Annotated in this window: 54 protein-coding genes; 31 read left to right on the forward strand and 23 right to left on the reverse strand. The window is 56.3% G+C overall.

Annotated elements, in window-relative coordinates; genetic code table 11:
- Positions 1-105, forward strand: a 105-nt coding sequence (locus ABJP42_RS18330) for an integrase core domain-containing protein (protein WP_348342086.1), incomplete at its 5' end; no start/stop codon positions are given.
- A gap of 17 nt (positions 106-122) precedes the next feature.
- Here ABJP42_RS18330 and ABJP42_RS18335 read toward each other — a convergent pair.
- The gene (locus ABJP42_RS18335; protein WP_348342971.1) at positions 123-518 is read right to left on the reverse strand and encodes a hypothetical protein; all 396 of its coding nucleotides are present in this window, start codon (positions 516-518) and stop codon (positions 123-125) included.
- The gene (locus tag ABJP42_RS18340; RefSeq protein WP_348342973.1) at positions 515-922 is read right to left on the reverse strand and encodes a hypothetical protein; all 408 of its coding nucleotides are present in this window, start codon (positions 920-922) and stop codon (positions 515-517) included. Before ABJP42_RS18340 ends, ABJP42_RS18335 begins: the two co-directional genes overlap by 4 nt.
- Before the next feature lie 277 nt (positions 923-1199).
- On the opposite strand from ABJP42_RS18340, the gene ABJP42_RS18345 reads away from it, so the two are divergent.
- The gene (locus ABJP42_RS18345; protein ID WP_490363236.1) at positions 1200-2165 is read left to right on the forward strand and encodes a DNA-methyltransferase; all 966 of its coding nucleotides are present in this window, start codon (positions 1200-1202) and stop codon (positions 2163-2165) included.
- A 178-nt stretch (positions 2166-2343) separates the two neighbouring features.
- On the opposite strand, the gene ABJP42_RS18350 is transcribed toward ABJP42_RS18345, so the two are convergent.
- A complete protein-coding gene (locus tag ABJP42_RS18350) occupies positions 2344-2469 on the reverse strand; it encodes a hypothetical protein (RefSeq protein WP_348342975.1) in 126 nt (41 codons plus the stop codon).
- A 92-nt stretch (positions 2470-2561) separates the two neighbouring features.
- Here ABJP42_RS18350 and ABJP42_RS18355 point away from each other — a divergent pair, with 92 nt between their 5' ends.
- The 5 genes from ABJP42_RS18355 (at position 2562) to hpaH (ending at position 7166) form a co-directional block, all read left to right on the forward strand.
- Positions 2562-2966 carry a 5-carboxymethyl-2-hydroxymuconate isomerase gene (locus ABJP42_RS18355; RefSeq protein ID WP_348342977.1) on the forward strand — a complete coding sequence of 135 codons (405 nt, stop codon included), beginning with the start codon at positions 2562-2564 and terminating at the stop codon, positions 2964-2966.
- Entirely contained in the window at positions 2963-4477 is a 1515-nt protein-coding gene (hpaE, locus tag ABJP42_RS18360; protein WP_348342979.1) for a 5-carboxymethyl-2-hydroxymuconate semialdehyde dehydrogenase, read from the forward strand. The genes ABJP42_RS18355 and hpaE overlap by 4 nt, the downstream gene beginning before the upstream one ends.
- Before the next feature lie 117 nt (positions 4478-4594).
- A complete protein-coding gene (gene hpaD / locus ABJP42_RS18365) occupies positions 4595-5446 on the forward strand; it encodes a 3,4-dihydroxyphenylacetate 2,3-dioxygenase (protein ID WP_348342981.1) in 852 nt (283 codons plus the stop codon).
- 65 nt (positions 5447-5511) lie between these two features.
- The gene (locus ABJP42_RS18370; protein ID WP_348342983.1) at positions 5512-6369 is read left to right on the forward strand and encodes a fumarylacetoacetate hydrolase family protein; all 858 of its coding nucleotides are present in this window, start codon (positions 5512-5514) and stop codon (positions 6367-6369) included.
- On the forward strand, positions 6366-7166 hold the full coding sequence (hpaH, locus tag ABJP42_RS18375) for a 2-oxo-hept-4-ene-1,7-dioate hydratase (protein WP_348342985.1): 801 nt from the start codon (positions 6366-6368) through the stop codon (positions 7164-7166). Before ABJP42_RS18370 ends, hpaH begins: the two co-directional genes overlap by 4 nt.
- 36 nt (positions 7167-7202) lie before the next feature.
- Here the strand turns inward: hpaH and ABJP42_RS18380 are convergent, their stop codons facing one another.
- On the reverse strand, positions 7203-8369 hold the full coding sequence (locus ABJP42_RS18380) for a nucleotide sugar dehydrogenase (RefSeq protein WP_348342987.1): 1167 nt from the start codon (positions 8367-8369) through the stop codon (positions 7203-7205).
- Positions 8370-8663: 294 nt separating this feature from the next.
- Between ABJP42_RS18380 and ABJP42_RS18385 the strand changes: the two genes are divergently transcribed.
- The 11 genes from ABJP42_RS18385 (at position 8664) to ABJP42_RS18435 (ending at position 20845) form a co-directional block, all read left to right on the forward strand.
- The gene (locus tag ABJP42_RS18385; protein WP_348342989.1) at positions 8664-9923 is read left to right on the forward strand and encodes a nucleotide sugar dehydrogenase; all 1260 of its coding nucleotides are present in this window, start codon (positions 8664-8666) and stop codon (positions 9921-9923) included.
- Between the two features lie 293 nt (positions 9924-10216).
- Entirely contained in the window at positions 10217-10702 is a 486-nt protein-coding gene (locus ABJP42_RS18390; protein WP_348342991.1) for a hypothetical protein, read from the forward strand.
- A 130-nt stretch (positions 10703-10832) separates the two neighbouring features.
- Positions 10833-11567, forward strand: coding sequence for a metallophosphoesterase family protein (locus ABJP42_RS18395; RefSeq protein ID WP_348342993.1), 735 nt, complete (start codon positions 10833-10835; stop codon positions 11565-11567).
- A 149-nt stretch (positions 11568-11716) separates the two neighbouring features.
- A complete protein-coding gene (locus ABJP42_RS18400; protein WP_348342995.1) occupies positions 11717-13153 on the forward strand; it encodes a mannose-1-phosphate guanylyltransferase/mannose-6-phosphate isomerase in 1437 nt (478 codons plus the stop codon).
- 110 nt (positions 13154-13263) lie between these two features.
- Positions 13264-13557: a hypothetical protein gene (locus ABJP42_RS18405; protein WP_348342997.1), complete on the forward strand. Its 294-nt coding sequence runs from the start codon at positions 13264-13266 to the stop codon at positions 13555-13557.
- 135 nt (positions 13558-13692) lie between these two features.
- Positions 13693-14655: an aldo/keto reductase gene (locus tag ABJP42_RS18410; protein WP_348342999.1), complete on the forward strand. Its 963-nt coding sequence runs from the start codon at positions 13693-13695 to the stop codon at positions 14653-14655.
- Position 14656: 1 nt separating this feature from the next.
- Positions 14657-15883: a Gfo/Idh/MocA family protein gene (locus tag ABJP42_RS18415; RefSeq protein ID WP_348343001.1), complete on the forward strand. Its 1227-nt coding sequence runs from the start codon at positions 14657-14659 to the stop codon at positions 15881-15883.
- Between the two features lie 30 nt (positions 15884-15913).
- Positions 15914-17044, forward strand: a complete 1131-nt coding sequence (locus tag ABJP42_RS18420) for a glycosyltransferase (protein ID WP_348343003.1) — start codon at positions 15914-15916, stop codon at positions 17042-17044.
- On the forward strand, positions 17041-18360 hold the full coding sequence (locus ABJP42_RS18425) for a lipopolysaccharide biosynthesis protein (protein ID WP_348343005.1): 1320 nt from the start codon (positions 17041-17043) through the stop codon (positions 18358-18360). Before ABJP42_RS18420 ends, ABJP42_RS18425 begins: the two co-directional genes overlap by 4 nt.
- On the forward strand, positions 18357-19700 hold the full coding sequence (locus ABJP42_RS18430) for an O-antigen polymerase (protein WP_348343007.1): 1344 nt from the start codon (positions 18357-18359) through the stop codon (positions 19698-19700). The genes ABJP42_RS18425 and ABJP42_RS18430 overlap by 4 nt, the downstream gene beginning before the upstream one ends.
- Entirely contained in the window at positions 19700-20845 is a 1146-nt protein-coding gene (locus ABJP42_RS18435; RefSeq protein ID WP_348343009.1) for a glycosyltransferase family 4 protein, read from the forward strand. The genes ABJP42_RS18430 and ABJP42_RS18435 overlap by 1 nt, the downstream gene beginning before the upstream one ends.
- 265 nt (positions 20846-21110) lie before the next feature.
- Here ABJP42_RS18435 and ABJP42_RS18440 read toward each other — a convergent pair whose 3' ends face one another.
- The 6 genes from ABJP42_RS18440 to ABJP42_RS18465 all read right to left on the reverse strand — a co-directional run bounded on the left by ABJP42_RS18440 (position 21111) and on the right by ABJP42_RS18465 (position 28883).
- The gene (locus ABJP42_RS18440; protein WP_348343011.1) at positions 21111-22439 is read right to left on the reverse strand and encodes a polysaccharide biosynthesis/export family protein; all 1329 of its coding nucleotides are present in this window, start codon (positions 22437-22439) and stop codon (positions 21111-21113) included.
- Between the two features lie 82 nt (positions 22440-22521).
- Positions 22522-23160 carry a YjbF family lipoprotein gene (locus ABJP42_RS18445; protein ID WP_348343013.1) on the reverse strand — a complete coding sequence of 213 codons (639 nt, stop codon included), beginning with the start codon at positions 23158-23160 and terminating at the stop codon, positions 22522-22524.
- The gene (locus ABJP42_RS18450; protein ID WP_348343015.1) at positions 23157-25268 is read right to left on the reverse strand and encodes a YjbH domain-containing protein; all 2112 of its coding nucleotides are present in this window, start codon (positions 25266-25268) and stop codon (positions 23157-23159) included. Before ABJP42_RS18450 ends, ABJP42_RS18445 begins: the two co-directional genes overlap by 4 nt.
- Positions 25269-25277: 9 nt before the next feature.
- Positions 25278-25535, reverse strand: a complete 258-nt coding sequence (locus ABJP42_RS18455; RefSeq protein WP_348343017.1) for a hypothetical protein — start codon at positions 25533-25535, stop codon at positions 25278-25280.
- Between the two features lie 433 nt (positions 25536-25968).
- A complete protein-coding gene (locus tag ABJP42_RS18460; RefSeq protein WP_348343019.1) occupies positions 25969-28110 on the reverse strand; it encodes a GumC family protein in 2142 nt (713 codons plus the stop codon).
- Positions 28111-28193: 83 nt separating this feature from the next.
- Positions 28194-28883, reverse strand: a complete 690-nt coding sequence (locus ABJP42_RS18465) for a sugar transferase (protein WP_348343021.1) — start codon at positions 28881-28883, stop codon at positions 28194-28196.
- Between the two features lie 402 nt (positions 28884-29285).
- On the opposite strand from ABJP42_RS18465, the gene ABJP42_RS18470 reads away from it, so the two are divergent.
- The gene (locus ABJP42_RS18470; protein WP_348343023.1) at positions 29286-30302 is read left to right on the forward strand and encodes a hypothetical protein; all 1017 of its coding nucleotides are present in this window, start codon (positions 29286-29288) and stop codon (positions 30300-30302) included.
- A gap of 69 nt (positions 30303-30371) precedes the next feature.
- Here the strand turns inward: ABJP42_RS18470 and ABJP42_RS18475 are convergent, their stop codons facing one another.
- Positions 30372-30884: a hypothetical protein gene (locus ABJP42_RS18475; RefSeq protein ID WP_348343025.1), complete on the reverse strand. Its 513-nt coding sequence runs from the start codon at positions 30882-30884 to the stop codon at positions 30372-30374.
- The gene (locus ABJP42_RS18480; protein ID WP_348343027.1) at positions 30881-32143 is read right to left on the reverse strand and encodes a replication initiation protein; all 1263 of its coding nucleotides are present in this window, start codon (positions 32141-32143) and stop codon (positions 30881-30883) included. Before ABJP42_RS18480 ends, ABJP42_RS18475 begins: the two co-directional genes overlap by 4 nt.
- A 581-nt stretch (positions 32144-32724) precedes the next feature.
- Between ABJP42_RS18480 and ABJP42_RS18485 the strand changes: the two genes are divergently transcribed.
- Both ABJP42_RS18485 and ABJP42_RS18490 read left to right on the forward strand, forming a co-directional pair.
- Entirely contained in the window at positions 32725-34128 is a 1404-nt protein-coding gene (locus ABJP42_RS18485) for an AAA family ATPase (protein ID WP_490363237.1), read from the forward strand.
- Positions 34121-35188 (forward strand): ParB/RepB/Spo0J family partition protein, encoded by a 1068-nt coding sequence (locus ABJP42_RS18490; protein ID WP_348343031.1) that lies wholly within the window; start codon positions 34121-34123, stop codon positions 35186-35188. Before ABJP42_RS18485 ends, ABJP42_RS18490 begins: the two co-directional genes overlap by 8 nt.
- A 29-nt stretch (positions 35189-35217) precedes the next feature.
- On the opposite strand, the gene ABJP42_RS18495 is transcribed toward ABJP42_RS18490, so the two are convergent.
- The 5 genes from ABJP42_RS18495 to ABJP42_RS18515 form a co-directional block, all read right to left on the reverse strand.
- Positions 35218-36231, reverse strand: coding sequence for an NAD-dependent epimerase/dehydratase family protein (locus tag ABJP42_RS18495; RefSeq protein WP_348343033.1), 1014 nt, complete (start codon positions 36229-36231; stop codon positions 35218-35220).
- Between the two features lie 114 nt (positions 36232-36345).
- Complete coding sequence (locus ABJP42_RS18500) at positions 36346-37587, reverse strand: lytic murein transglycosylase (RefSeq protein ID WP_348343035.1); 1242 nt, start codon at positions 37585-37587, stop codon at positions 36346-36348.
- Positions 37588-37684: 97 nt separating this feature from the next.
- The gene (locus ABJP42_RS18505; RefSeq protein WP_348343037.1) at positions 37685-38680 is read right to left on the reverse strand and encodes a sensor histidine kinase; all 996 of its coding nucleotides are present in this window, start codon (positions 38678-38680) and stop codon (positions 37685-37687) included.
- Positions 38680-39354, reverse strand: coding sequence for a response regulator transcription factor (locus ABJP42_RS18510; protein WP_348343039.1), 675 nt, complete (start codon positions 39352-39354; stop codon positions 38680-38682). The genes ABJP42_RS18505 and ABJP42_RS18510 overlap by 1 nt, the downstream gene beginning before the upstream one ends.
- Before the next feature lie 25 nt (positions 39355-39379).
- Entirely contained in the window at positions 39380-40957 is a 1578-nt protein-coding gene (locus tag ABJP42_RS18515; protein WP_348343041.1) for a DUF4153 domain-containing protein, read from the reverse strand.
- A 199-nt stretch (positions 40958-41156) separates the two neighbouring features.
- On the opposite strand from ABJP42_RS18515, the gene ABJP42_RS18520 reads away from it, so the two are divergent.
- Together ABJP42_RS18520 and ABJP42_RS18525 are read left to right on the forward strand one after the other, a co-directional pair.
- Entirely contained in the window at positions 41157-42329 is a 1173-nt protein-coding gene (locus tag ABJP42_RS18520; protein ID WP_348343043.1) for a lytic murein transglycosylase, read from the forward strand.
- A gap of 291 nt (positions 42330-42620) precedes the next feature.
- Positions 42621-43016: a type II toxin-antitoxin system death-on-curing family toxin gene (locus ABJP42_RS18525; RefSeq protein ID WP_348343045.1), complete on the forward strand. Its 396-nt coding sequence runs from the start codon at positions 42621-42623 to the stop codon at positions 43014-43016.
- Here the strand turns inward: ABJP42_RS18525 and ABJP42_RS18530 are convergent.
- The 3 genes from ABJP42_RS18530 to ABJP42_RS18540 all read right to left on the reverse strand — a co-directional run bounded on the left by ABJP42_RS18530 (position 43013) and on the right by ABJP42_RS18540 (position 46214).
- Complete coding sequence (locus ABJP42_RS18530; protein WP_348343047.1) at positions 43013-44563, reverse strand: TRAP transporter large permease; 1551 nt, start codon at positions 44561-44563, stop codon at positions 43013-43015. The two genes, ABJP42_RS18525 and ABJP42_RS18530, sit on opposite strands and share 4 nt — an antisense overlap.
- Entirely contained in the window at positions 44556-45059 is a 504-nt protein-coding gene (locus ABJP42_RS18535) for a TRAP transporter small permease subunit (protein ID WP_348343049.1), read from the reverse strand. Before ABJP42_RS18535 ends, ABJP42_RS18530 begins: the two co-directional genes overlap by 8 nt.
- Positions 45060-45128: 69 nt before the next feature.
- Positions 45129-46214, reverse strand: a complete 1086-nt coding sequence (locus ABJP42_RS18540; protein ID WP_348343051.1) for a TRAP transporter substrate-binding protein — start codon at positions 46212-46214, stop codon at positions 45129-45131.
- Between the two features lie 381 nt (positions 46215-46595).
- On the opposite strand from ABJP42_RS18540, the gene ABJP42_RS18545 reads away from it, so the two are divergent.
- From ABJP42_RS18545 to ABJP42_RS18565, 5 genes are all read left to right on the forward strand, one after another.
- The gene (locus ABJP42_RS18545; protein WP_348343053.1) at positions 46596-48122 is read left to right on the forward strand and encodes a class I adenylate-forming enzyme family protein; all 1527 of its coding nucleotides are present in this window, start codon (positions 46596-46598) and stop codon (positions 48120-48122) included.
- A 78-nt stretch (positions 48123-48200) separates the two neighbouring features.
- Positions 48201-49265 (forward strand): C4-dicarboxylate TRAP transporter substrate-binding protein, encoded by a 1065-nt coding sequence (locus ABJP42_RS18550; RefSeq protein WP_348343055.1) that lies wholly within the window; start codon positions 48201-48203, stop codon positions 49263-49265.
- A gap of 84 nt (positions 49266-49349) precedes the next feature.
- Positions 49350-49847, forward strand: coding sequence for a TRAP transporter small permease (locus ABJP42_RS18555; RefSeq protein ID WP_348343057.1), 498 nt, complete (start codon positions 49350-49352; stop codon positions 49845-49847).
- A gap of 42 nt (positions 49848-49889) precedes the next feature.
- Positions 49890-51230 carry a TRAP transporter large permease gene (locus ABJP42_RS18560; protein ID WP_348343059.1) on the forward strand — a complete coding sequence of 447 codons (1341 nt, stop codon included), beginning with the start codon at positions 49890-49892 and terminating at the stop codon, positions 51228-51230.
- 67 nt (positions 51231-51297) lie between these two features.
- Entirely contained in the window at positions 51298-52092 is a 795-nt protein-coding gene (locus tag ABJP42_RS18565; protein WP_348343061.1) for an IclR family transcriptional regulator, read from the forward strand.
- A gap of 75 nt (positions 52093-52167) precedes the next feature.
- Here ABJP42_RS18565 and ABJP42_RS18570 read toward each other — a convergent pair whose 3' ends face one another.
- Positions 52168-52686, reverse strand: a complete 519-nt coding sequence (locus tag ABJP42_RS18570) for a CBS domain-containing protein (protein ID WP_348343063.1) — start codon at positions 52684-52686, stop codon at positions 52168-52170.
- A 97-nt stretch (positions 52687-52783) separates the two neighbouring features.
- Between ABJP42_RS18570 and ABJP42_RS18575 the strand changes: the two genes are divergently transcribed.
- Positions 52784-52972, forward strand: coding sequence for a hypothetical protein (locus ABJP42_RS18575; protein WP_348343065.1), 189 nt, complete (start codon positions 52784-52786; stop codon positions 52970-52972).
- 61 nt (positions 52973-53033) lie between these two features.
- Here the strand turns inward: ABJP42_RS18575 and nqrM are convergent, their stop codons facing one another.
- A complete protein-coding gene (gene nqrM, locus ABJP42_RS18580; RefSeq protein WP_348343067.1) occupies positions 53034-53282 on the reverse strand; it encodes a (Na+)-NQR maturation NqrM in 249 nt (82 codons plus the stop codon).
- Positions 53283-53294: 12 nt separating this feature from the next.
- Positions 53295-54320 (reverse strand): FAD:protein FMN transferase, encoded by a 1026-nt coding sequence (locus tag ABJP42_RS18585; protein WP_348343069.1) that lies wholly within the window; start codon positions 54318-54320, stop codon positions 53295-53297.
- Between the two features lie 198 nt (positions 54321-54518).
- Between ABJP42_RS18585 and ABJP42_RS18590 the strand changes: the two genes are divergently transcribed.
- Both ABJP42_RS18590 and ABJP42_RS18595 read left to right on the forward strand, forming a co-directional pair.
- A complete protein-coding gene (locus tag ABJP42_RS18590; protein ID WP_348343071.1) occupies positions 54519-55856 on the forward strand; it encodes a Na(+)-translocating NADH-quinone reductase subunit A in 1338 nt (445 codons plus the stop codon).
- 4 nt (positions 55857-55860) lie between these two features.
- The coding region (locus tag ABJP42_RS18595) for an RnfABCDGE type electron transport complex subunit D (protein WP_348343073.1) at positions 55861-56413 on the forward strand (553 nt) is incomplete at its 3' end.

A 56413-nucleotide genomic window follows, 5' to 3' on the forward strand; every position in this document is an offset into this window, starting at 1 on the left:
TGGAGGAGCCATTACAACACCAAACGACCCCATAGTGCATTGGGCTACCGCCCACCTGCGCCAGAGGCCATCGTTCCGATGGACCAAAGGCCAATCATGCACTAACTTTCAAGTTGGACCACTCAAGTGGGGCTGCTCACCATGACCCGTTCCGTTCCAATGTCATATTCCGGAAGTAGTAGGTGAAAATGAGGAACAGCTTTCACCTGGCCTTCCCTTGCTTTCACATGCTCGACAATGCAGGCCTGCCCCCTTGCTAGGTGAGAGACGCCATACTCGTCACAAATTGCCTTTGTGGTTGCAGCCAAATCTGACATCGACAGTTCCATTTCTGGACCGACAATGACATGGCGCACTTCAAAAACTTGACCTGTGATCTGGGCCGGTAAAGCCATCCAAGCGATGTCATCAACACCGCCGTAACGCCACCAGACAGACCGGTTTTCCCCTTTCTTGCTAAAGTAAGAAGTCAAGGCCTTGGTACGCCCTCTTGAAATCCTGGAAGACTTAACTATCATTTTTCGGCTTTCGACATCGAAGCCAAAACGCGGCGAAACAGGGCTTGTGCATCATGTAGTGTTGTCGCAATTTCTTCGGGATCTCCTACAATCACTGGGGGTTGCTTCCTCTTTTTCCTTGGAGGTGAAATCTGATCCAGCCGCATTCTGATCAGCTGGAGTTCCTGCAGCAATGAAATCCCGGCTCTATACTCGGCACTAAATGGCTTGATGACCTTTTTGCGCCGCGGGCCCCGAAATACGACTTCACCCTCATAACCAAGTCGGTCAAGTAGCAACCATCTTGCGAGAGTGGTTGGCGACATATTTCGGTCCCCTGCTCGGCGCTCTAAGACGCCATATGCCGCTGTCGAAATCTTGATCCCCAGCTGACGTTTTGCGAAGCAACTTTCTCTCTTTGCCATGATTTTCTCCTTTGTGTTTTGGCTACCAGCACAACTTGCTGGTGAAGAACACGTTGGAAAAACAATGCATAGCACAACCACTAACTGCGCGAAACCGCCAACGATTTCACCGGAAAACCCATTCCAAGGAGGTCATGTGATCATAACAAGGATAGCAATCGGATGCGGCCATCCAAAGACTAAAGACCTATTTCTTTAGGGACAAACCACACTAAACTGAAACCCCTGTTTAATCGGCAAGCCGTACATTCTTTGTGATTACAAAGGAGCCAATTTATTGTTGGATGTTTTTAAGGACAAGTACTTAGCCTGTACGAACGGTATGGATGGATCTGCACTGGTGGACAGAAATGCTCAATCAGATTTAGCCCACCTCCAGGCGAAATTCCTGTCGCAAAGGGAAAATTTGCACGACCTGATTATTCAAGGTGACGTCATTGATAGCCTCAAGCTCATTCCAGATGGCTCGGCCCAATGCGTGGTCACCTCTCCACCCTATTGGGGAATGAGAGACTACGGTATCTGCGGCCAAATTGGGCTTGAAGGGTCACTCGACGCTTACATCAGAAAGCTCGTTGGCGTGTTCTCACAAGTAAATCGAGTTCTCAAAGACGGCGGTGTACTTTGGCTCAATCTAGGCGATAGCTACACAAGCGGAAACCGAAAGTCCCGCGGCGCAGACAAGAAGAATCCCGCACGCCAGATGTCGGTTCGGCCACCCACACCTGAAGGGTTAAAGGTAAAAGATCTACTTGGCCTGCCCTGGAGGTTGGCCTTCGCACTTCAAGAAAACGGTTGGTTCTTGCGATCAGAAATCATATGGCACAAATTAAACGCAATGCCGGAGTCAGTTAGAGATAGGCCCACTCGTGCTCATGAGCAGTTGTTTATGCTTAGTAAGTCAAAGCAGTACTTCTACGACCAGAATACCACCAGAGAACAAAACGGCCGAAATCGAAGGTCGGTCTGGGGAGTAGCTACTCAACCATGTCGACACGCCCATTTTGCTACGTTTCCAGAAGACCTGGTCAGTCCCTGCATTTTGTCGACGAGTCAGCCAGGTGATCTAGTGTTGGATCCGTTTTTTGGTACAGGAACCACTGGGCTTGTTGCCGCAAAGGCGGATCGGCGATTTCTGGGCATCGAACTCAACCAAGATTACACAAACATAGCAGCAGAACGCATCAAAAAGTGCTCAGCCGCAGAACCAGCTCATCTGAAGTTAAACACGGTCTCCACTTAAGCGATTCCTCCTAGGCTATGATCTAGGAAACGTTGAAACCGCAGGACAATTTTCTAGACGTTGCCCGCGCTAGGGCAATGCTTCCCGGATACAATGGGTGACACAATCGCTCTGCGTGCCTTGCTCATTCTCTCGAAGGGACAGGGCAGATATTGGAAACACTTTTATGGCCGACATGCTAGTCGTTTTCAGTGACCACAAAATTAGAAAAGTGCTCTTGCATGAGCCGCTGCAATGTCGCCGAAAGGTCTGCCCTTTCGACCTCGACATCAAATTCCAACATCTCATAGACGCTGACGCTCATTGGCACCAAAACTAGTTGCGATGTTAAATATTAATTGACTCCAGATCCGCTTACCCCTAGGTTCGCCTTACTTAACAAGTAAAGGATGTGGCATGCCCCATTTTCAGATCGACTATTCGGCAAATCTGGAGCAGCACGTGAATATCTCCGCCCTCTGCGAACACATCCGAGCCACGGCAGCGAGGATCGACACCTTTCCCCTGGCAGGCATCCGGGTACGCGCCACCCGTGTGGACCACTACGCCATTGCCGATGGCGATCCCAAACATGGCTTTGTCGACATCTCCATCCGCCTGCGTGCGGGCCGAGCGTCTGAGGTGAAGCAAGCGGCAACCCAGCGCATCTTTGACGCCGCACAGGAGTTTCTGGCCGCAGCCATGGCCCAAAACTCTATCGCCCTCTCCCTGGAGATGCGCGACATCGACCCAGACCTTTCGCCAAAAACCGGTTCTATCCGGGACCATCTGAACCGCTCTCACCAGGAGGCTTCCTCATGACTGTTCTGAATGACAATATCGCCAAACTGAGCGCCCTTTTGGCCCGGTTTCAGGACGGCGGCATCCTGAACCGGATCGCCGGTGAGGATCGCCCCGGCTCCGCTGGCACCTTCCAATCGATCTCTCCGGTGGACAAATCGGTTATCTGTGACGTGGCCCGCGGCTCGGACGCCGATATCGACGCCGCCGCCGAGGCCGCCAAGAAAGCCTTTCCAGCCTGGCGCGATCTGCCCGCGACCGAGCGCAAGAAGATCCTGATCCGCGTCGCCGAAGGCATCGAAGCCCGCGCCGAGGAAATTGCTCTGTGTGAATGCTGGGACACTGGTCAGACCCTGAAGTTCATGTCCAAGGCGGCCCTGCGCGGGGCCGAAAACTTCCGCTATTTTGCCGATCAGGTGGTGCAGGCCCGCGACGGTCAGCACCTGCAATCGCCGACATTGCTGAACATCACCACCCGCAAACCCATCGGTCCGGTCGGGGTCATCACCCCCTGGAACACGCCGTTCATGCTCTCGACCTGGAAAATCGCCCCGGCTCTGGCAGCCGGTTGCACCGTGGTCCACAAACCCGCCGAAGACAGCCCGCTGACAGCCCGCCTGCTGGTGGAAATCGCCGAAGAGGCAGGCCTGCCCCCCGGCGTGCTCAACACCGTCAATGGCTTTGGTCATGATGCGGGAAAACGCCTGACCGAACACCCGGCCATCAAGGCCATCGCCTTTGTCGGCGAAAGCCGCACCGGCTCCATCATCACCAAACAGGGCGCCGATACGCTCAAACGCATGCATCTGGAACTGGGCGGCAAAAACCCGGTCATCGTCTTTGACGATGCCGATCTAGATCGCGCGCTCGATGCGGTGATCTTCATGATCTTTTCGATCAACGGCGAACGCTGCACCTCTTCGTCGCGCCTGCTGGTGCAAGACAGCATCCGCGCAGAATTCGAGGCAAAACTGATCGAGCGCATCAACAAGATCAAGGTAGGCCACCCGCTGGATCCCGGCACTGAGATCGGCCCGCTGATCAGCGAAGAACACTACAACAAGGTCACCTCCTACTTCGACATCGCAGTCGAAGACGGCGCCACTGTCGCTGCGGGTGGAACCAAACTGGGCGACACGGGCTACTTCGTCCGCCCCACCCTCTTTACCGGTGCCCACAACCAGATGCGCATCGCCCAGGAAGAGATTTTTGGCCCTGTGCTCACCTCCATCCCCTTCAGCACCGAGGAAGAGGCCTTGGAGCTGGCCAATGACACCCAATATGGGCTCACCGGCTATCTCTGGACCAATGATCTCACCCGCGCCCTGCGCTTCACCGATCAGCTCGAGGCTGGGATGATCTGGGTAAATTCTGAGAATGTCCGCCACCTGCCCACGCCGTTCGGCGGGGTCAAGGCCAGCGGCATCGGCCGCGACGGCGGTGACTGGAGCTTTGACTTTTATATGGAGCAAAAGCACATCGGTTTTGCCACCGGTCAGCATAAGATCACTCGCCTGGGCGCCTCGATCTGACGACCTGAACCCGGCTTCATTTGGCAAAAAATATCCTGGGGTGAGATTTCAAATTTGAAATCGAGGGGCCAGCCCCTCCCCAGCTCAGTCTAACCGCCTAACAAAAGGAGAGCCCCCATGGGTGAAATCGTTCTTGCCGCCAAAATGACCCATGTCCCCACCATGCTCATGTCAGAGCAGGAAGGACCGATCAAAGGCAAACGTCAGGCCGCCATTGATGGCCACGCGGAAATCGCGCGCCGGGCCAAGGCGCTGGGGGCCACCACCGTGGTGATCTGCGACACCCATTGGGTGATCAACGCCGGCTTTCACATCAATGCAAACACCCGTTTTGAAGGACTGTTCACCTCCAATGAATTCCCCCAATTCATTCAGAACCTGCCCTATGCCTATGACGGCAACCCGGAGCTGGGTGAGGCCATCGCCAAATCCGCCACTGACCGGGGCGCCTATACGCTCTGTCATCAACTTGACAGTCTGGAACTGGAATATGGCTCCCTGGTGCCACTGCGCTTCATGAGTCGGGAACATGACATGAAAGTGGTGTCGGTTGCCGCCTGGGCCACAGTACATGGCCATGATGAGAGCCGCATTGTCGGCGAGGCGATCCGCGAAGCCATCGAGGCCTCGGATGAAAAGGTGCTGCTGGTGGCTTCTGGGTCGCTCAGCCATAAGATCTGGGCCAATAAGGACTATGCTGCCAACAATGGCACCTTTACCATCTCGTCAGAATTCAACCGTCAGATGGACCTGCATGTGCTGGAGATGTGGAAACAGGGCGATCACGCCACCTTCCTGAAAATGCTCGGCGAATACGCCCAGTTCTGCTGCGGCGAAGGTTCAATGCATGACACGGCCATGCTCTACGGCGCCCTTGGCTGGGACCAATACGCGGGTAAATGCGAAATGGTGACGGAGTATTTTCCATCCTCCGGCACCGGCCAGACCAATGTGATTTTCCCGGTTTAATACCACCGGGCCAATCGACGACTATCAAAGGCCAGCGCGACATGGCCCCCTTGAGGAGAAACCAGATGCGTTTTGCAACCTATCGCGCCGAGGGCGACGTTTTTTATGGCGCCGTCAGTGATGACGGCATGATTGCCCTCAACACCGCCTGCCCGCAATGGGCGACGCTTTATGATGTCATTGCCGCGGATGGCCTGGCGGAACTGGAAAAGCGCGCCGCCGAACTGCCAGTTACACATGGGGATTTCACCTATGAAATGGTGCTGCCCAATGCGCCACGCATTCTGTGTGTTGGGGTGAACTTCCCAGATCGCAACGCCGAATACAAAGACGGCAGCGCCCAGCCCAAATACATGTCGCTGTTTCCGCGTTTTGCCAGTGGTTTTACCGGCCATGGGCAAAATCTGCAGCGCCCGCCGGAAAACCACACCCTGGACTATGAAGGCGAAGTTGCCATTGTCATTGGCAAGGGGGGGCGACGGATCTCCCAAGAAGATGCCTATGACCATATCGCGGCCCTGACGCTCTGCAACGAGGGCACCATTCGCGATTGGGTGCGCCATGCCAAATTCAACGTCACCCAGGGCAAGAACTGGGACAAATCCGGCGCTATGGGCCCCTGGCTGGTACCCTTCACTGATGCCAAACAGCTCGACGAGGCCCGCATCGTAACCCGGGTGAATGGCGAGGTGCGTCAGGATGATGTGCTGTCGCGGATGATGTTCCCGATTAGGCGCGAGATCGAATATATCTCTACCTTCATGACGCTGCAGCCCGGGGACATCATCATCACCGGCACCCCTACTGGGGCCGGCGCCCGCTTTGATCCGCCGCGCTACCTGAAACCCGGCGATGTGGTCGAGATCGAAGTTGAAGGCATCGGCACCCTCAGCAACGGTGTTGAGGACGAGGTGCTAATATGACTCCGCAGGACCATGCCCGCGCCGCTGCTGATCTGCTCCAGGCTGAAGCGACCGGCGAACAGATCGGCTTGCTCACCAAACGCCATCCGGAAATGGGCATGGATGATGCCTATGCGGTGCAAAACGCCATCTACCGTGCCAAACTCGACGCGGGCCGCCGGGTGATCGGCTGGAAAATCGGCCTCACCTCCAAGGCGATGCAATATGCGCTTAATATCGATATCCCCGACAGCGGCATCCTGTTTGACGACATGCTGTTTGAGAGCGGCACAACCGTGCCCGCTGGGCGGTTTATTCAACCCCGCATGGAGGCCGAGATCGCCTTTGTCATGAAGTCCCCTATTGGCGGCGCCGATGTCACGCGCGCAGAGGTCCTGGCCGCCACTGACTATGTGACGCCCTCGATCGAGATCCTGGATACGCGGATCCTGCGCGCCGATCCGGAAACCGGGCAGACCCGCTCGGTCTATGACACCATTAGCGACAATGCCGCCAATGCCGGGATTGTCCTGGGCCGCGATCGCCACGCCGTCGATGCCCATGACCTGCGCTGGGTCGGGGCCATCACCTCGCGCAACGGCGAGGTTGAGGAAACCGGCCTTGGCGCCGGTGTGCTGAATGACCCGGTGGAAAGCGTGGTCTGGCTGGCCCGGCGCATGGCGCAATACGGCCAGAGCATTGAACCGGGTCAGGTGATCCTCTCGGGCAGCTTTATCCGACCCGTCGAATGCCCGCCCGGCAGCGAGATTTCTGCCGATTTTGGCCCCTTTGGCTCGGTCGATATCAACTTTGCCTGATCCGATCCCCCTGCCCCGTACTCCCCTGTCTAGGCCCTAGTCTGTGCCAGATAAATCGCGGGTAAAGATCTTGCCTTCGACATCACGGATGTCATCGGTCACCCTGTTGGCGACGATGACATCCGAAACCTGTTTAAAGGCCGCCAGATCGCGGATCACCGCCGAGCCAAAGAACTCATCCTCCTGCAGCACCGGTTCATAGACCACCACCTTGATCCCCTTGGCTTTGATCCGCTTCATGATGCCCTGGATGGAGGAGCGGCGGAAATTATCCGACCCCGCCTTCATCACCAGCCGGTAAATGCCCACCACATTTGGAGATTTGGCGATGATCTGATCCGCAAGGAAATCTTTGCGCGTGTGGTTGGCATCCACGATAGCGCGGATCAAGTTCTGCGGCACCTCAGAGTAGTTTGCGAGCAGCTGCTTGGTATCCTTGGGCAGGCAATAACCGCCATAACCAAAGGAGGGATTGTTGTAATGGCTACCAATGCGAGGGTCATAGCCGATGCCTTCGATGATCTGGCGCGCCTCCATGCCCCCCGCCATGGCATAGCTGTCCAGCTCATTAAAAAACGCCACCCGCATGGCGAGATAGGTATTGGCAAAAAGCTTGATGGCTTCAGCCTCGCTCGGGTCGGTAAAAAGAACAGGCACGTCCTTTTTCACCGCGCCTTCGAGCAAGAGATCGGCAAATCCCCGGGCCGCGCCGCTTTGTGAACCGACAATGATCCTCGAGGGATGCAGATTGTCATAAAGCGCTTGGCCCTCGCGCAGAAATTCTGGCGAGAACATCAAGTTCTGGGTGCCCAGCTCACTGCGCAGCCGCTGGACAAACCCCACCGGAATGGTCGATTTGATGACGATTGTGGCCGCTTGGTTGACCGCGAGCACCTGAGTGATCACCGCCTCTACGCTGGAGGTGTCAAAATAGTTGTTGTCTGGGTCATAATCGGTTGGCGTCGCAACGATAACAATATCCGCATCGCTATACGCCGTCTCCGCATCCATGGTCGCGGTCAGATCAAGCGTTTCCTTTGCCAGAAAGGCTTCCAGCTCCGCGTCCACAATTGGGCTTTGGCGCGCGTTGAGCAGATCAACCCGCGACTGGGTCACATCCACCGCTGTCACCTGATGGTTCTGCGCCAGCAAAACCGCATTTGACAAACCAACATAACCAATGCCCGCTACTGCAATTTTCATTCCACACCCACAAAATTTCTTGTTACCAAAGCAGGTCCACCTCTAGTCGAAACTTCCAAGCATGCCAAACTGAAACCACTAAGTTTTCTTCGGTTTCAAGCCCTTTGTGCACTCAAAAGCCAGAACTGCTCATCCTCTCATCAGTTGAAACAGAAGAAACATCGGCAGCACTGCGGGGCTGGCAGCGCGTCACAATGAGGGCTATAGGAAAAACCCGTGGTTCAGGCCTCGCTTTTTGCAATCAAGAAGACAGGCCCGGCGTCAAAAGAGTCGTCAAAAGAGCAGGAGCACATCGTGCTGGATCAGATTTGTATCATTGGCCTTGGCTACGTTGGCCTGCCCCTGGCGGTGGCCTTTGGACAAAATCGCCCCACGTTGGGATTCGACATTGACCAGAACCGCATCGCCGAGCTGCGCGCCCAAAACGACCAGACAGGCGAGGCATCACCGCAAGAGCTTGCAGCGGCCACAGAACTGAGCTTCACCTCTGATACCGCCGCCATTTCCGAGGCTAGGATTTATATCGTCACCGTGCCTACCCCTGTGGATGCCAGCCACCGACCGGATCTGCGCCCCCTGCTCGCGGCCTCGAAAACTGTCGGCGCAGTTCTGAAACCCGGCGATCTGGTGATCTATGAAAGCACGGTCTACCCCGGCGCCACTGAGGAAGACTGCGTGCCAATGCTGGAGGCAGAATCCGGTCTGCGCTTCAATCAGGATTTTCATGTCGGCTACTCGCCAGAACGGATCAATCCCGGCGACAAGACTCGCCGCCTGGCGGACATCACCAAGGTGACCTCTGGCTCGACCCCGGATGTGGCCGCGCGCGTTGATGCGCTTTACAATGAGGTGGTCACTGCCGGCACCCATCTAGCCCCCAGCATCCGAGTGGCCGAGGCCGCCAAGGTGATCGAGAACAGCCAGCGTGACATCAACATTGCCTTGGTCAATGAGCTGGCGATGATCTTCAATCGGATGGGCATCGACACCGAAGCTGTCCTCAAAGCGGCCGGCAGTAAATGGAATTTCCTGCCCTTTCGCCCCGGTCTGGTTGGCGGCCATTGCATTGGGGTCGACCCCTATTACCTGACCCATAAGGCTGAAAGCCTCGGCTATCATCCCGATATCCTGCTGGCAGGGCGGCGGCTGAATGACGGTATGGGAACCTATGTGGCCCAGCAAATGATCAAGGCCCTGGTCCAACGCGGCAAGCCCATGAAACGCGTGCTAGTCATGGGGCTGACCTTCAAGGAAAATTGCCCCGATCTGCGCAACACCCGCGTTGTGGATGTGGTGCGCGGGTTGGAAGACTACGGTCTCAGTGTTGATGTGCACGACCCCTGGGCCGATCCCGCTGCCGCAAAGCATGCTTTGGGGCTGACACTTGTGTCCCAGCCAGAACCAAACAGCTATGATGGGATCATCCTGGCCGTGGCCCATAGGGAATTCACCCAGATGCAGGAAAGCGATATCCGCGCCTTTGGAGCCGAAGGCGCTGTGCTCTATGATCTAAAGTACATCCTGCCACCCGAAGCATCTGATCTGCGTCTGTAAACCTTTGGGGCGGCACCCCGGAGGTTCTGCCAAAACCCTTCACGACTGCTAAAGATCACGCCCACCTCTGGCGGCTGAGTGTCTTAATAGTACAGCCAAGCCAACCCAGTGCAGCAAGCGGCAAGAGCGCTCCTAAATGTTAAGGCCCGATCCAAGCTATTAATAAAACTTAATATTTATTACTGAAAAACTAGCAGTAAGCTCCGCATTTTCGCCACACCTTCAGCCCCGGCAGGGCCCCCTCGCCTTCCTATCCAGACTCCGACGCCTTTTTCTGCATCGGAGATCTGACCATGTCGTTCCTCAATTCTGCACTTTCCTTCGCCGGACTTCGCAAGATTGCCACGGTGGCAACCTTGGGTCTGTCGACACTACTCGTTCCTGTGACCGCCGCCGAGGCCGCCCAGCGGGGCACCTATGTGGTTGGCAATGACCGCGGCGGCTACCTGCACGACCGGCTGATTGAGCTGGGCAACCTGCAACGCAACGGCACCCGGGTACAGATTCGGGGGCGCGTCTGCTATTCGACCTGCACTATGTTCCTCGGGCTGGCCGGCACCTGTGTTGACCCCAATACTACCTTTGGCTTTCACGGCCCCTCCAAAAGCGGACGCCGATTGAGCCCGCAAAAGTTTGATTATTTCTCGCAAGTTATGGCAAACTACTACCCCCCGCAGCTGCGGGATTGGTTCATGCGGGAAGGGCGCCATCGGATTGCAGGTGTCTATAAGATGAAAGGCACTGAGCTGATCAGAATGGGGGTAAGATCCTGCGCCTAGGCCTGCAGTCCAATACGGCAATGGTTGCCCGAGGCACCACTAGGGTTTATCTGCAATAGTTATGAGAGGTGGCCCCCGCGCGGGCCCCTTTTCATATGACCAACCCAGAAGCGAGAGCGAACACCCCCGTATGTTTTCGAAACTAGTGCAAAAACTGCGTGGTCAGCCAGCCTTCCCCCTTCCTGCCTCAGAGCGGCCTCTGGCAGTGATCGGTGACGTTCATGGCTGTTTGCATCTGTTGCAAGAGCTGCTGCAGAAACTGCCTCCTGATGCGCAGGTTGTTCTGGTTGGGGACTATATTGATCGCGGCGAAGACAGCCAGGGCGTCTTACGGTTTCTGAGTAAGCACCCCGATCTGATCTGCCTGCGCGGCAATCACGAAGACATGCTGCTGAACTTTCTTGCAGATCCTCTCCGGCATGGCTCTCGCTGGCTGCAATATGGCGGTTTGCAGACGCTTGCTTCCTTCAACATTGCCGGGGTTCAGCCCAACCCCTCGCCCGAGGCACTCGAGAACTACCGCGATGCGCTTGTGTTGGAGATGGGCGTTGATCTGATCAAATTCCTAAACGAATTGTTGCCCTGCTATCAATCTGGCAATGTTCTTGTCGCTCATGCCGGGGCGAATCCTGCAGCCCCACCTGAATACCAAACCCCCTCAGATTTGATCTGGGGGCACCCCGAATTTCACAAGACACCGCGCAAGGATGGTATTTGGGTCGCCTATGGCCATGTGATTCAGGATCGGCCTAACACATCGCGCGGCCGGATCGCTCTCGACACCGGAGCCTATGCAACAGGCAGATTGACGGCTGCCTACTTTAGGCCAGAGGCCGAACCGCTGTTCATTTCAACAAACACCTAATGATCCCCATTTGTGCACTTGCCCAATAAATAACTCGTTCTTCTGGCCAACACGAAATTTTGGCGACAAAGTGACCCGCCACCTTGTCATAATTCCAAGCCTCCGATACCAAGAGACCATTCAGCTGACAGTTTAGATGAGTATTCCTTGTGACCCATATTATTCCTGTACTTCTCTGCGGTGGCTCGGGTACACGGTTGTGGCCTCTCTCCCGCAAAAGCTATCCAAAACAATTTGTGCCGCTGATGGGGGAAGAGACCCTGTTTCAGGCCTCGGCCAAGCGCTTGACAAATCAAGGCAATGGCATCGAGTTTGCCGCTCCTGTGGTGCTTACCAATTCTGATTTTCGCTTTATCGTAACCGAGCAGTTGCAGGCAGTCGGCATTGATCCTGGCGCAATCCTGATCGAACCCGAAGGGCGCAATACGGCCCCAGCAGTTCTGGCGGCAGCGCTAAATGCTCATGCTCAGGATCCCGAAGCAATCTTGCTGGTTGCACCTTCCGATCACGTTGTTCCCGATGTCGCCGCCTTCCACGCTGCTGTTGACCAGGGCCTGCAGGCCGTTGCTGAAGGTCAGTTGGTGACTTTTGGCATTACCCCGACCCATCCGGAAACCGCCTATGGCTATCTTGAACTCGCTCAGATGCCCGATGGATCCGGCCAACCAGTGCAGCTCAAGCAGTTTGTCGAAAAACCAAATGCCACCCGCGCCACCGAAATGCTGGCTGCCGGGAATTTCAAATGGAACGCGGGCATTTTCCTTTTTGCTGCAAAAGACATCATTGCCGCATTCAAAGCTCATGCTGCCAATTTAATCGCCCCAGTGCAGGCCGCGCTGGATGAGGCGAAGGTAGATTTGGGCTTCTTGCGACTGGCACCAGAACCTTGGAGCAATGCAGCGGACATCTCAGTCGATTACGCGGTGATGGAGCGCGCTGATAACCTGTCCGTGGTGCCCTTTGACGCCGCTTGGTCAGATTTGGGTGGCTGGGATGCAGTCTGGCGCGAAGCGGGACCTGACGAAGATGGTGTGGTGACCACGGGCGAGGCCACAGCAATCGATTGCCGCGACACCCTACTACGCTCTGACAGTGACCGATTGGAAGTTGTCGGCATCGGCCTTGATAACATCATGGCTGTGGCAATGAATGACGCGGTTCTGGTCGCCGATAAATCCCGCGCCCAGGACGTAAAACTCGCCGTTGCCGCACTCAAGGAAAAGGGTGCAGCCCAGGCCACCGACTTCCCTAAGGATCACCGCCCCTGGGGCTGGTTTGAAAGCCTGGTGGTGGGCGACAGATTTCAAGTCAAACGCATCCTGGTCCACCCTGGCGCCAGCCTCTCACTACAAAGCCATTTCCACCGCTCTGAGCATTGGATCGTTGTTGAGGGAACCGCACGGGTCACCATTGATGAAGAGGTCAAACTGGTGACCGAGAACCAATCAGTCTACCTGCCACTTGGCTGCGTCCACCGCATGGAAAACCCCGGCAAAGTGCCGATGGTGCTGATTGAAGTTCAAACCGGTGCCTATGTGGGTGAGGACGACATTGTTCGGTATGAGGATGTCTATGCAAGATCGTAGTTTTAGTCTGAATATTGCGGCTTCATTCTGCCCTTTGTGTGGTGCTCCCAAAACCTAGCATCGCACTTTAAAACGAGCGATAGTTTTTATTGCAGCCAAGGGATTTGCCGATGAAAGTAGCGATTGCCGGGATTGCCTACTTTGAGTTTTTAAAGGCCATTCTGATAGCACCAAACCATAATGGCGTCGCGACGGACCAGTTCGAAGATCGGGTTCGAATGCTCAACAACCCCGAGTACTCAGTTGATGCCGAGATTTCGTCAGTAGACAAGGTGATCGAGACAGCTAGCACGCAAACCCCGCTTGCCATGTTCAATGGTATCGAGAAGTCTAATTATCGAGCTCCCAATCGTAATGTCATAAAAGCTTTACGCAAAAACGAATTAAACTCGACCACCGCGTAGCCTATGGGCCCTTTTCCATAGAAATAGCTTTTCCAAGGGCATTGAGTTGACTATGGTTTGAGCATCAGCGTGGCGAAACCGACCAGGTTCTGACCTAAGCGAAAAATGGAAATTATCTGCTAAAATCGCATACTTTTGTTGCCTAAAGACATTCAAGGTGATGATGAGAAAAATCGCCGAATCCGGCAACTGATTATTAAAGAAAGTCCAGGTGTCATGACGCCCGAAGCTGACGAAAGTTATTGTTACATCGCACGTCGCATAGGGCTAGGTTGCGCGCGGATGGGATCCATGCGTGGTCCCGATCCATTGAAGGCCCGTGCGCTGATTGACCAAGCTTATGAGCGCGGCGTACGGTTATTCGACACCGCCAACAGCTACGCGCAAGGCGACAGCGAGAGCATTTTGGGAAACTCCTTAAAAAACCGGCACGATGTTATGATTGTGACCAAGCTGGGCAAACAAGTGCCACTGAAAGCGCGTCTTTTGAAACCAGTTAAAAACTTAGTTCGAGGGTTAGTCAAACGCTCGGCTCAGACCGAAGACGTTGTGCGCCGAGCGCGTGGAGGGCTGCTGCCAGTCAGTTTCGATGTGCCCGTTTTACGCCGTCAACTTGATCTAAGCCGGCGACGCCTGAGGCGCGACTGTCTGCCGATGGTTATGTTGCACAGCCCGACGGCAGAAGTGCTGCACGCAGGACATGCCGTGGATTTTATTGAAAAAGCACAAAACGAGGGCGCGCTTGAACACATAGGCGTCTCTGTTGATGATCTTGAAGCGGCAGAGGCATGTCTGAGCGACCCCCGCATCCAAATGATTCAAGCGCCTTTGCACCACAGCGACCAAGAGATGCGGGCTTGGGCCGCACGCGCCGGAGCTCAAGGCCGTCACGTTGTCGCTCGAGAGGTGTTTCGCCAAGCCGTTCGCCCAAATCTAAAACTCAGGCCTGAAACCATCGAACATCTTTTAAACACCGCCCTGGACACCCCAGGGATCAAGACATGCCTAATTGGCACCACCAACCCCACCCACTTAGATCAACTGCTGCAAATGGCACAGGTACATGGCAGCAGTTCCAACGCAATAGAAGTATTTTGAGATGAACATTGCCTTTGTTGGCTGCGGCTTTGTATTTGACATTTACATGCGCACACGTCGCGCTCACCCCGAACTAACCGTCGTTGGCCTGTATGACATCCGGCCCGATCGACTGCAACAGGCCTGTGCATATTATGGGTTGACTGCCTTCCCTTCGTTGGAAGCACTGCTGGCAGACCCGAAAGTGGACCTCGTAGTAAATCTGACCAATATCCACGCCCATGTAGAAATTAGTCGCAAGGCACTTAAGGCGGGCAAGCACGTCTACTCAGAAAAACCAATCGCTTTGTCGGTTGAGGATTGCCAAGCTTTGTTCGACCTTGCCGCAGAAAAAAACGTAACCTTTTCAGGGGCGCCCAGCAATATTTTTGCCGACAATGTGCGTACTCTATTTCGTGCTGTGGAAACAGGGAAAATCGGAAAGCCACTGCTGGTATATGCCGAATTGGACGACAATCCGATCCACAAGATGGAATTTCAAAAGGTCCTCAGCCCTTCAGGCGCGCCGTGGCCCCTTGCAGAGGAGGTCCGCGAGGGCTGTACCTACGAACACGTCGGCTACCACCTGATTTGGATCTGCGCCCTTCTGGGCCCGGTCACCCGCGTGACGGCCTACTCCAAGGAGCTGATTGCCGCCAAGGATCCCACGCTGGAGGATTTTGTCGGAGTGCCTGATTACTCCGTGGCCTGTTTGGATTTTGCAAATGGCGCTACCGCGCGAGTGACCTGTTCGGTGGTGGCCCCACGTGACCATCGGATGCGCGTGATCGGTCATGACGCAGAGATATCGACCGACAGCTACCGACATTATCGCGCCCCAGTTTACTTAGAGTCCTTTACCAAGGCGGGGCTGAGCGCACGCAAGTTCCGTACTCTGCGTGATCACTTATGGCTAGGACGCCGCTTAGGCATTGGTGGCAGAAAGATCAAGCTGGCGCGCAACTGGAAATCGGAAGCCGTCGAAAAGCACAACCAGCCCGGTTCCTCACTTAAAACACGTGCGGTTGAATGGCTGCGTCGACGCGAGGTCTACGCTCAGGATAAATTCATCGGCATTGCCGAACAGGTTCGCAGTCTGCAGCAGGGCACCCCACAGTACCTTACGCCAAGCTTTCTTATGCATATCAACGAATTAACTTTGATGATCCAAAATGCTGGCACAGAAGGTATCTGTCAAAAGCCGACAACAGACTTTGAGCCTCTGGGGCCTATTCCAGGAACGCTGTAATCCCTTTAACTATGTATGTCCGAGGTTGTCATGACCCCTGTTTTGATCCTAATCTCCGCACTTTGCGCATTGGCGGTTATTTACCCTTATGTGATTTACCCTCGCATTCTGCGTCGCCTACCGACGCGTCCAGTGACTCCTGTGCTCGGCCACCACACCTCGGTCACGCTGTTGTTTTGCGCCTATAATGAAGAGGCAAGCATACCAGAGAAACTCGCCAATATCGAAGTGCTCAAGGCACGCCACCCCGAACTGGAGGTATTGGCCTTTGACGATGGATCCAGCGACCAAACCCGGCAAATGCTGTTGGACAGGCCCGACTTGGTACAGTTGGAAGAAGGAGGCGGGCGCAACGGAAAAGCTCATGGAATGAAACGGATGGCCGCGCGCGCGACTGGGGAAATCATAGTGTTCACCGACGCCAATGTGATTTTACGTGAAGATGCCCTTAGCAACCTGATGGCTTGGTATGCTGACCCACAGGTGGGAGGGGTGTGCGGGTCGCTACATTACTTAGACGACGACAGTTCCGCCACCGCCACCGCCACTGTTGGGTCGCGCTACTGGCGAATGGAAGAAGCACTGAAAGCTGAGGAATCGCGCACCGGCAACGTGATGGGCGCCGATGGATCAATCTTTTCCCTGCGCAGATCGCTTTACCCTGAATTCCCGGACACGGTGCTAGACGACTTGACCGTCTCGATGGCAGCCGTTTTTGCTGGCAAGCGTCTGCTGAAGGTGGCCGATGTCATCGCCTATGAGCGGCTTGTCTCTGACCGGTCTGACGAAATTGCCCGCAAGATCAGAATCGCCGCACGCGCTTATCACACGCACCTTTTCCTGCAGCCCCAGTTGCGCCAGATGGCAGCACAGGACCGGTTCAAATACCGGTCTCGCAAAATCATACGATGGTTTGGCGGCGGTTTTTTAACCTTAGGAGCCCTGGCTGGTTTGGCCGCGACCTTTTCAATTCACCCCATTCTAGGCGGGCTTGCCATGTTAGTTGTCTTGGGTCTGGGGGGGCTAGCTTGGCGACAAACGACAGGCATTGCAGCAGGGGTGACGGAAATCGTGATCGCCCTTTTGGCGACCCAAGTAGGCGTCATACGGGCGATGCGTGGACAGGTCTATCGGGTCTGGACCCCGGCGAAATCTCGGTGAGTTATTTTGCTGCAATAGGTGCTCGGTATCTGGCGCTTGCCGTACAGTTCGTTCTCGTCATCCTTGTTACGAATACACTTTCTCCCGCAGACGCGGGGGTGTATTTCGCAACTTTTGGGGTAGTCACGACGCTCTTCTGTCTGGCCGGGGCTGGGGTACCCGATGGGCTGGTGCGGACCTTGGGAGACAAGATTGCAGCCGGGCAGAAACATGCGTTACGGCGCAGCTGCTGGGTTAGCCTTATTTTTAGTGCCAGCATCACGGCGGTAATGTGTGTCGCAGGGGCCAGCATCCTAGTAGGCTTCGGCGGGACACTGGGCGCCGACGCTGCATTTGTGGCTCTGGCTGCGGGTTGGTTGTTTGTATATGGATTGATGTTCATCGTGGCCCAAGCCCTTGTGGCACTACGTGCACCTGCCCTAGGCAGCTTTTTCTTCTATAGCGCGATAAACCTCTGTATTTTGTGTTCCAGCGTGCCCTACCTTACCCTGTCTCAAAGGCCAGCATTGACCACACTGGTTGCTATTACCATTGTTGCAGCCAGCATCGCTTGCGGCGCAGGAATGGTCGCGTTGGTTCTACAAATGCGTAAATACGCGCCCGCCTCGCATGACACATCTAGTTCGCGCAGTGTGATCCTTCTTCCGGCCTTCCGGATCGGCGCTCCAATCGCCGTGTCGCGCATGCTGCAATCAATGATCTACTGGATCCCAGTTTGGGTGGCCGCGGCACTCCTGTCAGCGGCCGACGGCGCAGTAATCGGGGCCGCCGGTCGGTTGTTGATCGCTGTGACGGCTGTTATCGCCGCGCTACGCTTTTCGGTGCGCCCCACAATCGTCGCCGCCGCCGCAGAGAGCGATTGGTCCTATATCGAGCATATCGGTCGCAGAATTTGTCTTCTTACGAGCAGCTTTACGCTAGTGGCTTTGGTTTGCCTTTGGGTGGTCGGCGCTCCGGTTCTGGCCATCTTGCTGGGGCCAGAATATGGAGCGGCCTGGGCGGTCCTTGCAATCCTAATGATCGGTGCCTTGGGTGAAGCTTTTGGCGGCCCAGTCGATGAGATACTTAAGATGACTGGCGCAGGGACTGTGGTACTGTTTAGCCTTATGGTCACCGTCAGCCTACAAGCGATTTTGGCTATCGCTTTGTTGCCGTTTGGGTTGAACGGGGTCGCAACAGCGCAAGCTCTAGCTTTTTGCGCATTATACGCCTTTCAAGTGATCTACCTGTACCGAGTACGTGGTATTCTTGTAATGCCCCTGCTTCCCCGACACAATGACGCGGCGGCAATTGACCAAGAGACAACAAACTTATGACCAATTTTTTCGTGTGTTTGCTGTTTGCCGTGACCTTTGCCCTGCTGATGGTAGGACACCACCGCGGATCTCCTGTTCGGGTCTGGATTGCTATGTGGACTATCGCTTGGGCTATCAATGCAGCAATCGGAGGCGTATTCTATTTTTCGAGCGACGTCGTATTGATCATAGTGATTGGGGTGCAGAGTTACGTATTCGGAGCCGTCTTATTTTGGAATACAATCTCATTGCGTCCCATTCCACCCGCGGGGCATATGCAAGCGTTCACGCACCACTTACAACATGCCACTTGGCTAACAACACTCTTGGTAATCATGTTGGCTAGTATCCTTGTTCTACTGGAGATGGGCCTCCGCAAGCTATCCGGCAGTAGTCTGGTAAGTTTCCTATTTGGAGGTCGGAGCCAAATGTTTGCAGTTATGAAAGCCAACCAGGCCGCGCTCTATCTCAACAATGGCTTTAACTTCCCATCAGAGTTTAAGTTGATCACCTTGATTCTAACTTTTGTTCCGGTTTTTGTTTGCTTCAGGATGTCATTCGCGAACCGCGTTCGCTCAGACTATATTACGCTTCTGGCATTGATCATACTGTCGATACTCTTTTCGGCCGTTGGCAGTGTGCGATCTTTGCTGCTGGTTCCCCTAGTGGTTGGTTTCTTTTCCTTTTATGTCGGATGCATATTGAACGATCGAACCCACATCCTGCGCCGCAAACGAACGATTTTCGGTGTAATAGCATTGGTTTGCGGTTTCGGGTTTTGGGTTATCATAGTTCAAAGCGCTCGTATGGGGGACTTGCAGTTCGAGCGGGTTGGGGCAACTCTGGAACATATGCGGCCATGGTTCGCCGGCTATGTTCCTGCGCTATCGGTCTGGTTCGAAAACTTTTACCCATACACCGATCATACTTGGGGCATGAGCTTCTTCCGCGCAATTTTTGGCCCTCTGGGCCTAGTTTCCGGGGAAGGTTTTTCGGACCGAATTGATGCCGTGGGCATCGGCAACTGGCAGACGTCGAATGCAATGACCATCTTCCGGATTTTTCTGCAAGACTTTGGTCCATTGGGGACATCAATATTCTGCATCCTTCTCGGCTTTTTTGGCGAGCTAAGCTATTATCGCGCCCGCCGAAGCGGAGGCGTTTGGATCGTCTTTTTGATCGTTGTCTATTGCTCTGTGTTCTTCTCTATAAATTTTTGGTTTTTCTTCTATGGAGCACGGGTCTTTGGCATGATCTTAGCGCTGTTCGTAATGATTATTATTACCATCCAAGCTAGACGAACATATCGCCGCCAACAGAGACACATGCGCCTAGAACTTAATAACTCGGGAACTATTTAATGACCTCCTCTCAAACGGTACTCCTGATCGCCAAAGCCTACCCGCCAACAGTAGGTGGGGTTGAGAGCTACAGTGAACTAATCGCTCGCGCCTACGTTCGTCAGGGCGTTACACCCACTGTAATCACTTCTTGGGATGGGCCACGCGGCTGGCACGATCTTTCTTATCCAGAGGGCAGTATTCATGTCTACAATGTTGGCATGCACCGGCAGCCAATCGTGTTTGCAAGGATGATTGCTGCTATTGGGCGCGTGCGTTTTGGGCAAAACTTCCACTTCATCCACGCAACCACTTGGCGGCCAGCGCTTGCATTGCTGCCGTGGCTTTGGCCCCAGACAAAGGTGCTAACAATTCACGGTCAAGAGGTACTGAACTATCCTTTCATTTTAAAGCGCGGTATGATCAAAGTGTTGCTCGATTTTGACCTAGTCCACACGGTATCCCATTCCACGATGCAAGTTGCGAAGAACGCTCTTGAAGGAGCAAACCCACAGGGCGTTTGGGAAGTCAACTTCAACGGATTGTCGTTCCCTTCGGAAGCAGCGGCCTTTGATCGCCCCGCTAGGAGCAGCGATTCTGTCTTGCGCATCCTATCATTTGCCCGTTTGGCACGGCGAAAGAACATTGATGGTTGTTTACGCGCGCTAGCCAGGATGCGAACTGAGGGTATCGATAACTTCTCCTACACCATCGCAGGTACCGGCCCCCTACATGACGAAATCGCACAGTTGATCGTAACGCTTGGTCTCCAAGACTACGTGACAATGAAGGGTTACGTCGAAGAATCGGAAATCCCAGACCTCTACCGAAATGCGGATATATTCATACATCCCCAGACCGCTTCTGAAAACAAACGCGACTTGGAGGGCTTTGGTCTGGCAATCGCAGATTCGATCTCCTTTGGATGTGCTGCAATCGTTGGTGAGACTGGCGGGCCAGCAGACTTCGTCAAACACAGCGAGCGCGGTTTGGTCGTAGATGGATATGACGATGGGGCCATTTCCGAAGCGCTTCGACAACTGCTAACCGATCCGTCAACACGTAATGAGTTGGCAAGCAACGGCCGCTCATGGTGCCTAGAGAATCTGTCATGGGACCGGCATGTCCAGAAGGTTATCGCCAGCGTCAAAGCTCTAAACACCTGACAGTAAATTAAGACGTTTGTCGGGTGCACTCAAATTTCTCAAGCGCTCAATACGCTTCTGCGGGTGTTTGTTTCTCCAGTGATGACTGTGGCCTGACGTGGTTGGAAGCGTATCGCCCAGAGCGTCCGTATTCTGCAAACGTCTTTTAGGTTGCCGAGCCATTCCTCATTCTACGACTCATCGCGCAGGCTTCGCTAAACCGTCTCATTCGCAATCGTTTGCTGCTTTGAAAGGTTGAGCAAACTCTACATCTCAAGGCAGCTCACTAGTCCGCAATCGCATTGATCGGCGCTGTGATCAGCGAAGGTGTAATCTGGTCGACAGTTCGGCCCCAACGTGTTACGGGGTTCTCTGCAATGAACACAATATCATCTGGTCGCAGCTCAAACTTGGAGGCCATCGCAAGGTTCGCCGCATTTCGGATATCGAGATGCCAAGCGGTCACAGCTCCAAATTCGCGCACATCGCTGGACGCCCTCAGAACATAGACTTCGGACGCGTCACCGGTTTCCTTGGCGACCCCTCCTCCGGTGCTGAACAAGGCGTCAGCTAGTACGGCTTTGTGATTAAACGGCAGTGCAAAACGCCCCTGGGTGCGGACTTCGCCGCTCAGATAGACATAGTCACGGTCCACCGCATCAAATTCGAGTGTTTGAGAAAAATTATCCCGGCGCTCATCCAGTTCTGCCCGGCGCAAAGTCACGGCAGCAGTCAATTCGTCCAAAGCAATTTCGCGGCCCGCAATCGTTGTTTGAGTACGGCGGATTTGTTGTTCGAAGTAGCGCTCAGCTCGATCAAGGTCATAGTCAGTATCGACAAAAACCGAATCCGCAGCCATCAGACGCAAATTTTGGAACTCCGAACTAGAATAGAGATCCTCCAGCGGGATCTGATACACATTTCCCTCCCGGTAGATGCGAACCGAACTGATATCAATATCACCAACCGACACAGAGCCTGCTGCGGCAATGGCTTCGCCAAGGGTCAGAGGCGTCAGGGTGATCGACATAACCCCTGGCTGCCCAACAGCGCCGCCGACGGAAACACGGCGCGAGTTAAATTCGGCAACCTCGAGACTAAAGGTTGGGTCCAACTGGCTTTCGACCAGGCGTTGGAACAACAGCGCTTCTCCTTCGTCCACAGTGAGACCTTCCAGACGTACCCGGCCCACATCTGGAATATTGATCGAGCCATCATCCTGAACCGTATAGCCATTACGGCTGTTCTGAGCCGCCAACAAACCGGACAGCTCGCCCGCAGTTCCTTGGGTCGATGGGGTAGAAAGCACGACGACATCGCCCACCCCGATCGTATAGGGGGTCAAGGCAACTTGCGGTGGCGGATCCAGAGTTAGCCCGCTGCGCACTCCGTCTTGGGTGGAGGGCGCCTCTGGAAGCGCGCCAATCCCGCGCGGCGAGGCCCCTGCTCCAGACCCGGCTGAGAGGCCAAATACGGCAGGCAATGTCTGCGGCGCATAGGCCGACCGGTTGGCGACAAGAACCGTCTCTGGCGTCATTGCCACCACGCGAACTTTGCCAGTGTCAGACACACCGGCCGAAACAGAAGGGCTGCGATAGATGGTTGAACAGCCCATCAAGCTTCCGGACAACGCAAGGATGCTCAAAACAAGGGTCACTGGGCGCACGATGCAGTCTCCAATCGCAAAACTATCAAATTCATTCCGGTACACTCTTCATAAAGAGGTTGCCAAGAAAGTCACCAGTCCACTGAGAGGATTGAAGAATTTCATGGGTTCCTGGGTGCAACCAATAGCGGTTGCTGAACTTTTGATCCGCGCCAAAACAGTCCTCTTCAAACTTTAGCACCGGAACGGCCAAGCCCTGAACAAAGATCTCTTCGCGACCCCTTGGGGATATCTCACAAAGGTAGGCATGCAGCTCGATCTCATCATTGCCGTTGAGAAAACTGTGGAACCGCTCAGCCCGCCCCGCCTGCGCCGATAGCACCAAGGCCAGGCTCTGCTCAACGTCCGAGGCAGCAAGACCAGAGCCAAACCCCTTGGCCGAGGTTAGCATCCCATCTTTCAATGTAATTGTCGCCCCATCAGCTGTCAGCCAGGTCTCAGTACCAGCGCGGGAAGTTTCCAACAACATAACCCCCGACAGATCGCTGGCCGGAAAAGCCACCTCGAGCCGAGGTGGAATCGGGCGGATAGAGGCCAGGGCATTGGCACGAGGGTGAAACCGCGGAGCATTGGGATTCAACGTACCGCGCAGAAGATCGGCATCATCCTTTGCCTCACCGCAGGCCAAAAGAAGCGTCAGTACCGCAAATCGCAAGGCAAACCGGATCATCGCAGGAAACGCCCCCAGCCTTTGGCCAATTGCTGGCTGCGCGCCTCGCGGGTGAAGCCATAGAGACGGTTGCGCACATTCAACCGCGCGCCACCATCGCGCAGAACCGGCCGGATCACTTGCCCCAGTTTGTTGCGTGACGGCCGACCGGTGAGCCAGGAGACCGGGATTTCGAGCTTGATACCTTTGTCAAAGGACCCTTCGCCAAAGTCAGTAAAGCCGACATCTGTCAGGGTGAAAAAGGCGCCGACCTTGAACCCGTTGTTAAACTCACGGTCCAACGAAAAGGTCGCCCCGTAGTCACCTGCGAGATACCGCCCTACATCTAACTGTGCGTGATATTCACCTGGCAAATCATAGTAGGCAGAGAAATGCCCTGTGGCGACGGAATAATCCTGAAAGCCAAAGAGCACATCAAATTCGCGCTGCTTCACATAGTTCATTTCCGCCCCGACAGCGAGGCGGCTGTTGACCGGATACCACAGCAATTCTGCAGAGAGCCCACCATACATGGTTTCCAGGTAGCCGAATGTTGCGCGGGCATAAAGATCAGGTGCAGGCTGCCAAATATGTTCCGCTGTTAGATGCTCAATACGCAGATCAGATTCTTTAGCGTAACGCCCCCAATCAGAACGCACTTTGGGCAAAACTGAATTGGATACCCGCGTAGCGCCGTCCAAGTTTCCAACCAGCGGTTGGCGAATTGTTCCTGAAAAGCTAAGACCGGGACGAGGTGTATAATCCGCCCCTACAACGACGCCAAGTTCATACCGAAAAGGCGAATCCGGATCAAAGAATGAGGCCTGAAAATAGGGTCCAACTCTATATCGAAAATCAGGATAGGCCCCCTCCGTCAGCTGCCCCTCCACAAGCGGGATCGCATTGGAGACTTCCGCGCGGGCAAAACTGCGCCAACTGCCATCCGGGTCATGCTCCAGCTCATATAGGTCAGACCTCTGAATGCGCACTGAACTCAGCGCGACGCCGTTGCTCACCAATGAAATGTCAAAGCTTTCGACTTCAGGTGCTTCGGTATTGGCTAGAACCCGCGCTGCGCGGCCAATCGCCTGCGCAGTCTGCCCATAGGACCCGTTTTCCACCCCAATACTGACGCTAGTGTCGCGCCGTTCCAGGGACACAAGTCGTAGCCCCTGACCATCCAGCTCTCGTTGTAGAACAGCCCGTTTTTGTGCTGGTGCTTGGGGGTTATCCTCCAAATTCCAACTGGCCAGCGCCACACGGTCAATGGGCAACAACGGTGGCGGTGAATCCCCCTGCCCGCCGGGTGCAACACTCTGACGCGGATCGATAAAATAGGTGTAGCTGAAACCAAGTGTGGATCCATACAGGTATGAACCAGTGAGCTGAGCTCCGTTCTTGAACCTGTACTGAACCCCAAAATTGAAGGGTGAACCAGCGTCAAAACCAATTTTGTTCGCCTCTTCCGCGTACACATCTGATGAATACTCTGCCATCAGTGTTAGTCGGTCATTGTACCTCCAACTGAGGCCGCCAAATAGCGCTGCATCCCCACGAAACCAGTTCCCGAAATCCAACTGCCCAGTCGTACCAATCCCGCCAACACCCCTACTCGGTCTGGTCTTAAAACGATCAGAGAACAATCCAAGAGGGTTACTAAAGCTTCCTCGTCCAGCCAATCTCCCCCAACCGATCCCACCAGTGACTTTCAACCGCTCCTGAAAAGTCTTGGTTGCAACGATGTATTCAGACGCATAAATTCCGGTTCCGCCAAAATCTCTCAAGCCAAGGGCCAATGCTGGAGCTGTGCGACTTTCTTCTCTCAGTTGAAAATGGATATCAAAGCTTCGATCATACCGGTTTCCGATCGCACCATCAAAATCCTCAATTACAGCATAGCGAAAACTACCATGCACCCAGGGCAACAGTTGAAATGTCATGGTCGTACGCAGGGTACTGTCCAGCATTCCTGCGGTAAACACCAGCGCGCCATCGTCGAACATATCAGCGGTAGGAATCTCGAGCAGGCCGGGTGTGCCATAGTTAGAAACCGTCTGCGCCGCAGCAGGCGTTAGACTGGACACAGCGAAGCACAGGCTTGCAAAACATCTGGCGGCAGAAAACTTCACTGGGTCACATCAATTTTGTTTGCTTGTCGTCAAAATAGACGAACGCGTTTCGAATGTCGCCTTGGGCGCTAAGAACACAAAGTTTTGCTGCTTTATGCGTTTTTTGTACATCAACTGATTCTGTATCTGACGCAAACAAGACTTTGGATCAATCCCCTGCCGGTCAACCTGCCGCACAAATTGAAAGCAGTTCTGCGACAATCGCATGACATGCGGTGAAATCATGCCCAATGGTACCTGTTCTTGGGTATTGGTCTTGCGATCCATGTTTTCTCTGTTACTCAGAGATGATACTGTGTCCCTAAATGTGTTTAGGAGTATTGTTATGATCAGAGCTACAATTATGGCTGTTTTGCTGAGCGCAACTGCAGTAACTGCGCAAACTCAGACCAACAAAGAAGAAGTAATTTGCGATGACGGGGTTTCCGCCGAGGATGAAGCCTGCGTTGGAGTCGGCACAGACGCCGCAGCTGCGGCTGCGGAAGGTGTGACAGGTTTCGTTCCACTTGTGGGTCCTGCTCTGGGTGCGCTTGGAGCTGCTGCGGGTGTTGCTGCGGCTGCCGGTGGTGGGTCGGCAACCACAACAACCAGCACAGTTAGCACAAACTAGTCTACGAGAAACCATTTATCCAGAGGCGACTCAATTCTAAGTTCCTCTGGATAAACTGTTTTCTGAAGACCCTCTCAACGAGTGCAGCGTTCAGTTTGAATAGTATGTCGTCCCATAGTTGCCATAGTTATAGCCGTAGGACTTCATTTTGCGCGCGTTAATCTGCCCCAGAACCAAACCAGACAGACGTAAACTGTCGGTGTGGAACAAACGCATTGCCTCTTGAACATCCTCAGCGGAGGTCGCATCCCATTTCACCGCCAACAGCGATGCATCGGCCAAGGGAGCAATCAAACGGGCGTCTGACACCAACAGGACAGGCGGAGTATCGATCAGGATAACATCATAAAGGCCGCGCAGCTCTGTGAGGAGATCGCGGAATTTTTCCGAAGCAAAGAGATCCGCCGCATTTGTTGTTGTTTTTTCACCAGCCAGAACATCGCAGCCAATCAGCTCATCGCGGAAAACCGCCTCTTGAATACTTGCTTCATCCGTCAGTACGGACACGATGCCCTTGTCAGGTCGGCTTTGAAGTTGTGCCGTCAAAGTCAGGCGGCGAAGATCGCCCTCAACCAACAACACCTTCTTTCCTACCCCGTTAAAATTCTGCGCCAGGGCCAGCGAGTTTGTTGTCTTGCCCTCTCCGGGCAGTGAGGAAGTCAGCACGATCACCTGGGGTGGCTTATCGATATTGGACAGCATGATCGAGGTTCTGAGGTTTCGCACGGCCTCAGCGGTTGCCGAAGAAGGCTTGTCGGCTAAGTACTGCAAGACACTCCGCCGCCCCTTCGCAGGGAAAGTCGGAATTTGCCCTAAGACACTATAGCCCGTTTTATGCTCAAGCTCTTTGCTCGAGCGGAAACCTTTGCGTCTCGCTTCACCAAGGAGAACAATCCCAGCGCCGATCATCAATCCTAAAATGCCGCTCATGGCCAGGATAAGGGACTTCTTTGGTTCAGAGGGATTTATCGGGATCACGGCCAATGACAACATCCGACTGTCTGCCTTTTGGATACCCTCCTGGGCTGAGGTCTCTTTCAGCCGCGTCAGGAAGTACTCATAGAGCAATCGAATTGCTTCAGCTTCTCTGGTCAGCTGTTGCAGAGTAATCAGGTCGACGTTTTGCTGCGCGACCTGTTGGGACAATTCCCCTTCAGATTTTTCCAGCGACAAGACCTGTTGTGTCGCCCGCCCAGCCTCAAGCCCCGCGCGGGCAAGTAATCTTTCGAAGGTGGTGTCAAAAGCAGTGGCTGCGGCCTGCTGGTTTTCGATCTGACGCAGAAGTCGTTGCAGTTGCGGGTCGCCACTTGCTTCGGCCTGTGCGTCACGCCCTTCGATGTCGCGCAACTCATTAAACCTAGCCGTTGCCGCCTGTTGTGATGATTTGGCCAGCAGTATCCGCTCCCGCAGATCTTTGAGCTGAACTTCCAGCGCCTGCAGGGCCTCCGGAGAGATCAAGGCCGTAGAGCCATTGAACTCGGTGACCTTGGACTCGGACGTTTCCAACTGCACCTGCAGCTCAGCCACACGATCCGTTAGCCAAGTGGTGGCCTGTTCCGTTGCTTCAAACTTCACCTCAATCTGATTGAGAATGTACAGATCGACAATGGTATCCGCGATCAAGGCAGATTTATTGGAGCTCTCAGATTTCACGGTGATTTGAAAAACCAGGCTTTGCGGCACACTCCGCACTGCGACACTTTCCAAAAGTTTTGAAATCACACTGTCACGCGTAATTTTTTCCTGCAACGCAGCAGAAATCACTTCAGGAGCATCAACAACGCCAACTAGGGCCTTTATCTTGTCCTTCACTGCGTCGACCAGTGATGGTTCCTGAAGTGCTACGTTGAATTCAGCGTCCGAAATCAGATCCAGCTTGTCGACAACTTTTCCCATCAGACCACGGGACTTGAGCACTTCAAGTTCCGAGTTTACTTCTGTGCTGTCGCCAGTAAGCCCACCAACGACGCTTTCCAGATCAACAACACTCTTCTGATCCGTCTCCAACATCACAACTGCAGTGGAGGAGTACATCGGTGTTGCCGCGACATAGGCATAGTAGCCTCCTGCCATTACAGACAAAGCCAGGATCAGGCTAATAAGCCACTTTCCGCGCCAAAGCGTCGCGAAAAGCTGGCCTATATCGATCACATCGTCCTCTAGCTGCGAAGACGACTGTACAGGAACAGGAGCCACGGAATGGGTTTGCTCACTCAGGGATATGTTTTTCATTTGGTTCAGTTATTCATTCTTCACGGCCGCGGCCTGGGAGTAACGTCAAGCTGCACACCAGCTATTTGCATCGCCGCTGAGGGTCAACGACCTGTCGTACCTACTACAGATGTCCCAGTGCGCAAAATCAGTTCTAAATCGAGGCCGAATGCCATCCGCTTGGCATAGTCCATATCCATGGCAACACGCTCATTGTAGCTTACGTCATTGCGCCCAGAGACCTGCCAAAGCCCGGTTATCCCAGGTTTCAGGGCCAGATAGGTTTCGGCAGCCGTACCGTATTTTTCCAGCTCTGCGGTCACGATGGGACGCGGGCCAACAAAACTCATCTCACCTTTCAACACATTCCAAAGCTGCGGAAGCTCATCCAGGCTGGTCTTGCGAAGGAAGTTGCCCAACGGCGTGATCCGCGGATCATTTGTCAACTTGTGATCTCGGGCCCACTCTTCTGCGGCCTCTGGATTTTCAGCCAGATAAGTCTTTAGCTTCTCCTCCGCGCCATGCACCATGGTACGGACCTTCCAGCATCTGAACGGCTTATTATTACGGCCGATACGGGTATGACCAAAAAACCCACTTCCACCATCACGACGAACCAGGACCCACAAAAGGGCAACAATAGGTGCCAGAACCGGTACAAGAAGAAGCGCAAGTACGACGTCAAGCGTACGCTTACCGAACTTTTGGTAAATCCCAGTTCGTATTTCAGATGGTGCAGCGGCATGAATTTCTAGAAGGTAATTCGTGTCAAAGAACTCAACATAGTCTTTCATCAAAAACACCCCCCCAAGGGCATATAACTTATAAAAACCGGGATCAAAGAAATTCTCACAACACCTCTCTTCCTAAGGTGATTCACCTCTTCCATCAATTGTTAAATCAAATTTTACACATGGGATTTCGCGAAAATGGTTAATTTTTAGGCGGGTCAATTTGAATATAACTGATTCAAACCGTGCCCTTTGCCCTGTGGTAGAGTTGGGCTGATGAACTGCCACTACATGTAGATTTCTTGAGTATCCTTGCGAAATTTTGCAGAATTATGACGTCCAGACTCTGCAATGAAGACAACCACCGATTCTCCACAGTCCTGCCGCCTCTGAGGTGATTTTTCTTCACCAGCAACACCTTAAAGATGTATCGCGCTCTGCGCTTTTGTAGTGAGTTTCACAAGTATGACCATAACAGCCCCACGCGACCTAGACTGGCAGCACCAGAGCAGCTCTGATGAACTTCTGGTCCTGTCCTGCTCCACCGGCCAGAACTTCATGCAGTTCTTTACTGAAACTCTCGCAGATTGCTTTGAAGCCGATCTGGTCACCATCGGTGAATTGATGGTGATGGAAAAAGAACGCATCAATGTGCTTGCCAGTTGTCTTGATGGAAAGCCGATAGGGGAGTTTGAGTATGACACCTGTGTCGCCCCTTGTTTGGATGTCATCTCAGAGGCAAAGCAAAAGACCTTCCTCTCCAATATCCAGCAGTCCTACCCACTGGACACCTATTTCATCAAAGAGGGCATCCAAAGCTATATTGGCTTTCCGCTGAAAAACCACGAAGGCGAGACAATTGGCCTCCTGCAGGCCGCCTGGCGACGGGATATCGACCAGGAAGAAGCGGACAATGTCATTGAAACAGTGCACCTGTTCATTGAACGGCTCAGCGCTGAACTTGTAACGCTCCATGCGATGCGTATCCTCTCCGCTCTGGTCGCTGGACCGGGCCAAACGGGGAATCTGGACGCGCTGCGTTTGCTCTGCGAGCAAATGCAGACAGCCCTAAAAATCCGTGTCGCCTTCATTGCGGAATGCATCGCCGACAATGCCAATTGCTTTCGCGTTCTGGCCTATTGCCAAGACGGGAAACTGATCGACCATGTTGAAGGCAAGGTGATCCCCTATCAGGGAACCCCCTGTAGCCATCTCAAGGAAAAAGATGTTTTCCTAGTGCGTAGCCAACTGCAGGAAGCCTTTCCCGAGCAGGTCCAGAACAAAAAGCATAATCTGGTCTCCTACCTTGGCCTCAATATTCGGGATGCGCAGAACAAGATCATCGGCCATTTTGCCCTGCAGCACGATCGCGAAATGTTGCACAGGACCCTGGACTCAAACCTCTTCAAACTCTTCTCAGCGCGGGTGAATCTCGAGCTACGCAAACATCAGGAAGAGACTGAGCGAAAGGCCTCCGCCTAGAGCACCCTCTTTGGATCGACTCAAAGACAAGAGGCCTTTCCGCTCGCCTCTCCCCAACTCTGCAATGTCTCAAATGAAGGGATCATGGGCCCATTGCAGCAGCGCCTGACGTTGCCGCGGGCGACAGAAGACATCGCCAGGATAGCAATTGGCGCGGATCTGACCGGCGTGGCGGGCAAAGCCACGCCAGCGTTTGATCTGGATCTGATCGATCTCTGGCAAGCGCCGCCCTAGATAGTAGCGACAATACCACTGGAACCAGCCGCGCGGATCCGGGCCATAGATCCAGCCCTTGTCTCGCCAATGGCTCAGCGGTTGGCGGCTTTTGATGCCAAACTGGTTGAGATCGGCATTGGCAACATCCGATAGCCTTGCGCTTTCAAACCAGACGACGGGAAACTCATCGCGGCAATCATTGAGATACCTCCCCTCAAACACCCCCAGCGCCAGCATCTCTGCCGGGGTGTAAAACGGCGCAAACCCCGCGTCGAATTTCGCACCAGTTGGGGCCGAAAGGCGATAGCTATAGGCCTGCTGCATCCGGTCAGAAACCCGGATCAATCTGGCAGTCTCTTGTGTCATTCCTCAAACGTCTCCGGTTCCATGTCCTGCCAAAAGGCAATGATGGCGCTGGCATTGAACGCCGAGCGCCACCCATGTGTACGAAAGTTCTCCCGTTCCAGATCATCCTCGAGACCGGCCATGAACAATTGTCGGTCGGCATCTCGCTGGGTGGGGTTTCGCCGCGAAACCAGCTCCTCCACCAGATCAAGCCGCCGCGCCCGCCCTACCCGCTCGGCCTGACGAGCTGCATAGCTGGCCTCGTCCTCCGCCCGCTCACGCTCCCGCTGCTGGGCGGCCTCCACCGCTTCCGGGCTTGGCGTGGGTTTCACCGCTGGCTGATGCGGTTGATAGTCGTCGCGCAGCGCCGCCGACAGATAGCCAACCGAGCTTTTGACCTGCGCCTGCCCCTGCATCAGCGACAGCTTTTGCTTTACATAGTCTTCCCCATGTTCGGTGATCCATTGCCGCGCCAACCGGTCAGAAACCCCCTGCCCACGCAGCGCCTTATAGGTCACCAGGTTGCGCATTCCGTCGCTGTCATCGATCTGGAACATCGCCATCTGCGGGTTCGATTTGATCAGGAAACGGATCTCGGTGACCGCCCTGCCCTTCTTTTGAAATTCCGGCGTGATGATAATGTCAGAGCTCTTGTTGACCTCGGCCACTGCGGGTTTGATGATCTTGGCGTTCAGATGTTTGAAGCTCTCATAATAACTGGAGCCATCCACCCCCATCAGTTTGCGAAAGGTTTCCAGGCTCCACCAACCGGTGGAACGGGTGCGTACAAAACGGTAGCAATTCTCATAGAGCGCCAACCCGTGGCCGGAGCTGAAATTGCGCTGGATATGCACATTGATCAACGCGTAGATCTTCGGGTCATGCAGTTTCTGCGCCAGAGCTGGCGAATAGGCATATTCGCAGACGCCGTTCTTCAGCTTGGCAAAGGACAGGAGCGAGGACACCCCCCATTCCTGCCGCCCCTGATCATCCAGCATATCCCATTCCGCCACGGTTTCGGCCAGGGCGCGCAGACTGGCGCGCAGGGTGTCAAAATCGTTTGAGTTGTAACCAACGATGGTCGCCAGCGTGCGGGCATCAATGGTGTGGCTCTGCGCCGTGGTCAGCGCGTCATAGGCATTGAGCAACAGCACATTGGAGAGCTTGCGCTGCAAGAGGCTGAGCTTGCCACTGATGTGAATCGCCGCGACGTTCTTTTTCACCGTCTCTCGCCGCAAAGCGCCAGAGAGGGAGTCCATGTCGATCTGGGAATCGCTCATATCATTTGCCTGCTCGATTTTTCCAACACCATGCCATATAAGGTACCCACGGATCAATCGGGCTTAGGTTCCTGAAAGAGATTCTCAAAGGTACCCATTTGCAGGAGATTTCCGGAGGCCCGACGTCCTCCTCGCCCCAGCCTGCGACTCAGCCAGGCATGTACAGCCCCCACCAAGGCCGGAACCCCAAGGCCAAGCCAAGAGTCAATTTAGTGCCTAACACCCCATTGGAGAGCCTGTATCACCCGCGCAAACCCATCCCGAGAATCGGTGCCCCAAATCCTGATCCAGGGCACCCTATATCCCGCTTACAGGTGCCAATGGTCCTGTAAAAAGGTACCTTTCGCACTGGATATGGGTCCCCAATTCTAGGTAACCCATTGTCGTGTATCGGAAATATTTGCGCAAATATTCTAAAGTCCTTAAAGGAAATAAACGTATATTGTGGCTAAGTTTCTAAATTCATGAGGTTTCGTGACGAAACCTGTTCTATTTGCCACGGTTCCGCAAATCATCACAACAATGCTGGATTGATACGAGGATGTCCGCTAGTTTTCCCTACATACGCCAAAAAGGCGAACATGACACGAGGCACCCAAATGAGCAAACCTCCCTCTTCTGGCCTTCCGCCCTACCTTAATCTTGACCCGGAAGCTGCAGCGAAAAAACTCCCCGACCCAATTGGCACCGCCCGTTTTGCTAAGGCTGCCGCCTTTTGTGCAAAAGGCCGCGAAGATCTAGCGCGGCGCGGCTATGCCCCCGATGGACAGAAGCGGTTGCGCAAATTTTCCACCTGGGAAATTACGAAATACCTCATCCCAGTGGCACCAGCGCATCTTCGCCGCGTCCTCAAAGCCAATCCAGATCTTCCTCAGGGAGAAGGCGAAGGTGGCTCAAAATGGTTTACTCTCGAAGAGGTTTTGACACTCCGAAAACACTTTGATGCCGAAGGGGTGAGCACAAAGGAGTATGTGCCTTATCGCCCTAAAAATAAGGGTGCTAAGGTTGTATCTGTGGCGAATTTTAAAGGAGGTGTGGGCAAAACTTCGACCGCAGCACACCTTGCAATGTCCTCTGCTCTAGACGGTTACAAGGTGCTAGTGATCGACCTCGACAGCCAGGGCTCGATGACCTCGATCATGGGCGGCAAGGTTGCTGATGAGTGGCAGACGGTCTTCCCGCTGGTGGCCAAGGACTACGCTAAATCGGTAATAGCCGAAAACGAGGTGCGTTTGGCTTCTGGTCGGCCAGAAATCGCGCTGGATGAAACGCTGCAAGAGGCGCTGAAGACCACGCCACAGGATGTTATCCAGAAAACTCATTGGCCCAATATCGATCTCATCGGGGCGCAGTTGAACCTCTATTGGGCCGAGTTTCAGATTCCGGTCTGGCGCATGGGATTACCGAGCTGGCCGCTTTGGGACGGGCTGACTAATTTTCTGGAGGATGAAGATATCCTCAACCAATATGATGTCATCTTCCTCGATACCCCGCCAGCTCTTGGCTATCTGACCATCAATGCGCTGGCGGCTGCTGATATCCTGCTGGTGCCGCTGGGGGCGTCATACCTGGAATTCGACTCTACAGGGCGGTTTTTTGACATGCTCTACACCACCTTTGCCTCCATTGAGGACGGGGAGAACGCAGCGCAGCGCGCGGCGGGGTTACCGGAAATCAAGTTTGAATGGGATGTAGTACGGGCCATCGTCACACGGTTTGAGGCCAGCCAACAGACCGACATGGCCAATGTGATCCAGGCCTATTTTGGCGATTTTATGAATGCCTACCGGCAGGATTATACCGCGCTGGTGGGGCAGGCCGGTGAGCAGGTGAACGGCATCTACGAAGCTGATTACCGGGACTTCAACCGTGACACCTATGTGCGGGGGCGCGAAACCTTTGATCGGACCTATGCTGAGTTCAAGGAACTGCTGATCGGCTGCTGGTGGCGCGATGCAAATATGGGAGATGAGCAAAATGGCTAAACGCAGAAGATTGATCGCCCCGGATGCCAGCGAGCTGCAAGAGCTGGAGGAAGGTTTCGCCGCGAAACCCTCGGCCAATCCTTTTGAGACCAAATCCACCGTGCCGCCCATCGCCCAGGTCGCCGCCGAGGCCGCCAGCCTCAACAGTATGACGGGGGTGACTGATCGCGTGGCGCTGGCGCGAGATCAGGGCGATGCGGCCCGCTGGCGCGCTGCCGAACAGGACGGGTTAGTGGTGCAGATGCTGGCGATAGCTGACATCGATCAGGATTTCATCCGCCGCGACCGTCTGGTGGAAGATGCCGAGGCCATGGCAGAGCTGCAGGGCTCGATCCAAGAGAACGGGCTGCGCGCGCCCATTGAGGTCGCCAAGACCAAAGACGGCTATGGGCTGATCTCAGGCTTTCGCCGGTTGCAGGCCTATCGCGCCCTGGCGGCGCAGGATGACAGCTTTTCCCAGATCCCCGCCTTTGTCCGCGAGGCTGACGCAGGTCAGGCGGCCTATGTCTCTATGGTTGAAGAAAACGAAGTGCGCGCTAATCTCAGCCATTATGAACGCGGGCGCATTGCGGTGCTGGCAGCGGATCAGAGGGTTTTCCCATCGGTGGAAGCAGCAGTGGATGCGCTCTTTGGGGCGGCCTCCAAGGCTAAGCGTTCCAAGGTGCGCAGCTTTGCCAAGGTGCATGAAGCCTTGGGTGATCTGCTGCAATTCCCCACGGGGCTGACAGAGAAGGCCGGGTTGGCGCTGGCAACGGCGCTGCGAGATGGCGGCCAGGGTGCTTTGCGAGATGCATTGGCTCAGTCCACGGCTCCGGATGCAAAATCGGAATGGGGGTTTCTGCAGAAAGCCATAAAGGCAGCAAACACTGCGCCACGGGACAGCTCGCGGGGTGGCCGCCCACAAGAGATCACCCGGATCCCTAGCCGTGATCTGCCCAAGGGCGGCGCACTGAGCGCTGAGGTCTCGGCTGATGGGCTGCGGATTGAGCTGAAGGGCAGGGCGATCAATGCGGATACGGCGGAACAGATCCTGAAAATGATCACCCGTCACATCGGCTGAGGTCTTCGCCTCTAACCCAACCGGGGCTGCTATTTCTGATAGTAGTCCCGGAACCAGACCACAAAGCGGTCAATCCCGTCGCGGAAATTGGTCTGTGGCTGGTAGCCCGTCAGCTTCTTTAGCAGGGTTGCATCGGCCCAGGTGGCGGGCACGTCGCCGATCTGCATATCCATGTAGTTGCGAATGGCCTTCTTGCCGAGGCTGGTTTCAATGGCGTCGATGAAGTCCAGCAGGCGCACCTTTTCCGAATTGCCGATATTGACCACCCGGTAGGGGGCCACCGGTGACAGGCTGTCGCCTTCCTCGATCTCTTCCTTGCCCGCGGGGCGTTCAGGCACCACGTCAATGAGCAGGCGGATGCCACGCACCAGATCATCGACATAGGTGAAATCGCGGTACATCTCACCGTGATTGTAGATGTCGATTGGGCGCTCGCTCAGGATGGCATCGGCAAATTTGTAAAAGGCCAGATCCGGGCGACCCCAAGGACCATAGACGGTGAAAAACCGGAACATGGTGGTCGGCAGGTCCCAGAGATGGGCATAGGAATGGCCCATACTCTCATTTGCCTTTTTGGTCGCCGCATAGATGGTCAGCGGCGCATCGGTACGCTCGGTCTCAGTAAAGGGCATCAGATCATTGCCGCCATAGACTGAGGAGGAGGAGGCCATCAGCAGGTGCTCCACCTTTAGGCGTCGGGCGGCCTCCATCACGTTGAAGGTGCCCATAACATTGGTTTCCAGATAGGAACGCGGGTTCTCCAGGCTATAGCGCACCCCTGCCTGCCCAGCGAGATGCACAATCACTTCGGGCGCAAAACTGTCTGCCATACTGTCAAAGGCCTGCTGGTCCTCGAGCAGGGCTTCTGTGACTGAGAAATTCGGGTGCTGCAGCAGCATCGCATGGCGGCGGCGTTTCAGGGCGACATCGTAGTATTCGGTCATGCCGTCAAAGCCATGGACCAGAAAACCCTCATCGAGCAGTAGCTTGGCGAGGTGAAAGCCGATGAACCCGGCGGTGCCGGTAACAAGAACGCGTTTCATCTGATGTCTGTAGTCCTGCGTTCGGGAGGCCAAATGACCGGCCCTCTGTGATGCTTTGGCCTGCTATAGCACGGCGGGAAAGCTTCTGCGAGGGGGCTGGATCATTCGATCACGCTACTTTGAAGCCAATGATTTCATTGAACTATCTGGAAAGCACCGGGGCGTTTTCCCATTGGCTTCCTGCCAGCGCCCTATGGAGCGGCGGGTTTTGAACCCCACCAGCCCATCGGCCCCGCCAACATCATGCCCCAGCGCTTCCAATCCGCGCTGCATGGCGGCTACGTCGGAACGATAGAGTTTGTCCAGGCCTTGCCAGGAGGCAGTAAAATCGCCGACGCCATATTGGATGCGGTCGCCCACATGGCCGACAAACAGCGCGTAAAGGTCGCTCTTGTTGTAGTCTTTCAGCACGTAGAAATTTGGCGTCACGATAAAGGCAGGCCCATAGCGTCCGGCGGGCATCATCAAAAAGCCTTCTCCCTGACGTTCCGCATCAGGGAAGGGGCGGCCAGAGACACGGGTGATGCCAAGCGCCTCCCAATCCGCAATGCTGCGGCCCCGATCCGGGCCTTCCAGGCTGCAAGAGACCTCCGCCGGGACCTTCACCTCAAAACCCCAGTCGCGGCCCTTTTGCCAACCATGTTTCGCGAGGAAATGCCCGATCGACATCAGGGTATCGGCTTCGGATCCCCAGATATCGGCCCGCCCATCGCCATTGCCGTCTGCGGCATATTTCAAGAAGTTGCTGGGCATGAACTGCGGCTGACCCAGGGCGCCGGCCCAGCTGCTTTTCATCGTCGCGGCTTTGACATGGCCCGCCTGGGCGATTTGCAGCGCGGCAATCAGTTCAGCCCGGAAATACGCGGCGCGGGTGCTCATAAAGGCCTTGGTGCCGAGGACGCGGAAGACATTATGCGGGATTTTGGCGCGACCATAGGCGCTTTCGCGGCCCCAGATGGCGATGACAGTGCGCCCCGGCACACCGGTTTCTGCTTCAACCCGGGCGAGGGTGCTGGCATGGGTCTGCAGCATACGCCGACCCATGGAGGTGGCACCATCAATTCCGCCGCGGCTGAAGTATTTTGCCGGCACGCCAAATTCGGCCTGTCGCTGTTGCCTTGGCACCTGCGGAGTGCTGCCGGGGGGTACCAGATCGGGCAAATCCCAATTCAGGGTCACGCCGGTAAAGGCCGCCTTGAAGGTCTTGCGGCGCACCCCGGTCGATTTGGCCTCGGGCCAGATTTCTTCCTGTAGCCAGTCCTGAAACTGACTCTCCACCTTGGCGCGGTCCAGCGCTGCTGCGGGCAGGGGCAGGAGCGCGAGGGTGGCAAGCAAGGTAAGAAAACGAATGAACATAGAGCAGGCTCCGGCGTGCGAAATGGGGTGTGCAGCTGTTAGACTAACGGCATTCGGTAAAAAGGACACCCGGATGTAGCCTCAGGGTAGGCTGGTTTCAGCGGGGCATTGCCTGCGCAAAGGAGATGACAAAACAGGCACCAGCCTTGCTGGGAGCCAGACGAATTTCGCCGCCGTGCACCGAGAGCATATTGCGCAGGATGGTCAGCCCCATGCCGCTGCCGCCCTGTGCCCGTTTGGTGGTGAAAAACGGCTCAAAAATCTGCGCCGCATTGCCGGGAGAGATGCCTTTGCCATTGTCACTCACCCGAAGTTCCAGTCCTGAAGCTATATCCTGGGTGACAAGCGTGACTTGGCTGCCGCCCTGTTCGCGGGCATTGTTCAGCAGCTGGGTCAGGATTACCTGCAACCCGCTAACACCAACTGGCAGGGCCAGGTCCTCGCCAGACAGGGCCAGCTCCAGGTCAGTAAACTCAGCCCGCAGCCAGGGGGTGACATCCCTTAGGCTGCTTTGGCCCTTATGGATCATCTCCCGCGCCCGAGCGACCTCGCGTAGGGCGCTGAGCTGGTCTTCGATCTGGCGCGCCGCCCCGTCGATCTGGGCAAGGAGTTTCTGATCCTCTGGCGTGAGGGCGCCGCCATCCTCGATCAGCTCTGTTGCGGCACGGATGGCCGAGACCGGCGTTTTGATTTCGTGGCTGACATGATCGGTAAAACTGCGAATGGTCATTTCGCGGTTGCGCAGATGGGTGGCCATATCAACGACGTTTTGCGCCATCTCGTGCAGCTCATGGGTGCCGGAGTGATGCGGTGGGTCGATCCCCTCACCGGGAGTGCTGCGGGTCTGGGCGGCATAGGCATTGAGGGCGCGAATGGGCGACAGCAAAAGCCGCACCAAGAGCCAGCTTAGGAAGGAGGTGGCTAAAAGAATGAGTGATCCCAATAGGGTAGCGGAATTTCGAAAGCCGATCTCCGGTCCCAGATAGCGCAGGGCAACCAGACCGATCAGCGACAGGACCAAGGTCCCGGCCAGCCCACCGCCCAGCACCAGCGCCAGCGAGGGGCGCCATTTGCGAGTCAGACCCCTGGCCATCAGATCAAGGTCCTGAGGCGGATGCCAACCGCATGCACAGTCTCGATCAGATCACCGCCCCCGGCTTGCTCCAGCTTGGCCCGCAGATTGCGCAGGTGGCTGTCCAGCGTCCGGTCCGAGACCGGACTGGAAGCTCCCCAAATCGTCGCGATCAGCTCAGCCCGGCTGCGGATGCGGACGGGGTCTTGCAACAGCAGATGCAGAATACCCTGCTCGCGGGCGGTCAGCGCCACTTCCTGCCCGGCGATCTGGCAGCGATGCGCCTGTGGGTCCAGGCTCAGCGTGCCATGGGTTAGTGCGGCGGGTTTCTGAGTGGGCTGGCTACGCTTGGTGATGGCCTTGATCCGGGCCACCAGGGCGCGGGGGCTAAAGGGTTTGGTGACATAGTCATCTGCCCCCAGCTCCAGCCCCAAAACGCAATCGACCTCATCATCGCGGGCAGTGAGAAACAGGATCGGCACCTCGGAGCGCTGGCGGATGCGGCGGCAGACCTCAAAGCCGTCCAACTCTGGCAGGCCAATGTCCAGCACGATGAAATCCGGGACTTCGCGGCTGGCATGCAGCAGGGCCTCCTGCCCATCGGCGGCGGTCACCACCTGCCAGCCAGCGCGTTCCAGCGCGAGGCGCACCAGATCGCGCAGGCGGGGGTCATCATCGACCAGGAGTATTTTCATCGCGCTCTGCCCCGCTGGATGTTGCTTAATCGTTAAAACCTGCCCCAGCATAGGAACTTACCCGCCAGTTGCGAAAGCCCCATTCGCGCCAGTTGACCACGGGAAGGGGCATGTCCCAGCAGGAGGCGTAGCCTTGGGGGATATGCAGGTCGGGGTTTGCATCACGGGCCGCGGTCAATGCATGGGCGGCGGTGGGGCCAAGATTGCAGAGATAATACCAATCCGGCCCTACAGTCGTCTTGCCGGAGAGGTTTTGGGTGGCAATTGTGGCTGCAAAATTGACAAAGGCACAGATATAGAGCGTTCCGAGTCCCAGCCCGGTGCAGTAGAGCAGCAACCAGCTGTTGGAGCGCGCGCGCAGAATCTGCCAGGCGGTCAGCAGTAGGCCGACAACCACCAGCCCAATCCAGATCATCGCGTAGATCCGCATGTAAGTGAGGCCAAAGCTGGCGACATAGAGATCAAGCCGCAGCAGTGAGGTGAGGCCTAGCAGGGCATTCTGGCCAAGCCAGAGCATCATCAGCGGTTTCAGGCTGGCATGGTTCTCCAGATAGGGCCGCGCAGCCAGGGCAAATCCGCCCGCCAGCATGGCAGTGGCAAGCAGAGGATAGGCGCCGCGATGGGCGTAATTGGCCAGCGTCATGCCCTCGGGCAGCGCCGCGCCGCCCATCAGGATCGACAGGTCCATCAGGCTTTGGACTGCGAGGATCAGGTTGAACATTACCAGCGCCCGCAGCACCGATCCGGCGTTGAGTCCGTAGCTGCGAGAGGTCTGGCGAGCGGGCTTTGCGGCTTTTGGTTTTGACGCTGGTTTAACGGGCTGCAGAAAGGGCCAGATCATCAGCGCAGCCCCGCTCCAGAACAGCAGCCGGTGCAGCAGCGGCCGGATGTCGTAGTCAAAACTCAACAGATCCAGCAGGCCTTTTTCAAGCAGCGGATTGGCTTGCAGAAGCAGGGTGACCAGCACCAATGCGCCGCCAATAGGAAAGCTCCAATTGCGAAAATACTGTGCCAGTGCAGAGGGTTGAGCAGAGGCGGGTGTTTCTGCACGATCTTCGGTGGCCTCCGGTTTGGCGGCAAGCTCTGGAAACAGGCTGCGCCGGAGGTGTTTCAAGCCCGAAAATGGCACAGACCGCAGCAAATCCAAGGCCGTACTTGCCAGGGCAGGGAGTTGCACCCGCGCCGGGAGATGAATCCAGGCGGTGGCGGTGACCAGCCCAATGAACTGAAACCCCCAAGATAGAGCCTGAGAATGCTCGATCACCGGCAGACTGGAGAGCAGCAGACAGAGCAGCGCTGGTTTGATTTGGCGAATGTCCGGCGATCTGAGCAAAACAGCCGCGCCATATAGCGCCCAGCTGAACAGGGCGGCCGAAATCCCCGGCGCATAGCTCCAGAACAGCCAATCGGCCAGGGCGGTCAGAACCACCAGCGCCAGGGTGGCACCGGTGCCTTTGCGGACTAGGTCAGCCCAGACTTGGCCTTTGGTAGGGGCGGCAGAAGAGGCCTCTGGTTCGCCTTCGCACCCCAGCCACCAGCTATCCTGTTTCAGCGATGCGGGCACGCCGCGCACGATATAGCCCCCGGTTTGATCACCTGTCATGTTCTGCTCCCTGCCTGTTGCTTTTGTTGCGGTGAGGTCAGAGATGCCACAGGCCTCGCGCAGGGTTTTTGCACAAGATGTGCAGATCTTGTGCAGATCGTACCCTGGCTTTCGGCGGGGAGACGCCCAGCAGGCATGCGCATTGATTGCAAGCGGAGCGAGATGCGCTAGGGTGAAGAAAAAACAGCGAGCAGTGTTCATGAGTATTTCCAGAGAGACGACATTTGGGTTTTCGAGACGGGCTTTTGGCTTTGGCTTTGCCGCCTTTGGGCTGGTGGCCTGCGGCAATGTCACCTCGGCCAATCAAACCGGCAGCCCTGCGGCCAAACCGGGCCTGCCAGCCGATCTGCGCCCAACCCCCAATTCCGGCTATGACGCCTGGGTGGAGGCGTTTTACAGCCGCGCTCAGGCCAAGGGCATCTCCGAGGCCACCCTGCGGGCGGGGTTTCGCAATGCCGGCTACCTGCCGGGGGTGATCAAACGCGACCGCAACCAGACTGAATTCAAACGCACACTCGAAGATTACCTGTCGATTGCCGTCTCTGATGAGCGGGTTTCCAAGGGCCGCGCCGCCTATCAGCGGCATCAGCGCACCCTGCTGGCATTGGAGGCCAAATACGGTGTCGATGCCTCGATCATTACCGCCATCTGGGGGCTGGAGAGTTTTTACGGCGAACGACGGGGCGATGTGCCGGTTGTTTCGGCGACTTCGACCCTGGCCTATGACGGGCGGCGTGGGGCGTTTTTTGAGAAACAGCTGATCGCGGCGCTGAAGATCCTGCAAAACGGCGATATCACCGCCAGCAAGATGACTGGTAGCTGGGCCGGGGCCATGGGCCATACCCAGTTTATCCCAACCTCATATCAGGCCTTTGCAGTGGATTTCACCGGCGATGGGCGGCGCGATATATGGTCCGAAGATCCCACCGATGCGCTTGCCTCTACCGCTGCCTATCTGGCCCGCAATGGTTGGACCCGTGGCCAAAGCTGGGGCCGCGAGGTCACCGGTGCGGCTGCCGCTGGCGCGCTGCAGCCACAGCCGGGGGGGCCGAGTTTTGCGGTCACCGGCAATTTTCGGGCAATCAAGCGCTATAACAACTCGGATGCCTATGCCATTGGTGTTGGCCATCTGGCCGATCGCATTGCTGGTGGGCCGCCCCTGCGCGGAAAATTCCCGCCGGATGCAAATGGGTTGACCAAGGATGACCGGGTCGAGCTGCAAAAGCGCCTGACCGCCAAGGGGTTCGACACCGGTGGAGCTGACGGGGTTTTGGGCCCCAAAAGCCAGGCCGCCATAAGCGCCTATCAGTCCAGCATCGGCCAGCCCGCCACCGGCACCCCCTCGCAGGAGTTGCTGCGCGGATTAAAGTAGGTCCTGCGTTTGGTTGAAAATTTTGACGGCTCGTGTATATATGTTCGTATATACACGAGCGAAACGTCCAATGATTGAAGCCAAAATCCGCAAGGTCGGCAACTCTTCGGTTCTGACACTAACGACGGAAATGCTGGCCGTTTTGGATGCCAAATAGGGCGATACCCTGTTTGTTGTTCGCGGTGACGATGGCTCCTTGAAACTGATGGCGCATGACCCCTCGGTTGCCGAGGCGCTGGCGGCGGCTGAAATTGGCATGGACGAAAATCGGGATCTGCTTCAGGCCCTGGCATGAAAAGCTGCATTTGGGTGCCGCTTGCGGCTGTGGTGACCATCCATGACCGCCAGATTTCTCGCCATGGCGGCGCGCCCGGTATGCGTGATCCGGCCCTTTTGGAAATGGGATGCGCCCGTGCAATGAGCCTTGCAGCCTATAAGGATGCCGCGGAACTGGCTGTAATCGCTGCCGCCTATGCCTTTGGAATTGCCAAGGCGCATGCCTTTGTGGATGGCAACAAACGCGCCGGTTTTGTCACTGCGCTGACCTTTTTGCGGCTCAATGGCTTTCAGTTCCGCCCCGATCCGGTCACCGGGGTGCGGAGGATGGAAGATCTTGCCTCCAGCGATGTCTCTGAAGGCGGTTTTGCGCTTTGGCTTACGGCTGGGATGCAGCCAGTTGAGGCCTAGAACATCACGCTGGGCAAATAGGTGGCGATTTCCGGCAGGAACCAGATCAGAGTCACCGCGATAATCTGGATCAGGATGAAGGGGGTGACCCCGGCATAGATCTGGCCTGTAGAGATCTCCTTTGGCGCAGCGCCGCGCAGGTAGAATAGCGAGAACCCAAAGGGCGGCGTCAGAAAGGATGTCTGCAGGTTGATGGCGATCAAGACCGAGAGCCAGACCGGATCATGCCCCATGATGATCAGCGTTGGCATCACCAGCGGCAGTACGATCACCGAGATCTCGACAAAATCGAGGAAGAACCCCAGCACAAAGATAAACAGCATCGAGAAGATCAGCGCCCCGGTGGCTCCGCCTGGCATGGCTGAGAGCAGATCTTGCACCCGTTCCTCACCGCCCAGCCCAATGAAAACCAGCGAGAAAATCCCCGCCGCCAGGATAGTGGCAAAGATCATCGCGGTCATGGTGAGGGTGGAGTTCAGCGCCGGTTGCAGCACCTTTTGCGCGATCATGCTGCGCAGGGCGAGGACAATGGCGGCAAGGCCGATCAGCGTCATCACAACATATCCTGCGCCCAGCATGTAACTGCCAAGCCCCAGATCACTGCGTTGCAACCGCACCGGAAACACCCCGGCACCGATGGCCAGCACAATGAGACAGGTCACGCCAATCAGGATAAACCGCCGGTTGGCCCCGGCCTTGACGGCGGCCATCAGAATGGCGCCGATACCCCCCACCGAGGCGGCCTCGGTCGGAGAGGCAATGCCACTGAGGATGGCGCCAAGCACCGCGAGGATCAGCAGGATAGCGGGCAAAATGGCCTGAGCTACCTCAGCAAGCGGCGGGCGCGGAACATCTGCGGGAGCAGGGGGCATGTCTTCGGGACGAATCCAGCCCCGCATCAAAACATAGAGGATATAGAGTCCCACCAGGGTCAGTCCCGGCAAGAGAGCAGAGGCAAAGATCTGGCCAACAGAAATGGTGTCGATGGTGAACTTGCCCTGTTCATACTGCGCCTGCTGATAGGCGTTGGAGACCACATCCGAGAGGATGATCAACAGGGTTGAGGGCGGAATGATCTGCCCCAAAGTGCCCGCCGAACAGACCAGTCCCGAGGCAACGCGCGGGTCATAGCCGGCCCGCAGCATGGTGGGCAGGGCAATCATCCCCATGGCCACCACCGTGGCGCCTACAATCCCGGTTGAGGCCGCCAGCAACATGCCCACTAGAATAACCGAAATGCCCAAGCCGCCGCGCAGCTGGCCGAATGACCGCCCCATGGTGTCGAGCATATCTTCAGCGATGCGGCTTTTCTCTAGGATGGCGCCCATCAACACAAACAGCGGGATAGCAATCAGCACATTATTGGTCAGCAGCCCAAAGATCCGCTGTGACATGGCGCCCAGCAGGTTGATGTTCATCACCCCGAGCGACCAGCCCAGAACGGCAAAGACAATGGCGGTGCCGGCGATGGAAAAGGCCACCGGAAAACCGGAGAGGATGGCCAGCACCAGGGCGGCAAACATCAGGATATCGAGGTATTCAGCCATCACGGGTCTCGCTCTGGAACAGGATGCGCAGCACGCAGGACAGCGATTGCAGCAGCACAAGGCAGGCAAAGGCGGGGATCAGGGTTTTCAGCAGGAAAACGGCCTTGATGCCGCCAACGGAAATCGGCCCTTCTAAGATTTTCCAGGAGTTGGAAACCGCAGGCCAGGACCAATAGAGCACCATGATCATGGCGGGCATCAGCAAGAACAAATGGCCTGCCAGATCGATGCGGTTTTTGCCGATGACGCTCAGCTTGTCGTAGAAGATATCCACCCGCACATGGCCGTCCATCAGCAGGGTATAGCCGGCGCCGAGCATGAACAGGGTAGCATGCATATAGAGCACAGATTCCTGGGCCGCGATGGAGGAATAGCCAAAGACATAGCGGGCAATCACAATCCCGAACTGCGCCAGCAACATGGCGAGCGCCAACCAGCGCACCAGAGTGCCAGTGGTCCGGCTGATGCCGTCCAAAACCGAGAGTATTCGCTGCATCTGTGCCTCAAATTCAAAGAACCGGCGCGGGGGTCCCGCACCGGTGTAGCCTATTGGAGAGTGTGGCTATTAGTAACCCAGCGCCTTGGCGCGGGCGTTCATCTGGCCGTTGTCGGCATAGCTCATGTATGAACCAACCGAGTCGCGATAGGCGGTGAAGCTTGCGGTGATGCGGCGCACCAGTTCGTCTTCGTCCTCGGCCAGTTCTGCCATCACCTCATCCGCAGCGCCCGCCATGGCGGTGAGCACGTCTTCGGGCAGCATTCTGACCTGAACACCTTCGTTATCCACCATCTGTTTCAGCGCCAGGGCGTGTTTGGTGGTATATTCGGTCCAGACCGGATTATAGAGGCTTTCGCAGGCAAAGCTGACTGCCTGTTTTAAATCATCCGGCAGTTCCGCATAGGCGGTGGCATTGACCGCGCATTCCTCGGCCGAGGAGGGCTCACCCACGCCGGGCCAGTAGTAGTTTTTCGCAACCTGATAGAAGCCCACGGCGCTATCGGTCCAGGGGCCGATGAATTCGCCTGCGTCCAGCGCGCCGGTCTGCAGCGCCTGGAACATGTCGCGCGGCCCCATGGCCTGTACCGCCATGCCGATTTTGGAGCACATCTCGGAGGCCAGACCTGTGGTGCGGAACTTCAGCCCCTTGAGATCATCCAGCGAGTGGATTTCATCGCGGAACCAGCCCTGCCACTGGGGGCCAGAGTTGCCACAGAGGAAGGGTTTGAGATTGAAACGACCGTAGATCTCATCATAGAGCTCTTGGCCGCCGCCGTGATAAAGCCAGCCAAACTGTTCGTCCGCCCGTAGGCCAAAGGGCTGCGAGCCAAATAGCAGGATGCCCTTAGATTTGGAGCCCCAATAGGCGGGCACCGCGTGATAGAGCTCGGCGGTGCCTTCAGATACGGCATCAAAAACGCCGCGGCCGGGCACCAGCTCACCAGCGGCGTGCAGTTTTACCTCGATACGACCGCCCGACAGGGTGGTGATGCGATCTGCCAGCATCTGAGCGGCAACGCCGGGGCCAGGCAGGTTTTTGGGCCAGGCGGTGACCATGTTCCACTGGCGAATGCCCTGCGCCGTGGCCGGGGCTGCCAATGTGCTGGCGGCGGCACCAGCGGCACCAATTTTGATAAAGTCTCTGCGTTTCATTTCACTCTCCGTCCCTGAAGATTTTTATTAAGCATACGCATGAAATTTTTAAGTCTGGACATAAAAAATGTCAATTCGCCTGTGACGCTGCGCTCTTTTGGTGCCCGCTACAAGCAGTCACAGTGGCGATTGGCCGTTGAAAGCAAGGGCATTGGGGCCTGTGCTCAAATTTTCAGCCTCAGGGATTTTGCAGGCAGCATACGGAAAACATTGGGAATAATTTCACTATAGCCCCATGAATTCCACATATTGAAATTGACGGATTGCCAGTCTATACCCGTTGGCAAGGCGCCGCCTGGATCAGGGGGCGGCAGGGGCTTTCCACCAGGTGGAGGGGGGGAAGGCCACAGGAGTTTCACGACAGATAGGGAGGGGCGCCGCGTGCAGACCCGAATTCACGACACATTGAGCGCGGTTGCCGCCGCAAAACCCAATGCGCTGGCCATCATCGACCACGCTGATGGCAAATTCACCTGGTCCGAGCTGGCGACTGCCACGGCGGAGGCAAAGCAGGTGCTGCAGGGGCAGGGGGTCAAACCCGGTGACCGCGTGGTTATGGTGTTTGAAAACTGCCTCTCGGTCTGTGCCTTTATCTTTGCCACAAGTCAGCTGGATGCGATCTCTGTACCGTTGAATGCGCGGCTTACCCATGCGGAACTGGACCGGCTGATCACCCATAGTGACCCCAGTGTTGTGATATTCTGCAACGAGGCCTCGGACACGGCGGTGATTCACGGCAAGGCGTTTTCTGCCAAACCTGCCATTGGCCGTTATGGCACCGTTGGCCTGTTCCAGCGCAAAGGCAGCCAGCCGGAACCAAGTTTTGAAGACGGCGCCGAACAGGTGGCACTGCTGCTTTATACCTCGGGCACCACCGGCGTGCCCAAGGCGGCGATGCTGACCCATGACAATCTGCTCTGTGCGGCCTCGGCCTCGGCCAAGGTGCGTGGCATGCAGGACGACGACATGACATTCATGGCGCTGCCCCTGTCGCATATCTTTGGCTTTGTCACTTTTCTGGCGATCTGCAAGGCCCAAGGCGCAATGCGGCTGGAGGCGCGGTTCTCGGTGGAGCGGCTGTATAGTGCCTTGCAAAGTGATGTGACTCTGCTGCCTGCGGTGCCACAGATGCATGCGCATCTGTTCCACTACGCCAAGGCGCAGGACAAACCGCGCTATGATGCCGGGCTGCTGCGCTTTGTCTCCTCGGGTGGTGCGCCGCTGGATCCGGTGTGGAAACGCGAGGCCGAAGCCTTTTATGGTTTGCCGTTGCAAAACGGCTATGGGCTGACCGAAGGCGCGGCCGGGGTCTGCGCTACTTCCAGCCCGCTGGGCGACCCCGATGTCAGCGTGGGCTATCCGATGGAGCGCAGCCTGTTCCGGCTCGATTTTGACGCCGAGGGGGCGACGCCTGCCGAGGGCATTGGTGAGATTCTGGTGGGTGGTCCGCAGATCATGAAGGGCTATTTCCGCGATCCTGAGCAAACCGCCAAGGTGCTGACAGAGGACGGCTATTTCCGCACCGGGGATCTGGGCCGGTTTGACGCCGACAAACGCCTGCATATCGCGGGCCGCTCCAAAGAGTTGATCATCCGATCCGGTTTCAATGTCTACCCGGTAGAAGTAGAAGCCGCGCTCACCGATCACCCCGAGGTCATCATGGCAGGCGTCGTAGGCCGTCCGGCAGCGGGCAACGAAGAGGTGCTGGCCTTTGTCAAAGTGCCAGCCAAATGCAGCCTGACCGAAGCAGAGCTCTCAGCTTTTGTGAAGGACAAGCTGGCGCCCTACAAACGCCCGACCCGGATCATCATCGCCAAGGATCTGCCTGCGGCACCAACGGGTAAAATTCTCAAAGCCAAGCTTATTAGCACCTTTGCTGATGAGTTGATGGCTGAAACCACTGGATAGGTGTAAATTCTACTATACGGAATGCGATTCTGTATGCTAGCCAGTTGGGACAGTCATCTCGGGGAGGAGATATTGACCATGAGTTTTGTAAAAACCGCATTGGGTGCGGCAGCCGTTGCGCTGTCCTTTGGCACCATGGCCGCAGCCCAGACCACCATCTTTTACGGCCACAGCGGCCCGGCGCGGGGCACGGTTCCGGCGGCACTGAAATGGTTTGATGGCCGCATTGGTGAGCTGTCAGAGGGCGATCTGAAGCTGGACGTGCAATGGGGCGGCGCCCTGTTCAAGGCCTCGGCCTCGGTGCAGTCGATTGGCGATGGGGTTGCCGATGCGGGCTCGATCATCTCGGCCTATTTCCAAAAGGAAATGGCGGCCTATTCCCTGGCGGATCTGCCGCTGGGCGGCCCCAACCCCTGGGTGGGCCTGCGCGCCACCGACCATCTGATGCGCACAGTGCCAGAGATCACCGAGAATCTGGCGCGGCAGAACCTGGTCTATATCGGGACCTTTACCGCCTCGGATGTGAACGTGGCCTGCAAGGGCGCCGAGATCAATTCGATCAAGGATATTGCCGGCATGAAGGTGCGCGGCGCTGGCGTCTACGGCAAGGTTTTTGGCGAATTGGGCGCCACCATGGTGAACCTCAGCGTTTATGAGGCCTATCAGGGGCTGGACACCGGGCTGATCGATTGCACCCAAGGGTATTCCTACATCATCCCGGCGTTGAAATGGCATGAGGTCATCGACAGTTATACCCTGCTGAACTGGGGTCAGATCGGCGGCTATGGCATGTTCATGAACAAGCAGAGCTATGACGCGCTGAGCGAGGAGCAAAAGGCCGTGCTGACCCAGGCGGGCACCGAGCTGGCGGATAAATTTGCCCAGATCGTCATTGGCGCCAATGCCAAGGCGCTGGAGGCCATGCGGGCCGATGCCTATGACCGTCCGGTCAAGGTGCTGGAGGTCTCGGCTGAGGAGCGCGCGGCGCTGAACGCAGCTACTGAGCCTTTCCTGGCGGATTGGAAAGAAAACGCCGCCAGCGTTGGTCTCAACCCCGATCACATGATCGAGGTCTATACCCAGGCGGTTGCAGATTACACCGCTGAGTTTGAGGCCAAGGGCTACCCCTGGGAGCGCAACTAAACTGCGCCATTGATCAGCCGCAGCGGGGCAGGGGAGGATCTGCCCCGCTGTGACCAAACCCAACAGCTTGCAGGGAGGGGCGCTATGCTGGACCGTATTGAAAAACTATTTATCGACGTGGCGACGGCTGCGATTATCCTATTGGCCTTGATGATCTTTGCCGATGTGGTGGCGCTCAACCTGTTCAAAGCCTCGGTGCCGGATGCTGTGATCATCGTGCGCGAGTTGATGGTGCTGGCGATCATCATGCCCCTGGCGGCGGCCACCACCCAGCGGGCGCATATCTCGGTTGAGTTTCTCACCAATATGCTGCCGCCGCGTCTGGTGGATCGCTTTGTGATCTTTGGCACCCTGTTTGGCATCTTTGCCCTGACGCCGCTGATCTATTCGGGCGGCAAGGAGCTGATGCATCAGATCAATACCGGCAGCGCTTTCTACGGTGATCTCAACCTGCCGCAATGGCCCGGAAGGCTGGCCTTTGTCATTGGTATTTCGCTGTGCTGGCTGCGGCTGGTGGTGATGGCCTGTGGCGATATCCGCACGGTTTGGCGCGGCGGCACCCTAGAGACCGCAGAACACTAAGCCCCTAGGGCGGAATGCACTTCAATTTCGGGAAGAGACTTCATGGATCCGGCAACGATTGGACTTTTGGCCTTTGGGCTGATGCTGGTACTTTTGGCAATGCGGGTGCCGATTGCCTTTGCGCTGATTGGCGTGGCAACACTGGCGGCCTTTACCATTTTTGCCTTCAGGACTGGCACCTTCATGCCCGAGCGCGCCATCCGGGCGACCACCTCGCTGGTGTTCTCAAACTCCTTTGATCTGGTGCACAGTTTTGATCTGTCGATGATCCCGCTGTTTGTGGCGCTTGGCAATATTGCCTATCGCGCCGGGATCACCACGGCGGTTTACAACTCAGCCAAGGTCTGGCTGGTAAGGCAACGCGGTGGGCTTGCAGTGGCTTCGGTCATGGGCTGCGGCGGCTTTTCCGCCATCACCGGTTCGAGCCTCGCCTGTGCTTCGACTATGGGTAAGATCTGCACGCCAGAGATGCTGCGGCTGGGCTATGATCCGCGACTGGCGACCGCCAGCGTAGCGGCAGGCGGCACCCTGGGATCGCTGATCCCGCCCAGCATCCTCTTCATCATCTATGCGATCTTTACCGAGACCTCAGTGAGCAAGCTGTTCCTGGCGGGCGTGCTGCCGGGCCTGCTGACGCTGGCAGGGTTTGTGCTGGTGATCTGGGTCTGGATCCGGGTCAATCCCAAACTGGTGCCCGAACAGGGGGCGGCAGCAAGCTTTGCCGAGAAGATGGCGGCCATTCGTGAGGCCTGGCCGGCACTGCTGATCTTTGTGATCATCGTGGTGGGCATCTATGGCGGGTTTTTCACCGCCACTGCGGCAGCGGCTGTCAGCGTGGTGATCACAACCTTGATTGGCTTTGGCCAGAAACGCCTGACGCTGCAGGGGCTGTGGGAAGCCGTGCGCGAGACCTGCGTGCAGACCTCGGCCATTTTTGTGGTGGCCGCTGGCGCTAAGATCTTTGTGGCGGCGATTGCCCTCACTGGCATGGCGCCTGCATTGGTGCAATCGGTGGCCGATGCGCAGCTGTCGCCCACGGTGCTGCTCATTTGCATCTGTGGTGTCTACCTGATGCTTGGCATGTTCCTTGATCCCATTGGCATCATGGTGCTGACCCTGCCGCTGGTGGTTCCCCTGGTGGAATCCTATGGCATGAACCTGATCTGGTTTGGCGTTGTGGTGGTGAAACTGCTGGAGATCGGCCTGATCACCCCGCCGGTGGGTCTGAATGTCTTTGTGCTTTCCAATGTGGTGGGCAAGGCCGCCCCCATCGGCACGGTCTTTGCCGGGATCTGGCGCTTTCTTTGTGTCGATGTGGTGGTGCTGGCGCTGATTGTGGGCTTTCCTTCGATTTCGCTCTTGCTGTCGATGACGGCGAGATGAACGGGGTTTTTCATTGGATGGGAATTCTATAGGTTGGAATTTCTAACCAGGGCTGGGACGAGAGACGATGTCAGAGATGAAAGATGATAAGCGGTTTGCCAATACGCTGGCACGCGGTCTCCATGTACTGAGGGCCTTTGGGCCCAATGACGACGGCCTTGGAAACCTTGAGATTTCTGAACGCACTGGCCTGCCGCGCTCTACCGTGTCGCGGCTGACCTTCACGCTTTGCGCGCTGGGGTATCTGACCCATGGCCATCACCACGATAAATACCGGCTGGGGCCGGCGGCGTTGGCGCTTGGCAATATTGCAGGCGCTTCCTTTGGGTTTGTGGAAACTGCCGGGCCGATCATGCAGAAACTGGCGGATGCCACCAAGACTCTGACGGGGGTGGCCATTCAGGATGATGGCAAGATGTTGATCGTCAAAACCTGGCGGCCGCGCAACTCCACCACCACCTGGCTCAATGTTGGCTACCGGATGCCGATGCTGCAATCCTCCACTGGCGCGGCCTTTCTTGGGGCTTTGAGCCGCAGCGAGCTGACAAAGCTGACCGCAGGCATGGCGAAAGAAGAGCAGGCGGAATTTGCAGAGGCCCGGGACCAGGCGCAGTCTGGACTGTTGGGGGACGGCTATGCCTTTGTGCGCGGCGAGCAGCGGTTCAACGCCACCATCAATGCCATCGCCGCTCCCTACCGCCCGTCCGAGTTTGGCGAGCCGGTGACCTTCCTCAGCGGCGCACGCACCGTTGATCTGACAGATGAGCTGATCACCACCAGCGTCGGCCCCGCATTGGTAACGGCGGTGCAGGAGCTGCTGCATATCACCGGCCGCCGTTTCCCGATTCTGTCCGAAGACTGATCCGGACCATTGAACCCGAGCGGTGAGGCCCTCCCGCCACATAGTGTAAAGTCAGGGGCGAAAGGGCTGGGGCGATTAGCCGACGATCATCTGCTTTAGCTGCAGGGCCTCATATTCCAGCTCATTCAGGCGGTAGCTCACCACATCACCAATGGTCAGCATGCCGCAAAGCTTGCCCTGGTCAACGACCGGCATATGGCGGAACTTGCCTTCGTTCATGCGACGCAGCACGGTGACCAGCGCATCGCCAGGGGCGCAGGTTTCCACCTTGGCTGTCATGTTTTCGCCGACGCTTTGTGGCAGGGTCTGCCCCGGTGTTTCCGCCAGTTTACGCACGATATCGCGCTCTGACAGGATGCCTTCGAGCGCGCCATCCGCACCGGTAACTAGCAGGGCACCAATGCGGCGGTCGCGCAACACGGTGACGGCGGTGCTCAATGTGTCGCTGGAGGAGATGGTAAAGGTGGTGCCACCCTTTTTGCTGATCAGCTGCTCAACTGTCGCCGTCTCGTGTGAGATATTGCTTTGGGCGGACTGGCTGGTGGTCTTTTTTGCCTGATCGCCGCGGCTTGGGGCCTGATAAGAACTTGGCATTGTTGAAATGCTCCCTGCTGTTGGCGGGCCCGGTTGTACAATGGGCCCATGCTGTGCCATCCAAGCTTAGACGACAAAACGCCTTTGGGGGAATACCTTGCTTGCTTCGCAGATCACTCTGACGCCGCTTATTGCCACGCTTTTGATTTTTGCAGCGGTGCTGGCAGGCAATCGCTATCGTCGGGTCTGGAAGGCAGAGGGGCCGCGTTGGCAGCTCTGGCTGTTTGGTCTGATCGCGGCTGCGGCTCTGCTGACGCTGGCCTTTGTGCCGATGCAGACGACCTGACAAAGAAAAAGGCGACCCATTGGGCCGCCGACATCTTCCATCATTGTAACCTGAGCCGAGCTTAGCTCTCGGCGCGCATTTCGGCTTCCATTTGCTCGACCATCTTGCGGGCGCGTTTGCACTGCAGTTTGTCGCGCAGCGGGCTGTCGGGATCGATATCCTTGCTGCAGACCACACATTTGTCGGCACCGGAAATGGCGTTGAGCCCACCGCAGCTGCCTTTGATGGTCTTGCCCATCAACAACACACCCAGCGACATGCCCAGCATCACAAGAGCCAAAAGACCAAAGGTAAGAAGGAAAGTGGCCATGGAGATCTGCCTCTATTGCTTGGCTTGCAGTTTGGCAAACTGCGTGCTGACGGTGGTTTCAAAGCCTGTCTCGCCGGAATCGGGCTGGCGTGCAATGAACAAAACCGCGAGCCCTTCGGCTTCGGCGATCTTGAGCCCACGCTCCTGACCCAATGCCAAGAGGGCGGTGGCCCAGCCATCGGCCATCATCGCATCCGCCGCCAGCACGGTGACCGAGGCGGTACCATGGGTGATCGGGCGGCCGGTGGTTCCGTCGATGATATGGGAATAGCGGATGCCATCCTGTTCAAAATAATTGCGATAGTCGCCGGAGGTCGCCATGCCGAGGCCAGAGACATCGACAATTTCCTCAATTGTCTGGCTGGCTGCATCTGGCCGCTCGATGCCGATGCGCCAGGCTTCGCCATTGGGGTTGAGGCCTGCGGTGACCAGATCGCCACCGATTTCCACCATGTAATCGCTGATCCCGGCCTCGGCGAGCACTGTGGCAACTTGATCCACCCCGTATCCCTTGGCGATGGCGGCGAGATAGACCGAGGTCTCGGGCAGGTCTTTCTTCAGGGTGCGGGGATCCGCGCTGAGCGTCAGGATCTTGGCCTGGCCCACCATCTCCAATGCGGCACTGATCGCTGCATCTGCGGGCACCGGGCTTTCGGCGGTGCGGGCACCGAATCCCCAGATTTCGATCAGCGGGCCCAGGGTGACATCAAACAGACCTTCGCTTTTGGCGTGGATCTCATCTGCTGCTGCCATGACGCTGGCCAATTCTGGCGAGATTTCAACCGGATCAGTGGAGGGTGATTTGTTGAACTGAGAGATCTCTGAGGTGGGATCCCAGTTCGACATCTGGCTGTTCACTTTGGCCAATTCGGCAGTCACTGCCGCTTGCAGCTCATCCGGTGACAGATCTGCGGTTTTGTCGATCGCCACGATGTTATATGTCGTGCCCATGGTCTCGCCGCTGAAGGTCAGCGTGACGGGATCCGATTTGCAGGCTGCCAGAAGAAACGCGAATGCAACAAGAAAGAACCGAGCCATTTATCCACCTACCCTTGAAACGCCCTTCTATTGTACGCTATTCGCGGCCCTGTCAATCAAGGCTGGGAAAGACACGATCAGAAGCTTTTTCATTTTCCCGGTGGGAACTTGGTCCAGATCAGACTATTTGCAGGCCGAATCCGAACACTGGCCAAGACATGTTGGTTCTGACCGACAGCAAAAGAAGAAGAGATAGAGTTGCGGCATTACAAGCTACGAAAAGGACTTGAACTTCCGGTGGTGGGCGCGCCCACGCAGGAAATTCACGATGGTCCCGCAGTCAGGACCGTTGCCTTGCTGGGCAGCGATTACCTGGGTCTGAAACCCCGTCTCGCGGTGCAGGAGGGCGATATCGTTGCCGCCGGTGCCCCGATTTTTGCCAATAAGGACACGTCTGATGTTCAGGTGGTTGCGCCGGTTTCGGGTCGCGTCAAAGCGATCAACCGTGGCGCCCGCCGGGTTCTGATCAGTGTTGAAATCGAAGTGGACGCTGCAGCGGCAGAGCCCATTGATTTCTCCGGCACCGGTGATGCTGCGACTGCGACAGGCCTGGCAGAGCGTTTGTGCGCCGCTGGTCTGTGGACGTCCTTCCGCAGCCGGCCCTATTCCAAAGTGCCCGCCTCGGATACGCGCCCTGCTGCGATCTATGTGACAGCTATGGACTCCGAACCGCTTTCTGCTGATGCCAGCCTGATCATCAACGCCGCAGCGGATGATTTTGCAGCAGGTCTCAAGGCCATCGCGACCCTGAGCGAAGGCGAGACCTACCTGTGTCAGTCTGGCGGTACCGCGCTTGCCAGTGTCGACGGGGTTGAGGTCGTTGGCTTTGACGGGCCGCACCCGGCTGGGCTTGCTGGCACTCATATGCATTTCATCGAGCCGCCCACCGCAACCAAAACCGTCTGGAGCATTGGCTATCAGGATGTGATCGCCATTGGCCGCCTGCTGGCCACCGGCAAGCTGGATGCGGAGCGTGTTGTTGCCCTGACAGGACCCCTGGTTGCCAAGCCGCGTCTGGTGCGGACCCTGGTGGGGGCTTCGATGACAGAGCTGCTGGCGGATGAGCTGACAGCGGCAAATTCTGTGCGGATGATCTCTGGCTCGATCCTGTCGGGTCGCGCGGGCGAAGGTCCGGACGCCTATCTTGGCCGCTATGCCCGCCAGATCACCGTGATCGAAGAAGACAAGAAACAGATCCCGCTGGGCTGGATCCGGCCGATGGCAAGCAAATATGCGGTTCAGCCGGTGCTGGGCTCGCTGTTTTCCAAAAAGCTCTATGCGCTGACCTCGAACCTCAATGGTGGCCGTCGTGCCATGGTGCCCACCGGCACCTTTGAAGAGCTGATGCCGCAGGACTTTTTGCCAACGCAGCTTTTGCGCGCCCTGTTGGTGATGGATACCGATCAGGCCCAGGCGCTAGGCGCGCTGGAACTGGACGAAGAAGATCTCGGGCTGGTCGGCTTTGCCTGCCCGGCAAAATACGAATACGGACTAGCGCTGCGCGACAGTCTGACGAAGATCGAAAAGGAGGGATAGTCTCTTGGGTCTCCGTAACTTTTTTGACCGCATCGAGCCGAACTTTACCAAGGGCGGCAAGTGGGAGAAGCTCTTCCCCATCTATGAGATGGTAGAGAGCTTTATCTACACACCAAAGACGGTCACAACGGCTGCGCCTCATGCGCGGTCCTATGTGGATATGAAGCGGATCATGACCTATGTGGTCATCGCAACGATCCCCTGTATCCTGTTTGGCCTCTATAACACCGGGCTTCAGGTCAACACTGCCATTGGCCACTACGGTGCCTCCGGCTGGCGCGCCGCGGTGATCGAGGCGCTTGGCATTGGCTTCAACCCGGAAAGCCCGCTGGGCAATATGCTGCATGGGCTTTTGTATTTCCTGCCGATCTATATCACTACCCTGGTGGTTGGCGGCATCTTTGAGGTGATCTTTGCCACCGTGCGCGGCCATGAGGTCAACGAAGGCTTCCTGGTGACTTCGATGCTTTATGCGCTGATCGTGCCAGTGAGTATTCCGCTGTGGCAGGTTGGCCTGGGCATCGCCTTTGGCGTGGTCATCGGCAAAGAAGTCTTTG

The organism is Pseudophaeobacter sp., assembly GCF_039971195.1.
In the GTDB taxonomy this organism is placed as follows: Bacteria; Pseudomonadota; Alphaproteobacteria; order Rhodobacterales; family Rhodobacteraceae; genus Pseudophaeobacter.

Excerpts from the sequence above, each read along its gene's own strand:
- ABJP42_RS18335 (WP_348342971.1), bottom strand. The coding sequence starts at position 518 with ATGATAGTTAAGTCTTCCAGGATTTCAAGAGGGCGTACCAAGGCCTTG.
- ABJP42_RS18340 (WP_348342973.1), bottom strand. The coding sequence starts at position 922 with ATGGCAAAGAGAGAAAGTTGCTTCGCAAAACGTCAGCTGGGGATCAAG.
- ABJP42_RS18350 (WP_348342975.1), bottom strand. The coding sequence starts at position 2,469 with ATGAGCGTCAGCGTCTATGAGATGTTGGAATTTGATGTCGAGGTCGAA.
- ABJP42_RS18355 (WP_348342977.1), top strand. The coding sequence starts at position 2,562 with ATGCCCCATTTTCAGATCGACTATTCGGCAAATCTGGAGCAGCACGTG.
- hpaE (WP_348342979.1), top strand. The coding sequence starts at position 2,963 with ATGACTGTTCTGAATGACAATATCGCCAAACTGAGCGCCCTTTTGGCC.
- hpaD (WP_348342981.1), top strand. The coding sequence starts at position 4,595 with ATGGGTGAAATCGTTCTTGCCGCCAAAATGACCCATGTCCCCACCATG.
- ABJP42_RS18370 (WP_348342983.1), top strand. The coding sequence starts at position 5,512 with ATGCGTTTTGCAACCTATCGCGCCGAGGGCGACGTTTTTTATGGCGCC.
- hpaH (WP_348342985.1), top strand. The coding sequence starts at position 6,366 with ATGACTCCGCAGGACCATGCCCGCGCCGCTGCTGATCTGCTCCAGGCT.
- ABJP42_RS18380 (WP_348342987.1), bottom strand. The coding sequence starts at position 8,369 with ATGAAAATTGCAGTAGCGGGCATTGGTTATGTTGGTTTGTCAAATGCG.
- ABJP42_RS18390 (WP_348342991.1), top strand. The coding sequence starts at position 10,217 with ATGTCGTTCCTCAATTCTGCACTTTCCTTCGCCGGACTTCGCAAGATT.
- ABJP42_RS18395 (WP_348342993.1), top strand. The coding sequence starts at position 10,833 with ATGTTTTCGAAACTAGTGCAAAAACTGCGTGGTCAGCCAGCCTTCCCC.
- ABJP42_RS18405 (WP_348342997.1), top strand. The coding sequence starts at position 13,264 with ATGAAAGTAGCGATTGCCGGGATTGCCTACTTTGAGTTTTTAAAGGCC.
- ABJP42_RS18415 (WP_348343001.1), top strand. The coding sequence starts at position 14,657 with ATGAACATTGCCTTTGTTGGCTGCGGCTTTGTATTTGACATTTACATG.
- ABJP42_RS18420 (WP_348343003.1), top strand. The coding sequence starts at position 15,914 with ATGACCCCTGTTTTGATCCTAATCTCCGCACTTTGCGCATTGGCGGTT.
- ABJP42_RS18430 (WP_348343007.1), top strand. The coding sequence starts at position 18,357 with ATGACCAATTTTTTCGTGTGTTTGCTGTTTGCCGTGACCTTTGCCCTG.
- ABJP42_RS18435 (WP_348343009.1), top strand. The coding sequence starts at position 19,700 with ATGACCTCCTCTCAAACGGTACTCCTGATCGCCAAAGCCTACCCGCCA.
- ABJP42_RS18440 (WP_348343011.1), bottom strand. The coding sequence starts at position 22,439 with ATGGGCTGTTCAACCATCTATCGCAGCCCTTCTGTTTCGGCCGGTGTG.
- ABJP42_RS18445 (WP_348343013.1), bottom strand. The coding sequence starts at position 23,160 with ATGATCCGGTTTGCCTTGCGATTTGCGGTACTGACGCTTCTTTTGGCC.
- ABJP42_RS18455 (WP_348343017.1), bottom strand. The coding sequence starts at position 25,535 with ATGGATCGCAAGACCAATACCCAAGAACAGGTACCATTGGGCATGATT.
- ABJP42_RS18460 (WP_348343019.1), bottom strand. The coding sequence starts at position 28,110 with ATGAAAAACATATCCCTGAGTGAGCAAACCCATTCCGTGGCTCCTGTT.
- ABJP42_RS18465 (WP_348343021.1), bottom strand. The coding sequence starts at position 28,883 with ATGAAAGACTATGTTGAGTTCTTTGACACGAATTACCTTCTAGAAATT.
- ABJP42_RS18470 (WP_348343023.1), top strand. The coding sequence starts at position 29,286 with ATGACCATAACAGCCCCACGCGACCTAGACTGGCAGCACCAGAGCAGC.
- ABJP42_RS18475 (WP_348343025.1), bottom strand. The coding sequence starts at position 30,884 with ATGACACAAGAGACTGCCAGATTGATCCGGGTTTCTGACCGGATGCAG.
- ABJP42_RS18480 (WP_348343027.1), bottom strand. The coding sequence starts at position 32,143 with ATGAGCGATTCCCAGATCGACATGGACTCCCTCTCTGGCGCTTTGCGG.
- ABJP42_RS18485 (WP_490363237.1), top strand. The coding sequence starts at position 32,725 with ATGACACGAGGCACCCAAATGAGCAAACCTCCCTCTTCTGGCCTTCCG.
- ABJP42_RS18490 (WP_348343031.1), top strand. The coding sequence starts at position 34,121 with ATGGCTAAACGCAGAAGATTGATCGCCCCGGATGCCAGCGAGCTGCAA.
- ABJP42_RS18495 (WP_348343033.1), bottom strand. The coding sequence starts at position 36,231 with ATGAAACGCGTTCTTGTTACCGGCACCGCCGGGTTCATCGGCTTTCAC.
- ABJP42_RS18500 (WP_348343035.1), bottom strand. The coding sequence starts at position 37,587 with ATGTTCATTCGTTTTCTTACCTTGCTTGCCACCCTCGCGCTCCTGCCC.
- ABJP42_RS18505 (WP_348343037.1), bottom strand. The coding sequence starts at position 38,680 with ATGGCCAGGGGTCTGACTCGCAAATGGCGCCCCTCGCTGGCGCTGGTG.
- ABJP42_RS18510 (WP_348343039.1), bottom strand. The coding sequence starts at position 39,354 with ATGAAAATACTCCTGGTCGATGATGACCCCCGCCTGCGCGATCTGGTG.
- ABJP42_RS18515 (WP_348343041.1), bottom strand. The coding sequence starts at position 40,957 with ATGACAGGTGATCAAACCGGGGGCTATATCGTGCGCGGCGTGCCCGCA.
- ABJP42_RS18520 (WP_348343043.1), top strand. The coding sequence starts at position 41,157 with ATGAGTATTTCCAGAGAGACGACATTTGGGTTTTCGAGACGGGCTTTT.
- ABJP42_RS18525 (WP_348343045.1), top strand. The coding sequence starts at position 42,621 with ATGAAAAGCTGCATTTGGGTGCCGCTTGCGGCTGTGGTGACCATCCAT.
- ABJP42_RS18530 (WP_348343047.1), bottom strand. The coding sequence starts at position 44,563 with ATGGCTGAATACCTCGATATCCTGATGTTTGCCGCCCTGGTGCTGGCC.
- ABJP42_RS18535 (WP_348343049.1), bottom strand. The coding sequence starts at position 45,059 with ATGCAGCGAATACTCTCGGTTTTGGACGGCATCAGCCGGACCACTGGC.
- ABJP42_RS18540 (WP_348343051.1), bottom strand. The coding sequence starts at position 46,214 with ATGAAACGCAGAGACTTTATCAAAATTGGTGCCGCTGGTGCCGCCGCC.
- ABJP42_RS18550 (WP_348343055.1), top strand. The coding sequence starts at position 48,201 with ATGAGTTTTGTAAAAACCGCATTGGGTGCGGCAGCCGTTGCGCTGTCC.
- ABJP42_RS18555 (WP_348343057.1), top strand. The coding sequence starts at position 49,350 with ATGCTGGACCGTATTGAAAAACTATTTATCGACGTGGCGACGGCTGCG.
- ABJP42_RS18560 (WP_348343059.1), top strand. The coding sequence starts at position 49,890 with ATGGATCCGGCAACGATTGGACTTTTGGCCTTTGGGCTGATGCTGGTA.
- ABJP42_RS18565 (WP_348343061.1), top strand. The coding sequence starts at position 51,298 with ATGTCAGAGATGAAAGATGATAAGCGGTTTGCCAATACGCTGGCACGC.
- ABJP42_RS18570 (WP_348343063.1), bottom strand. The coding sequence starts at position 52,686 with ATGCCAAGTTCTTATCAGGCCCCAAGCCGCGGCGATCAGGCAAAAAAG.
- nqrM (WP_348343067.1), bottom strand. The coding sequence starts at position 53,282 with ATGGCCACTTTCCTTCTTACCTTTGGTCTTTTGGCTCTTGTGATGCTG.
- ABJP42_RS18585 (WP_348343069.1), bottom strand. The coding sequence starts at position 54,320 with ATGGCTCGGTTCTTTCTTGTTGCATTCGCGTTTCTTCTGGCAGCCTGC.